This is a genomic window from Dyadobacter sp. OTU695 (assembly GCF_038440355.1).
Classification (GTDB): Bacteria; Bacteroidota; Bacteroidia; order Cytophagales; family Spirosomataceae; genus Dyadobacter.
The window spans coordinates 346,029-399,587 of record NZ_JASATN010000005.1 but is presented as its reverse complement, the minus strand read 5'-3'; the positions used below and the strand labels follow the sequence as shown (position 1 = coordinate 399,587).

40 protein-coding genes (1 of these 40 cut by a window edge) are annotated in these 53,559 nt (G+C 49.8%); 26 read left to right on the top strand and 14 right to left on the bottom strand.

The genetic code is table 11. The annotated features are described in order from the left end of the window. Positions 1-525 precede the first annotated feature (525 nt). From AAHB90_RS13130 to AAHB90_RS13085, 10 genes are all read left to right on the top strand, one after another. Positions 526-954, top strand: coding sequence for a hypothetical protein (locus AAHB90_RS13130; RefSeq protein ID WP_342085624.1), 429 nt, complete (start codon positions 526-528; stop codon positions 952-954). A gap of 290 nt (positions 955-1,244) precedes the next feature. After that, the gene (locus AAHB90_RS13125) at positions 1,245-2,123 is read left to right on the top strand and encodes a hypothetical protein (protein WP_342085623.1); all 879 of its coding nucleotides are present in this window, start codon (positions 1,245-1,247) and stop codon (positions 2,121-2,123) included. 13 nt (positions 2,124-2,136) lie between these two features. Beyond that, entirely contained in the window at positions 2,137-4,485 is a 2,349-nt protein-coding gene (locus AAHB90_RS13120; protein WP_342085622.1) for a protein kinase domain-containing protein, read from the top strand. A gap of 329 nt (positions 4,486-4,814) precedes the next feature. Next, a complete protein-coding gene (locus tag AAHB90_RS13115) occupies positions 4,815-5,810 on the top strand; it encodes a FecR family protein (RefSeq protein WP_342085621.1) in 996 nt (331 codons plus the stop codon). Positions 5,811-6,015: 205 nt separating this feature from the next. Continuing rightward, a complete protein-coding gene (locus AAHB90_RS13110; protein WP_342085620.1) occupies positions 6,016-9,630 on the top strand; it encodes a SusC/RagA family TonB-linked outer membrane protein in 3,615 nt (1,204 codons plus the stop codon). A gap of 52 nt (positions 9,631-9,682) precedes the next feature. Continuing rightward, a complete protein-coding gene (locus AAHB90_RS13105; RefSeq protein WP_342085619.1) occupies positions 9,683-11,137 on the top strand; it encodes a SusD/RagB family nutrient-binding outer membrane lipoprotein in 1,455 nt (484 codons plus the stop codon). 39 nt (positions 11,138-11,176) lie between these two features. Further along, positions 11,177-14,212 carry an amidohydrolase family protein gene (locus tag AAHB90_RS13100; protein WP_342085617.1) on the top strand — a complete coding sequence of 1,012 codons (3,036 nt, stop codon included), beginning with the start codon at positions 11,177-11,179 and terminating at the stop codon, positions 14,210-14,212. Positions 14,213-14,225: 13 nt separating this feature from the next. Continuing rightward, positions 14,226-15,740, top strand: coding sequence for a M20/M25/M40 family metallo-hydrolase (locus AAHB90_RS13095; protein ID WP_342085616.1), 1,515 nt, complete (start codon positions 14,226-14,228; stop codon positions 15,738-15,740). 38 nt (positions 15,741-15,778) lie between these two features. Further along, a complete protein-coding gene (locus AAHB90_RS13090; protein ID WP_342085614.1) occupies positions 15,779-18,751 on the top strand; it encodes an amidohydrolase family protein in 2,973 nt (990 codons plus the stop codon). A gap of 103 nt (positions 18,752-18,854) precedes the next feature. Then, positions 18,855-19,415 carry a sigma-70 family RNA polymerase sigma factor gene (locus AAHB90_RS13085; RefSeq protein WP_342085612.1) on the top strand — a complete coding sequence of 187 codons (561 nt, stop codon included), beginning with the start codon at positions 18,855-18,857 and terminating at the stop codon, positions 19,413-19,415. Positions 19,416-19,444: 29 nt separating this feature from the next. On the opposite strand, the gene AAHB90_RS13080 is transcribed toward AAHB90_RS13085, so the two are convergent. Continuing rightward, positions 19,445-20,104: an NAD(P)-dependent oxidoreductase gene (locus AAHB90_RS13080; RefSeq protein ID WP_342085611.1), complete on the bottom strand. Its 660-nt coding sequence runs from the start codon at positions 20,102-20,104 to the stop codon at positions 19,445-19,447. Between the two features lie 92 nt (positions 20,105-20,196). Next, positions 20,197-20,676 carry a hypothetical protein gene (locus AAHB90_RS13075; protein ID WP_342085610.1) on the bottom strand — a complete coding sequence of 160 codons (480 nt, stop codon included), beginning with the start codon at positions 20,674-20,676 and terminating at the stop codon, positions 20,197-20,199. 135 nt (positions 20,677-20,811) lie between these two features. Between AAHB90_RS13075 and AAHB90_RS13070 the strand changes: the two genes are divergently transcribed. Continuing rightward, complete coding sequence (locus tag AAHB90_RS13070; RefSeq protein ID WP_342085608.1) at positions 20,812-21,456, top strand: MarR family winged helix-turn-helix transcriptional regulator; 645 nt, start codon at positions 20,812-20,814, stop codon at positions 21,454-21,456. Positions 21,457-21,459: 3 nt separating this feature from the next. Here AAHB90_RS13070 and AAHB90_RS13065 read toward each other — a convergent pair whose 3' ends face one another. Beyond that, on the bottom strand, positions 21,460-21,921 hold the full coding sequence (locus AAHB90_RS13065) for a DinB family protein (RefSeq protein ID WP_342085607.1): 462 nt from the start codon (positions 21,919-21,921) through the stop codon (positions 21,460-21,462). A gap of 98 nt (positions 21,922-22,019) precedes the next feature. Then, entirely contained in the window at positions 22,020-22,868 is an 849-nt protein-coding gene (locus tag AAHB90_RS13060; protein WP_342085606.1) for a polysaccharide deacetylase family protein, read from the bottom strand. Between the two features lie 263 nt (positions 22,869-23,131). Here AAHB90_RS13060 and AAHB90_RS13055 point away from each other — a divergent pair, with 263 nt between their 5' ends. After that, entirely contained in the window at positions 23,132-24,433 is a 1,302-nt protein-coding gene (locus tag AAHB90_RS13055; protein WP_342085605.1) for a sensor histidine kinase, read from the top strand. A gap of 4 nt (positions 24,434-24,437) precedes the next feature. On the opposite strand, the gene AAHB90_RS13050 is transcribed toward AAHB90_RS13055, so the two are convergent. The 4 genes from AAHB90_RS13050 to AAHB90_RS13035 all read right to left on the bottom strand — a co-directional run bounded on the left by AAHB90_RS13050 (position 24,438) and on the right by AAHB90_RS13035 (position 30,448). Beyond that, positions 24,438-24,692 carry a hypothetical protein gene (locus AAHB90_RS13050; protein ID WP_342085604.1) on the bottom strand — a complete coding sequence of 85 codons (255 nt, stop codon included), beginning with the start codon at positions 24,690-24,692 and terminating at the stop codon, positions 24,438-24,440. 246 nt (positions 24,693-24,938) lie between these two features. After that, positions 24,939-25,742, bottom strand: a complete 804-nt coding sequence (locus tag AAHB90_RS13045; protein WP_342085603.1) for an SDR family NAD(P)-dependent oxidoreductase — start codon at positions 25,740-25,742, stop codon at positions 24,939-24,941. Between the two features lie 18 nt (positions 25,743-25,760). After that, entirely contained in the window at positions 25,761-27,455 is a 1,695-nt protein-coding gene (locus tag AAHB90_RS13040; protein ID WP_342085602.1) for a TolB family protein, read from the bottom strand. A gap of 104 nt (positions 27,456-27,559) precedes the next feature. Further along, positions 27,560-30,448, bottom strand: coding sequence for a TonB-dependent receptor (locus AAHB90_RS13035; RefSeq protein WP_342085601.1), 2,889 nt, complete (start codon positions 30,446-30,448; stop codon positions 27,560-27,562). A 717-nt stretch (positions 30,449-31,165) separates the two neighbouring features. Here AAHB90_RS13035 and AAHB90_RS13030 point away from each other — a divergent pair. Next, the gene (locus AAHB90_RS13030; protein WP_342085600.1) at positions 31,166-31,942 is read left to right on the top strand and encodes an NUDIX hydrolase; all 777 of its coding nucleotides are present in this window, start codon (positions 31,166-31,168) and stop codon (positions 31,940-31,942) included. Positions 31,943-31,949: 7 nt separating this feature from the next. Here the strand turns inward: AAHB90_RS13030 and AAHB90_RS13025 are convergent, their stop codons facing one another. Next, entirely contained in the window at positions 31,950-32,672 is a 723-nt protein-coding gene (locus AAHB90_RS13025) for a MarR family winged helix-turn-helix transcriptional regulator (RefSeq protein ID WP_342085599.1), read from the bottom strand. Positions 32,673-32,779: 107 nt separating this feature from the next. Here AAHB90_RS13025 and AAHB90_RS13020 point away from each other — a divergent pair, with 107 nt between their 5' ends. The 5 genes from AAHB90_RS13020 (at position 32,780) to AAHB90_RS13000 (ending at position 38,909) form a co-directional block, all read left to right on the top strand. Beyond that, positions 32,780-33,307 (top strand): transposase, encoded by a 528-nt coding sequence (locus AAHB90_RS13020; protein WP_342085598.1) that lies wholly within the window; start codon positions 32,780-32,782, stop codon positions 33,305-33,307. Positions 33,308-33,353: 46 nt separating this feature from the next. Beyond that, entirely contained in the window at positions 33,354-34,541 is a 1,188-nt protein-coding gene (locus AAHB90_RS13015) for an FAD-dependent oxidoreductase (RefSeq protein WP_342085597.1), read from the top strand. A 17-nt stretch (positions 34,542-34,558) separates the two neighbouring features. Beyond that, positions 34,559-35,548, top strand: coding sequence for a hypothetical protein (locus AAHB90_RS13010; protein ID WP_342085596.1), 990 nt, complete (start codon positions 34,559-34,561; stop codon positions 35,546-35,548). A gap of 89 nt (positions 35,549-35,637) precedes the next feature. After that, complete coding sequence (locus AAHB90_RS13005) at positions 35,638-36,117, top strand: hypothetical protein (RefSeq protein ID WP_342085595.1); 480 nt, start codon at positions 35,638-35,640, stop codon at positions 36,115-36,117. Positions 36,118-36,401: 284 nt separating this feature from the next. Beyond that, positions 36,402-38,909, top strand: coding sequence for a glycoside hydrolase family 95 protein (locus tag AAHB90_RS13000; protein WP_342085594.1), 2,508 nt, complete (start codon positions 36,402-36,404; stop codon positions 38,907-38,909). Positions 38,910-38,944: 35 nt separating this feature from the next. Here the strand turns inward: AAHB90_RS13000 and AAHB90_RS12995 are convergent, their stop codons facing one another. Genes AAHB90_RS12995 through AAHB90_RS12975 form a run of 5 tightly spaced genes read right to left on the bottom strand, consistent with a single transcriptional unit; the run spans position 38,945 to position 41,148 of the window. Next, a complete protein-coding gene (locus AAHB90_RS12995) occupies positions 38,945-39,799 on the bottom strand; it encodes a HEPN domain-containing protein (protein ID WP_342085592.1) in 855 nt (284 codons plus the stop codon). 34 nt (positions 39,800-39,833) lie between these two features. Next, complete coding sequence (locus AAHB90_RS12990) at positions 39,834-39,992, bottom strand: hypothetical protein (RefSeq protein WP_342085591.1); 159 nt, start codon at positions 39,990-39,992, stop codon at positions 39,834-39,836. Beyond that, on the bottom strand, positions 39,982-40,443 hold the full coding sequence (locus AAHB90_RS12985; RefSeq protein ID WP_342085590.1) for a hypothetical protein: 462 nt from the start codon (positions 40,441-40,443) through the stop codon (positions 39,982-39,984). The genes AAHB90_RS12990 and AAHB90_RS12985 overlap by 11 nt, the downstream gene beginning before the upstream one ends. 35 nt (positions 40,444-40,478) lie before the next feature. Continuing rightward, positions 40,479-40,799 carry a helix-turn-helix domain-containing protein gene (locus AAHB90_RS12980; RefSeq protein ID WP_342085589.1) on the bottom strand — a complete coding sequence of 107 codons (321 nt, stop codon included), beginning with the start codon at positions 40,797-40,799 and terminating at the stop codon, positions 40,479-40,481. Positions 40,800-40,806: 7 nt separating this feature from the next. Then, positions 40,807-41,148 carry a type II toxin-antitoxin system RelE/ParE family toxin gene (locus AAHB90_RS12975; RefSeq protein WP_342085588.1) on the bottom strand — a complete coding sequence of 114 codons (342 nt, stop codon included), beginning with the start codon at positions 41,146-41,148 and terminating at the stop codon, positions 40,807-40,809. Positions 41,149-41,505: 357 nt separating this feature from the next. Between AAHB90_RS12975 and AAHB90_RS12970 the strand changes: the two genes are divergently transcribed. The 8 genes from AAHB90_RS12970 to AAHB90_RS12935 form a co-directional block, all read left to right on the top strand. After that, positions 41,506-42,102, top strand: coding sequence for an RNA polymerase sigma factor (locus AAHB90_RS12970; protein ID WP_342085587.1), 597 nt, complete (start codon positions 41,506-41,508; stop codon positions 42,100-42,102). Positions 42,103-42,248: 146 nt separating this feature from the next. Beyond that, positions 42,249-43,445, top strand: coding sequence for a FecR domain-containing protein (locus AAHB90_RS12965; RefSeq protein WP_342085585.1), 1,197 nt, complete (start codon positions 42,249-42,251; stop codon positions 43,443-43,445). Between the two features lie 148 nt (positions 43,446-43,593). Further along, positions 43,594-46,950, top strand: a complete 3,357-nt coding sequence (locus AAHB90_RS12960) for a TonB-dependent receptor (RefSeq protein WP_342085584.1) — start codon at positions 43,594-43,596, stop codon at positions 46,948-46,950. A 15-nt stretch (positions 46,951-46,965) separates the two neighbouring features. Continuing rightward, on the top strand, positions 46,966-48,582 hold the full coding sequence (locus tag AAHB90_RS12955; protein WP_342085583.1) for a RagB/SusD family nutrient uptake outer membrane protein: 1,617 nt from the start codon (positions 46,966-46,968) through the stop codon (positions 48,580-48,582). Positions 48,583-48,690: 108 nt separating this feature from the next. Continuing rightward, positions 48,691-50,943: an alpha-N-acetylglucosaminidase gene (locus AAHB90_RS12950; RefSeq protein ID WP_342085581.1), complete on the top strand. Its 2,253-nt coding sequence runs from the start codon at positions 48,691-48,693 to the stop codon at positions 50,941-50,943. 103 nt (positions 50,944-51,046) lie between these two features. Next, entirely contained in the window at positions 51,047-51,583 is a 537-nt protein-coding gene (locus tag AAHB90_RS12945; protein ID WP_342085580.1) for a Crp/Fnr family transcriptional regulator, read from the top strand. A gap of 86 nt (positions 51,584-51,669) precedes the next feature. Beyond that, on the top strand, positions 51,670-52,857 hold the full coding sequence (locus tag AAHB90_RS12940; protein WP_342085579.1) for an epoxide hydrolase family protein: 1,188 nt from the start codon (positions 51,670-51,672) through the stop codon (positions 52,855-52,857). Positions 52,858-53,037: 180 nt separating this feature from the next. Then, positions 53,038-53,559, top strand: the 5' portion of a protein-coding gene (locus AAHB90_RS12935; RefSeq protein ID WP_342085577.1) for an RNA polymerase sigma factor. It continues 54 nt past the right edge of the window; only the first 522 of its 576 coding nucleotides appear in the window; its start codon is at positions 53,038-53,040; the stop codon falls past the right edge of the window.

Sequence of the window (53,559 nt, the reverse complement as noted above, 5' to 3'; positions counted from 1 at the left end):
TTGCGTTTGGGGGGCGCACACATTTTTTCGCAGAGTTCAATTATAGTCCCTCAGTCGGCTACTGTCATCTTTCCAAGAGTACCACTCCTTCATTTTAATCTGTCTCTGGTGTTGGGTTTCTTAATAGAAATCCCCTTGGAAACCCGATCGAAAAGTTCAGCCCCGGCAAGCCCCATCGGGGCTTTTTGCTGTTTATACGCATTTGCGGACTAACAAAATACCCATTTCGTAAAACGTGTTTTTACCTGCTTCCACCAAAATACCTGATTTTAAAATCGGGTAGTCTGACGCTCAAAAAAGGGTTACTTGGGATATAATTTTGTCGGGTTAAAAAATAACAAATCAAATAATTTTGCCAGTCACGCAGGTGGACATACTTCGTGTTTACCACAAAGCGAAGGGCAAATTTTCATGAAAGGAGGTGAGATATGGGATAGCCAGAAAGATTTGAGATACCGTTTTCCTGATCTTTTTCGGACAAAAGTCGGGAGCATCACCATTTAGCCATACATAAAAATAAAAGACATGAAAACTTTCAAATTCAAGGACCTTGCCGTTACGGTAAATTTTGATCCCAACAAAATCACCGTCTGCCGGATCATAAGTCCATCCGTTTGCCCCTATCCGACCCTGGTCAATTGCCCGGGCCACAGCTTTTGCCACTGGCCGACGATTTGTCCCGCATTTACCTGCGGCGGTTGCAGTGTCATTGCATGCAGTCATTTACCGTCGCTTATTCCAACAGACTTCACGATCTGGAAAACCGGTACGCCCGTTCAGCAGGTGGTGGATGAATTGGAAGAAACCGAGCTCAACGAATTCAGAAATAACCTGGCCGAACTTCAAAAGTATGTCGATGTAAAGATTCAGGAAGCACCGGATCAGCTGGATATGCTTGAAAAGAAGTTGCAGGAAGCCATTGAAGAAGTTCGTGCGCAACGGGGAAACAGATAAAGCCAAATCTGATGATCAATATCAAATTTCTTTTGCACTCAACTTTTCGGTCAAATCCGGAATTTGAGTTGATTGAGCAAGGGAATTTAAATCAGCAAGAGCTTCACGCTCTTGCTGATTTAAGCCTTGATCCTGAATTCTTTGGCGTATTCCGGCGAAAGTATACGGAGGCAGCAGGCAGCGCCAAGCTGGCTTATAAAGAAGTCGCGCTCTTGTTTTACTTTTTGCAAAATGAAAGTGAATTACCGCAATATTTTAAGCATGGGTACGATGACGAAGTCAACCTGACAATGGCTAAACTGGTACTGGAGGGGATTTTCGAAATCAAGGTTGGACCGCATTTTTATTCCGGGTCTGCCGCGCAGAACTTCCTTTACGAGTTTCAGAACCAAGTTCCGGATCGAAGACATCCGTTGTTAGAAATATCGGCCAGGGCCATTCAGTACGCAGTTCAATTGAATGAGGTGGATACCGCTTCGCTGGCAAACAAGCTTTACGCATACAACACAGTACCGCTATTTTTTACGCCTGGCGATGCGCTAAAATCATTTGAGGAAGTGGAAGAATTTCTGAGAATCAGCAAAAATAGCCGGTTGAACAGGGAACTGCTTCAAAATTGGAATAAGCATGAGCCAGACCAAAAGTACAGTTGGATTTCGTGGAGCCGGAAGCAAAAAAGGCAGCACAATGCCAGGTCGAATTCCACCTATAAAATTTACATCAGCCCGGTTTTGGAAGAACTACCGGATGTATTTGAAAAGTCAGTTCATGTACTTACCGGGTCCGACGCTTTCAGTTTTAAAATTGGTATGAACCGTGAAGGCTTGCTTCGTCCCGACAAGTTTGTGGCCTACTTCACGGAATTCGATCACTTGGCAGCCGCAGCCGACCGGCTTGTTCCTGTTTTAAAAGGGCACAAGGCGCAGGGCGTTCCATTCACCGCTTCGCTGGACGACTGGGGAATGTTATCCTGGGGCGTGGACACCGCTACCGATGAAGTTCTCAAAAACAGGGAAGGTGGAAGCTGGCGGGCGGCTGTGACAGAAAAATTGGCTGCGTCCATCTCTTTGTCTAAAACAGAAAAGTTGGGCCCTGCGGAAAGTGTTGATTTTGTATTAAAGAAAATGATGCTGGAAGGAGTTGATCCAACGACCTGGACGGCTGTTTAAAAAACTTAAAGTTATGGCTTCCAATCAACTATACATATTGCCGGATGATGTGCAGGTGCTGCCGGTAGAGGCATTACCGGAACAGGCGCTCGCTAAATTCGAATACGAATCGGACGACTTCATCATTACCTATACCCACGCAAGAAATACAAGCAAAATTATTGACGCGTCATCAGCCTCGCTTTTGCAGGAATTTCGTAAACCAAAATCGCTGCCGGAAGGTGTTTTCACGTATGCGCTGCTGAATAACCTGGATGCCCAAACGATCCTGGAAGACTCCTATACTTTTCTGACCAGACTCCGAAGTGAAGGTTTTTTGGTGTCTTATGATGAAACCTTCGGGAAAAACAAACAATTTTTTAAACCCGGTGACCGGTTTAAGGACTATGAAATCGTATCAAAACTAGACGGAGTGGCTGACACGGAAATTTACAAAATCAAGAAAAATGGCAGGCTATACGCACTAAAATTGCTGAAAACCAGCAAAAAAACACCTCAGCTGCTGGCCAATTTCCGCAATGAAATTGATATACTAAACACACTCGATGACACCATTAATCCGGCTCTGATAGAACATGGTGAATACGAGACGGACCACTATCTGATCATGGAATGGGTCGATGGCGAAACATGTTTGCAGGCGGCTGAAAAATATCACAATCTTCATGATCAAGCCAATGTGCTTGCATTGCTCAATATTTCCTGTCGTATTCTCAATGCTTACAGGCATCTGCACAGCCAAGGGATTATTCACTCGGATGTGCATCCGGCCAATATTATCGTGTCGGATTCAGGCGAATTGAAGATCATCGATTTCGGACTTTCCAGAATGGTTTCCAAAGAGCAAACTCCCGCGCGTGGGGGATTGGGTTTCTTCTTCGAACCTGAATATGCGCAGTCCGTCCTTAATTCCCAACCGGCGCCACCTTCGACCTTTGCGGGCGAACAATATGCTTTGAGCGCGTTGCTTTACCAGACTTTTACCGGTAAGCAGTATCTCAATTTTTCTTACGACAGAAAAATGCTGTTTACACAAATTGTCAACGAAACGCCTGTCCCGTTCCGAGCTTTGGACATTATTATGGATAACAATATTGAAAAAACGATCTTCAAAGCACTTGCTAAGGAAAAAGAAGACCGTTATGAAGACATTGAAGATTTCTATTCAGCCATGATGAAAGTGCAGGAAAGTTTCCCGGATCGATTTGCCGAAGACAAGAAAATGTCCGTGCAGGTCTTCCGGGATTCCATTCTGAACGATTATGGGTTTACAGGGGATCTTTTGAAAACCGGACTTCAAATGGCGCCGAAAAGCTCGGTCAATTTTGGTGCAGCGGGCATTGCCTACCTGTTTCTACGGAAGGCATTAGTGAATTCAAGCCCCGAAACACTCGCCCTGGCAGATGTATGGAGCGACCGGGCGGCGGGTTATATTCACGATCCGGAAAATGGATTTTATTCAAAAGATATGGACCTCAGTCCGTCTATTGTCGGACATTCCTCCATATACCACACACCTAGCGGGGTAGACCTGGTTCAGGCGATGGTCAGTCAGGCGTCGGGGAACTATGGGAGCTATTACAATGCTGTTCGCAATTTTTTAATGAATGCCTCGCGTCCATGTGAAAATCTGGACCTTACACTGGGTAAGTCGGCTGCTCTGATTGGTAGTTCGCTTATTTTAGAAAATATGCCTTCATACGATAGATTCATTAAAAACGATCTGCTGGCGTTTGGCAAAAGTGTGACGGAGGAAATCTGGTCGATGGTTGATTCATATGCAGCGATCGGCGAAAAAAATCCGATTAATTATCGAGGAATAGCCCATGGCTGGGCGGGAATTTTATATGCTACTTTGAAATGGTGCAAAGTTTCCGGGCAAAACTTACCCGTCAATTTTTTCGAAAGAGTTGAACAGCTCGTCAATCTCGGCATTGAAGAAAATGGAAGCATCCGGTGGGAAATCTCCAATACCGAGCCGGTTTCATGGACGGGTTGGTGCCACGGATCGGCGGGATACACGTTTCTATGGACATCATTGTTTCATTTCACATCCGATGAACGTTTTCTGGAACTAGCCAAAAAGACGGCCTGCCACTTTCTGAATGCGGGAAACGCCGGCATGAATGGCAGCTTGTGCTGCGGCAGATCAGGCGAGTGTTATGCACTTTTAAGTATTTACAATGCCACCAAAGATGATTTTTATCTGGCTGAGGCGACACGGATAGCAAAAGAAATGCTACCACATATCTATTCAGGACAAATGAAAAACCACAGTCTGTATAAAGGAAACATCGGCGCAGCGGTTTTGTTCGAAGAACTGAACCGTCCGGAGTTTGCCCGAATGCCGCTATTCGAATAAAAAGAATCAATAGAATGGGTAGTTCAGTCAGGTTATCATGACAAAAATGTCATATCTGAATTGAATGGGTATGAAAAACGATTGTACCGGGCACTAAAACTTCCCCATAAATCATTCCTGTTAGCTAGGGTTTAGCAACCGGATACAAGTAACCTTTCCGTGATGATGGAATACCTGGTTGCCATGAAGCGGCCTGGGTGTCGCATCTCATTTCACTCTCAACATGCCACCGGCAAATTATTTTTCATTTGATCTTAGGGTGTCACACATAAAATCGTCTCTGTACAGATAGCAGTCAGATCGTTGATGTCTCCCTAACCGGTGTTGCCATGGAAGTTTCCAAACAACTTGTGATGCATTACTTTTCCGGAAAGACCACATCCGAACAGGACAAGGTGGTAGAGCAATGGCTTGCTTTGCATCCGGACAATGCTGCCAGCGCACTGGATTGGATTAACGAGGAAACGCCGGAAAACGACCGGGAAACTTTCGAAGATCTGATGATGTCCAAAGCGCAGGTCTGGACCGGCGCACAGCATCGTTTTCCGGATGCCAGTGCCAAAGTCAAAAATCGCTTTTCATACAACAGACAACGGACTCTGAAAAGCTATCTGGCCGTAGCCGCAGGCCTGGTGCTGGTTTGTTCACTTGCCTGGTTCCGGTTGAAACAATCGGAAACAATTCATACCGCGGCCGCTTACGGGCAAACCCGTCACATCATACTTCCGGATAGCTCCGAAGTAGTCCTGAATGGTAATAGCAGGCTGCACTATACAGCTTCGTGGGAAGGTCGTCCGCGTGAGGTCTGGCTGGAAGGAGAGGCTTTTTTCGACGTTAGGCACCTTCGGACGAACTCCGTTTTTGTTGTTCATTTGTCGGATGGTAAAAGCATCCAGGTGCTGGGGACGCAGTTTAATGTCATTGACCGCCATACCCGGAGTTGCATCGTTCTCAAATCAGGAAGTATCAGACTCAGCCTGGCCGGAAAAGAAGAACAGGTTTATCTAAGGCCGGGCGATATGGTGCAGGTCAATGAGAACGGCTCGGAAATTACCGAAAAACAGGTTGTCAATCCCGAGAACTATTCGTCCTGGACACGGGGACGCTGGCAGCTTGACGGTACTTCCCTGGAAGAAATGCTGCAAAAAATCGAAGAAAATTACGGGGTGACCGTACTGGTGGAAGACCGGGAATTATTGACCAAAAGAGCCTCCGGCTCTATTCCGCTAACTTCAACGCAAGCCCAAACCCTTATCGAGGATATCGCCAGTTTGTTTGAATTACATTTCGTTAAGCAAGATAGTAAGTTGATCCTGGCCCGGTAACCGGCCAGCTTCCGGGGAAAGACCTTGTGCTCCATAGCCGCAAAATGGACGCAGTCTTTGTGTAAAACCCCATTTTACCCTGTCATCATTAACCCAGCCTGTTGGTACAGTCACCGGTTTGAAAAGGCCGTCGACTGGTCCATGCCTGGCCGTGCATTGGAGCTACGTATAACCTGTTTCGTTACTTAAACTACGGATAACCACTATGAAAAACATTTCCAGGATTGCACTATGCATGCTTTTGTGGCTGATCGACTATCCGGCCGCCGCTCAGGGACAGCTGGTCTCGTACCTGTGGGAAAACCGCCGGGCTGACCATCGTCAGCAACCGCAGTACATTCAGTTGAAAGATGGGCTTAAAGCGCTTGAAGGCAAATTTAACGTATCAATTGCTTATCAGACAGGGCTCATTGACCAGATACAGATAGACAGAAAACTGCTGGTATCATCCGGCAAGGATGCCACGATTGAGAGCATGCTGGAAACCATTCTGAAAGATTCGAGAATACATTATCGAAAATCACGTGAAGGGTTCTACCTGCTTTACAAAGAAGAAAGCACGCCTAAAACCCAGGTCAAAAACACCGGCGACTCCCCCAATGTCCTGCTGAAAGTCGACGCCAGCCCCGATTACGATAGCAAGGCATTCGGTATCAGCGGCAAAGTGACCGAGAAAACGACAGGAAACGGCATTCCAGGTGTAAACATATTGTTGAAAGGAGCTAACATTGGCACGGTCACCGATGAGCAAGGCGGGTACAGAATTGAAGTGCCCTCGACGGATGGCGTGCTGGTATTCTCCTACATCGGATACGTTACGCAGGAGATAGCCATTGCCAACCAATCTGTTGTGAACGTAATCCTGGCTGAAAATGTGCAGGCCCTGTCCGAGGTGGTGGTGACCGCGTCTGGATTCAAGGAGGCTGCCGACCGGTTGGGCTCCACCAGCAGTAAGGTTGCCGGAGAAGCGCTTTCAAGGTCGGGGGAAACCAGCGTAATCAATGGCCTGGCCGGGAAAGCAGCCGGGGTGCAGGTGTCAAGGGCTGCCGGTGATCCGGGCGCTGCCGCGTTTATCCAGATACGCGGCCAGAACACGCTCACAGGCAATACGCAGCCGCTGATCGTAGTAGACGGTATTCCAATCAGCAATACCACAGAGGGAGGAACCTCGGGCGGGGTAGTGCCCCAATCGCGGCTGAACGACATCAATCCCAATGATATTGCCTCCATGCAGATACTGAAAGGTGCTTCAGCCGCTGCTTTGTGGGGTTCACGCGCAGCAAATGGTGTAATTTTAATTACGACCAAAAAGGGGGCCGACAGCAACAAGCTCAACATCGGTTTCAGCTCCACATTTTCGATCGACCAGATCAACCGTTTTCACCCATTTCAGGACAAGTTCGGGCAAGGCGCCGGGGGTGTGTATAATCCCAACGGGGCCAACGCCTGGGGGGATAAGATCGCAGACCGCGCCGGCGGCGCGGATGAGGTCAATGCGGCAGGGGCCTTTTTTGAGGCCATTGATGGCACCAGGTATTATCCCATTATCAAAAAGAATTCACGTGATGTCTTCAACTCTTCCAACTATGACAAAGTTTTTCGCGACGGTCACTTTATGGACAATGCGTTGAGCCTGAGCGGAGGGGATCAGAAAACTACCTACTTTTTCAGCATCGGCGACATACGCCAGAAAGGCGTTCAGCGAGGAAATAGCACCTACAACCGCACCACACTGCGACTGAATGTGGAGCGCAAATTCAATGAGGTGGTGCGTATGTCCGCGACGGCTGCCTATACGAAAAGTTTTTCGGACAGGATCCAGCGCGGCAATAACCTGGCCGGAGCCATGGTAGGCCTTTTACGCAACCCGGCAGACTTCGATATCTCCGATTACAAGGGAAGCTATTATGCCAGCCCGACGGCGTCGGCTGTTACCGGACGTCAGCGTGGCTACCGGAGCTACCTCGGAAGCGTGATCAATCCGGCTAACAACAACGCGCTCTGGGCACTCTACGAACAGCAGAACTCGACCGATGTCGACCGTTTTATGAATAGTGCCGAATTGGGGATCAAGCCTGCCAAATGGCTCGACATTGTCGCGCGCGCGGGGCTGGACACGTATTCCGACGAGCAAATCAATTACTTCCCGGTCAACGACATTACCGGTGCGGGAACCGGCCAGTACAGAGAGCAGGTCACCAAAGAAACCCAGGTGAACGCCGATCTGCTGGCCCGTGCCACGAAAGATTTCGGACCCAATTTCAGCTCCACCTACGTGGCCGGTGTTAATATCAATAACCGCAAGTATAACAATATGGGTGTGACGATCTCCAATTTTCTGGTGGCCGACGCACCGGCAAACTTCGCTAATGCCACGGCACTCAACCGCACGCCCGTCAATCTGAAAACGGAGGTGCGAACCGTCCGGGCATACGCTACCGCTAGTTTTTCGGCTTATGAAGCATTGTTTCTAAACCTGTCTGGAGCCGCAGAATCGGCCTCGTCTTTCGGGGCGCTTTCCGAGAAGACCTTCTACTATCCTTCGGCGGACGTGGCCTGGGTTTTCACCAGGCTGAAATGGATGGATCGGGTTGAGGCCATTAATTTCGCCAAGCTGCGGGCGTCGTACGGCGTGGTGGGGGTGCAGCCGCTTCCATACCGTTCCAATACCATTTATTCTCCCACGGCTTACAATGCTAACCCTTGGGGCGATAACCTGGTCGGTTCCCAATTCGGAAACGGCGCCTATACACAGGGTAGCTCTCTGGGGGACCAATACCTCAAACCCGAGAGAAAGACGGAATATGAAATCGGTTTGGACATGCGCCTGCTCGACAACCGTCTGAAACTAGGCCTGACCTATTACAACAACAAGATACGCGACGTACTGGTACCGGTAACGCTGGCACCCAGCACGGGCTTCGCCACCAAGTACACCAATGCGGCAGTACTTCAAAACAAAGGCTTAGAAATGGATCTGTCCTATGAGGTAATCCGTAAAGGTGGCTTTAACTGGTCCGTCCGCGGTAATTTCACCCGGAACCGCAGTAAAGTGCTCGATCTGGCCGGCACGCAGTCGCTGTACCTGGTAGGAGGTATCGAAAATTTTCTGGATGCGCGCGCCGTTGTCGGACAACCTACCGGGGTGTTCTGGAGTAGCCGTTATTTGTTAAAGGAAGATGGGTCGATCACGCTCGACGCCAATGGGTTTCCGGTGGCCGATCCGGTCACGGGCGTAGTCGGTAATCCGAACCCGGACTGGATTGGCGGTTTCGGAACCACATTGTCCTATAAGAAATTTAGCCTGGACGTACTCTTTGAAACTTCGCAGGGGGGCGACTATTTCAGCGGTACCCGGGGCGTTATGTATAATTTCGGCACGCACCGTGATACGGGCAACGAGGTCACGCTTGCCGCCGACACGAAAAATTACGCAGGCAAAACCATTCCCGCCGGCACGACCGTACGGGGGAACCTGAAAGACTTTGGTGCAGGCCCTGTGCTACTGGACGAAAGCTGGTATACCACGCTGGGAAGCGGATTTGGATCATTGAAACAGCAGTTTGTAGAAGATGGGAGCTGGACTCGCCTGCGGCAACTTTCGCTTTCTTACCGACTGGACTCGGATGCGTTCCGGAAAGCTACCAAACTGCAATCGGTGGAGTTTTCGGTCACAGGCCGTAACCTGTTTTTGTGGACAAAAGTAGAAGGCATCGATCCGGATACCAACCTTTCCGGAGGGCCCGCCGGCCGCAATATGGATTACTTTAATACGCCCGGTACGCGTTCCTATTTGTTTACCATTAAAGTAAACTACTAGCATTTCGCAACCCGTAGCATCCATTTCAAAGCATTTACATTGATAAATCACGATGAAAACGACGAGAAGGAAACTCATAAAAATTGCAGGTATGATCCTGGGAGCCGGACTCATCTCCTGCGAATCACTGGTCGATAACATGAATACCGACCTGAACAATCCCACCGACGCCTCTGCCACCTTAATCCTGACCGGCGCCCAACTGGGAAATGTTTCGGTACAGGAAGGCCACCTGGCGCGCGTAGCCGCAATGTGGTCTGGATACTTTACCGGTACCGACCGTCAGTACAAGGACATTTACAGCTACAACGTGACGGGGGCTTCATTCAATGATGTCTGGCAGTTCGTATACCAGGGCGTGGTAGAGCAAACCAAGCTGGTGATAGCCAAATCCCAAGCTACCAACAACAGACTCGTGCAGGGTATCGCCAAGGTCACCCGTGCCCATGCGTTGGGTACTGCTGCGGCGTGCTGGGGCGATGTCCCCTTTTCAGAGGCTGCCGACATCGCAAAGTTCCCCAACCCGGCTTTCGAGCCGCAAATCGAAGTCTATAAAAAACTGCAGACGCTGCTCGACGAGGCTATTGCCGATCTTGAATCGGGCATTGGTACGTCTCCCGGAGCAGCCGATATTTTTTTCCAGGGAGATGCCGGTAAGTGGAAGGAAGCCGCCTATACACTCAAATCCCGGTTCTACATGGAAACAAGGGAATATCAGCTCGCTTATGCCGCAGCGGGCAAGGGGATCGCAGGCCCGGGGCGCTCGCTGGTGGTCACGCATGGCAACACGCTGAACGTCAATGAAAACCTGATGTACGCTTTCATCGCCAGAAACCGGGTAGGAGATATCAATGCGGCATTGGCGCTGGCACCGAAATTATTGAACCCGGCTAGCCCGGATTACCGCGGCAATGCCAAAACAGACGAAACTGCCCGTTACAACCATCATTTCATTACAGTAAATGCCAGTGGTACGCAGATCCCCGTCTCACCCAATACCAACAGCTCGACTACCTCCCGAGGACTCTTCGGTCAATCGGCACCCTATCCATTAATCACTTTTTCCGAGAATTTGCTCACGTTGGCCGAAGCCGGGTTGAGAAGCGGCGGGCTGGCGACCGGCCTGGAAAAACTCAACGCTTTCCGGGCGTATCTGAACGCCGGCGGGGATCTTGACCCGACCTACAAAACTTACACTTACCGCTACGAACCCTACATTGCAGGCGATTTCGCGCCGGGCGGTTTGCTCAATAAAGACGGCATTCAGGCCGAGCAAGCATTGTTGCGCGAAATCCTGATGGAAAGGTACCTGACCTTTAACGGGCAAATATTAGGCTTTAATGACCTGAGAAGGACCAGGAAAGAAGCTGTGGCCGTGAAACTGTCTCCCAACGCAGGCACCGCTTTGCCTGAACGGATGATTTACAGCGAAGCGGAAGTAAATTCCAATACCAGCGCCCCGCGCCCGGTCCCCGGGGTATTTGTAAAAACGCCCGTAAATCTTTAATAAATTGTTTTGTAATCTGCCAAACCGATCCATAACCGAATGATCTTTTCTCAGAATCAAAAAATAGGGTTGCTGCTTTTCGTGCAGATGGTGCTGTTCGCCCTCAAAGTTGCGGCGTCGACGGCTGACTCGGTGAAAGTAACCCTTACAGAAGGGACTAACCTGGCCATTGCCCTTTCGCCCGACAAAAAGACCATTGCGATGGATTTGCAGGGCACCATTTTTACCATTCCGGCCAGTGGTGGTGGTGCCCGCCCTGTGACCGACGAATTTGGCGATTGCCGCCAGCCGGCCTGGGCTCCTGATGGTTCCAAAATTACCTTCCAGGCTTTCTGGGACGGCAATTTTCACATCTATTCGGTTGGCAAGGACGGCGGAGTTCCTGTGCAGCACACCTTCGGCAGCTTCGACGACCGCGAGCCCTGCTGGTCGCCGGACGGTACCCGACTCCTTTTTTCTTCCGACAGAAGTGGCAACTACGACATCTGGCAACTCGAACCGGCAAGCGGTAAGCTCACCCAGCTTACGACTGACCCGGGAAACGATTACTTTCCTGCATTCTCTCCAGACGGCTCACAGATTAGCTATGTATCGGAAAGAAGCGCAGCTCCGGGGATTTACATCATGGATGGTTCAGGCAAGGAAAAACTGTTTTTGACCACCACCGGAAAGCTTGGTGCCCCTGCCTGGCATCCGAGCCTGCCGAAAATCGTTTTCCACAATTTTATCGAGGGTAAAACGGTGCTGGACATGGCTATGGTCGGCGGAGGGGAATGGATAACCCTTTCCGCAAGCGGCGAGGATGTGTTTCCTTTCAAAGTCAGCTGGATTTCCGATACCGAATATCTCTACACGTCCGACGGCAAGATCAATCGCGGCAAGCTCGGGGATGGGCAAAAAGTCTCGATACCTTTTTCTGCGGAGCTGACATTGGGAAGAAAGCCCTACGTATCCAAAAAATACGATTTCAATGCCACAAGCAGCCTGCCCGTTAAAGGTATCCGTGGTCCCGTGGTCTCACCCGACGGCAATAACGTCGCTTTTACCGCATTGGGCGATATGTATCTGTTAAAAAAAGGCAACCCCGTTCCGGTACCGTTGACGAATGATGAATTTATTGAGATCGATGCGGCATGGTCGGCCGACGGCAAACAGCTTGCGTACCTGAGCGACCGTCAGGGTGACATGGACTTGTACGTACGGGAAATGGCGACAGGCAAAGAGGCCTTGTTGCTGGATGCCGATGATCCCCTGACGCTGCCATCATGGTCGGCCGACGGAAAGCAAATCGCCTATTATCAAAAGGACCCTTCGGTTTTTGGTCGTTCTTCACTCAGGGTCATCGATATTGTTTCCGGCAAATCCACAACTGTTTTCGAACCGGTCTTCGACGGCTCCCAGCCCAGCTGGTCGCCTGATGGTAAGTACATTGTTATATCTTCGCTGGTTCCTTACTCGACCCGCTATCGGGAGGGGGTAAGCAAATTCCTGCTCATTTCGACCGCCGATAAAAGCTACCGCTATGTGACGCCTATCAACGAGAGGACGCTCTCTACCCGCGGGAAGAACGGCCCCTACTGGTCGCCGGACGGCAGTAAATTCGCATTTTCGATGGATGGTGTGCTCTGGACGGTCGCAGTAGACGGAAATGGAGACCTGCTTGCCGCTCCCCGCAGGCTGACTAACGAGTTGGCCGAAAGTCCAAGCTGGACGGGCGATTCGAAAAGCATCGTATACATGGCGATCGATGTGCTCAAAAAGGTCTCCGTGGTAAGTGGGGGCACAGAGACCATTCCGGTTAAGCTCAACTATAAGGCACGGCAACCCGCGGGGCGTTATGTCATTCATGCCGGAAAACTTTTTGACGGGAAAACGGACGGTTACCGCAACAATGTCGACCTGGTCGTGGAAGGCAACCGTATCATTAGTGTAGAACAGCACAAGCCCGGGCGGACAGGGAAACTTATAGACGCTTCTTCCCGGACAGTGATCCCCGGCCTGATCGAAATGCATACACATCAGTCGGCCACTGCGGGCGAGCCTCTGGGCAGGTTATGGCTGAGCTATGGCATTACCACGATCCGCGAACCAGGGGGCGACCCTTACGACGTCATCGAACGGAAAGAATCCTGGGTCAGCGGGCGCAGGGTAGGGCCCCGCGATTTTTATACAGGTGGTATTCTGGACGGTAGTCGTATTTATTATGGGATGAACATAGGCAATGTTCCCGGTGCGCAACTGGAGCTGGAACTGGAAAAGGCAAAGCGACTCGGTTTCGATATGATTAAAACCTACGTGCGGATGCCCGATCTGATGCAGCAGCGCATCACGGCTTTCGCGCATTCGATTGGCGTACCGGTGTCTTCCCACGAAATTTATCCCGCAACGCGCTATGGCGTGGATGCAGTAGAACATATGGGCGCGACAAGCCGCAGGGGGTACTCGCCCAAGCTGACTACCCTGAATAATTCGTATCAGGATGTTACCGAGCTGCTTATCCGGTCAGGGATGAATATCACGCCGACCGCATCTCTGCAAGGCGGGATGCCCATGCTGGTTGACAAGGACCCGGCCTTCTTCGAGCATAAACAATTCGCGGCATTCTATGGCCCATCCGTCGTAGAGCAGATAAAAGCGCAAACAAGTCTGCGAACCAAGAGCAATCCGGCCTTTTTAACCACATTTTCAAATATCCAGAAAACGGTCAAAACCATGGTAGAACGCGGAGGGCACGTCACGCCCGGCACTGATTCCCCGATTATACATCCGGGGATCAGCTACCATGCCGAGTTACAAAGTTGGGTTGACGGCGGCGTCTCGCCCTTTCAGACGCTGCGGGCGGCTACGCTGTATTCGGCCGAGGCACTGGGCGTTGCCAAAGACCTGGGTACTTTGGAGAGCGGAAAGCTGGCCGATATGGTTATCGTCGACGGGGATCCGCTTAAAAACATCAAGGATGTCCTCAACGTGCAAACGGTAATCCGGAATGGTGAAATATTCGGTATTGAGGATATTCTGAAAGCAAGGGTCCAACAGGGTAAAGCGGTATTGCAGGGTTCTCATTCAAGCAACTAACCGCCCGATGATCATGAGGAACCTACTAATCACGGCCCTTTTTGCATTGGTCTGCCTTTCGGGCGTAGCCCAGCGAAACGATCAGCTTGTTAGCGAACGGATGCTGCCGGCCATCGAGGAACTGAAAGAGTTTGTGGCTATCCCGAATGATGCGCTGGTGGCTGAGGATATTGACAAAAATGTGGATTGGGCCCGGAATGCTTTCACGAAAAGAGGTTTTGAAACCTTTGTGCTTAAAACGGATAAAATGCCCCTTTTTTTGGCTAACAAGGCTTTTCAGGGTAATCGGAAGACAGTGCTCTTTTATTTTCATCTGGATGGTCAGGCGGTACGGCAGCAGGAATGGTTTCAGGAAAATGCCTACGGGACCGTGTTGAAGGAAAAAGACCAGGCTGGTACATTCAGCCAAATCGATTGGTCGATGCTTCGGAACGGAAAGATTAACGACGAGTGGCGGCTTTTCGGACGATCGACTTCAGACGACAAAGGCCCCATTATCATGTTTTTGCAGGCTATGGATATGCTCGGCCAACAGAAGCAGCAACCGCCATTCAATATTAAAGTGGTTTTGGATTGTGAGGAAGAAAAAGGGTCCCCAGGGCTTAAAGGCGCGCTGGCAAGTTACAAGACTGAGCTGGCCGCCGACTACCTGATCGTTATGGATGGCCCTATGCATTCGTCGAACCTTCCCACCCTGACGTTCGGCTGCCGGGGCGGTACTGGCTTTTCACTGACGACCTATGGGGCAGTCACCCAGCAGCACAGCGGGCATTTCGGAAATTACTCGCCTGATCCGACATTTAGTCTATCCAGGATAATCGCCTCGATGAAAGATGAAGATGGCCGGGTTTTGATTAAAGGCTTTTATGACGGCATTACATTCGACGATCAGGCGACGAGGATAATGGCCGCCGTACCCGATGTGACGGCCGACATTAACGAGAGGCTGCAAATCGCGGCAGAAGAAAAAGTAGGAAAAAACTATCAGGAATCGATGCAGTACCCCTCCCTGAATATCCGGGGCCTGAAAGCGGCGGTGGTCGGGAAGGGGGGCGGCTCGATCATACCGGAGCAGGCCATTGCCGAATTTGGCATCAGGCTCGTGCCAGAAACCGACGGGAAAAGAATGACCGGGCTTGTAAAAACGCATCTGGAGGGCCTGGGCTACCAGGTAGTTGACCATGTCCCAACCAAGGACGAAAGATTACGGTATTCTAAACTGGTTTTTATGGATGGAGGTGGCGGCGGCTCCCCGGCTTTTCGGACCGAAATCAACTCGCCGATAGGGAACTGGCTGAAAAAATGTATGACTACCGCCTTTCACACCGATCCTGTCATCATACGCATCATGGGTGGGTCGGTGCCGGTAGTGCCGTTTATACAAACCCTGGGCGTGCCTGCGGTGATTGTACCGCTTGTAAATATGGATAATAACCAGCATAGCCCCAATGAAAACCTCCGGCTGGGCAATCTCAGGTCCGGTATCAAAACCTGCTACTCAATTTTAACGACACCTGTTGATCAATGACCCGTTATCGGCAAATTCGCTCCATCGTTTTTAAGTTAATGTCTGCCAGCACAATTATCATGCTGGCGGGCATTTTGCATTTAGCACCTGCGGTCATCGGATCCCCGCAGCCGCCTATCGATTCAGTAAAAGTTACCCTCACCGAAGGGACCAATATGGCCATCGCGCTTTCTCCCGACAAGCAAACGATCGCAATGGATCTTCAGGGAACGATATGGGTGCTGCCGGTAACCGGCGGAAAGGCAAAAGCCATTACCGACGCGCTTGGCGACTGCCGGCAACCCACATGGTCACCCGACGGGACTCAGATCGCCTTTCAATCCTATCGGGACGGTAATTTTCATATCTGGAAAATCAATAAGGATGGCAGCGGGCTTCGGCAGCTTACCAGCGGAATCTATCATGACCGTGAGCCTTACTGGTCGCCTGACGGGACAAATATCGCGTTCTCTTCCGACCGCAGCGGCAATTACGATATCTGGAAACTTGTTTTGGAAACCGACAGCCTGCTACAACTGACCTCGCATCCCGGCAATGACTATTTCCCCTCGTTCAGCGGCGATGGTAAAAGCATCGCCTACGTATCCGAGCGCTCCGCAGCTGCGGGTATCTACATACAGGACCCAGAGGGAAATCATCAGCTGTTTGTTCACAGCAAAGAAAAACTGGCCTCACCGGTTTGGCATCCCGACGGTCAGCGAATCATTTTCAATAGCCTTGTCCCGAACGCAAGCCAACTTGAAATGGTAAAAACGGGCGGCGGCGACTGGCAAACCCTGTCGGGCGGCACCGAGGACGTATTCCCGTTCAAGACGGCCTGGCTGTCACAAACCGAATATCTGTATACCGGCGACGGACAGATCAAGCTTGGAAAAATAGGGGCCAGCAGTACGAAAACGATCGCTTTTAAAGCCGAAGTGGCCCTGGCCCGGGACAAATATGTGCCTAAAAAACATCATTTCGACGATGCGGCGCCTAGACCGGTGCAAGGTATCCGTGGGCCCGTCGTCTCCAACAGCGGTCAATTCGTAGCATTTGCCGCGCTGGGAGATATCTGGATTCTGGAACCCGGGAAATCCAGGCCCGTACAGATCACCAACGACGTATTCATCGATATTGACCCGGTCTGGTCTCCCGACGATAAGTGGTTGGCCTATACAAGCGACAAGAACGGTAATATGGATCTCTGGATCAGGGAAATAAGCACCGGGAAAGAGCTATGCCTGCTGGATGCGATGGATAACCTGAAATTTCCCAGCTGGTCGGCCGATGGTGCCCGGATCGCGTTCTATCAGGCTGACCCGAATGCTTACAGTCGTAGCAGCCTCAGCGTGATCGATGTTAAAACCCGAAAAGTTGCAAATCTTTATGACGGACTATTCGAAGCCTCGCAGCCTAGTTGGTCCAAGGAGGGCAAATACCTGGTGGTCTCCTCACTCGACCCGTATTCCAGCCGTTTTCGTGAGGGGATCAGTAAATTCCTGATCATTGCATCCGATCGGTCCGGGGCGCGTTTTGCTTCCCCGGTTCCGGGACGCTCGCTGGCCACGCGCGGCAAAAATGGTCCAGTGATTTCCCCCGATGGCAAGTCGATCGCCTACATCCTGGATAATGTACTCTGGACCGTCCAGGTGGATGCCCGGCTGAATATCCTCGGGGCGCCGGTTCAGCTGACGCACGAACTCGCGGAGAATCCCAGCTGGACGGGTGATTCGAAAAGCATTGTCTTCCTGGCCACCGACAAGCTCAAAAGAGTTACCGTTTCCGACGGACGCATAGAGCCGCTGAATATGGAATTTAACTGGAACCCACAACAGCCCATAGGTCGGCAAGTGATCCACGCGGGAAAGATTTTCGATGGTGTATCAGACAAATACATAGAGAATGCCGACATCGTCATCGAGCGAAACCGAATCAAGGAGATTGTGCCGCATCAGGCAGGTCGGAAAGAAAAGGTGATCGACGCTTCGCAACAAACCGTGATCCCCGGGCTTTTTGAAATGCATACCCATCAGAATGCGCAACTGGGCGAAAAGGGCGGCAGATTATGGCTGGCATATGGTGTGACTTCGATCAGGGAGCCCGGAACCGACCCTTATGACGCATTAGAGCGGAAAGAGTCGTGGGTCAGCGGTAAGCGCCTGGGACCGAGGAGTTTTTTCACCGGCGGCCATATGGAAGGAAGCAGGATCTATTATAATCGCAATACCAGCAATATAGCAGGTGCTCAACTGGAACTGGAACTCGGCCGCGCGGTCACATTAGGTTACGATATGATCAAAACTTACGTAGGGTTGCCGGATATTTTACAAAAACGGATCACAGAGTTTGCCCACGCGCACGGCTTACCGGTGTCGTCACACGAGATATATCCGGCCGCTGGCCTTGGCGTCGACGGCGTAGAGCACATCGGGGCCACGAGCCGGCGGGGATATTCGCCCAAACTAACGGCATTGAACATGAGCTATCAGGATGTCCTGGCACTGACGGCACAATCCGGCATTTACATGACGCCCACAATTTCCCTTCACGGAGGACTGAATGCGTTGGTATCCGGCGATAGTTTATTTTTCGACCATTGGCAGTTTCCGGCGTTTTACTCAGAGAAGCAAAAACAGGAACTCAGATCTGCGGCTGCGAGAGCCCGGGGATCAAGCAGGACCTATCCAAACATCGAAAAAACGATCGTGCGGCTGATGAGGTCAGGAGCCAGACTGACACCGGGGACGGATTCTCCGATCATACCGTCAGGATTAAGCTATCATGCCGAGCTCCAAAGCTGGGTAGCTGCCGGCCTTTCACCCTTCGAAACCCTCCGCGCTGCGACCCAATGGTCTGCCCAACAGGCAGGGGCTGGCGACGACTTGGGTACGATTCAACCTGGCAAGCTAGCCGACCTGGTGATCGTCGACGGCGACCCGTTAAGGAAGATCAAGGATCTTCTGAATGTAAAGGCGGTCATCAAAAACGGGCAATACCTGGATATTAAAGACATTACAACAGTAAAATGATACATTATACTGTAAAGTATTTGCAATAGAATATATTATATTTAATAAAATGATTAACACGGAATAATATTTCGATAATACTTCTATTTCAACGATAAAAAATATGAATAAATCAACATTTTCCGATGACCAGCTCGTTGAACTGATCGCGGCGGACGATACAGAGGCATTCAAAATATTGTTTAACAAATATTATTCGACCCTGGTCCGAATCCTGATGCGCTATTCGGATGACTCTGAGCAGATCAAGGACTGGGTCCAGGATATCTTTGTCTTGCTCTGGGAAACCAGGGCGCAGCTTCAGGGGCACCAGATCGCTAACTTTAAGGCCTATTTCATTGTGATGGCGCGCAACTATGCGATCCGCGTGCTTTCCAGAAAGAAAAAAACCGTACTGGTTTTTTCCCGGGAAACAGACATGTGTGACGTCCCGGACAACACCCTCTGTGAAAGCCTGGACGAGGCCGAGCTACGACTGATGCATGATGCCGCGCTGGCCAAGCTCCCTCCGAAGACACAGCAGGCTTACCTCCTTAACCGACATAAAGGGCTCACCTATGGTAAAATAGCAGACAAAATGGGGATCTCTGTCAAGACCGTCGAAGCCCATATTTCCCGGACTATCGCATTTCTCAGACAGGAACTGGTCGTTTATCTACGTTAACCGATGTTGGTTGACCATTTCTGGCCCCATCAATACGCCACCTCTACCGTGGCCTTGATGATTTGCTGATTGCCCACATTATGCAGGATGAAATGCGCCAGGTCAGCCCGAGATATTTTCAGAGCGTTGGGCAGAAAATGATTTACTTCAAAACGATAATTGCCTGTCAGTGCCTTATCTGTAAGCTGGGGAGGGCGCATAATCGTCCATTCCAGCCCGCATTGCTTTACGATCCCTTCCATTTTCCGCAGATCGGTATACATATGTCTCAGGATCTTTTGTAAGACAAACCTGGTCAAAAGCTGTATCTGCAAGGAGTGGGTCGGATTAACTTCCAGGCCTGAGGCGGAAATGAAAAACACCCTTTTTGAATTGGTATTTTTTAGCAGCTCAATAAGGTTTTGGCTGCCCTGGGAGTATAATGTCGTTCGCTTTACCGAATTTTTACCGATAGCGGAAATGACTGCGTCTTTATTTTCAAGATGCGCTGCGATGGATTCGGGATCCAGAATATCCCCTTTGACGATGACAAGATTCTCGTGTTGCAGAGTCATATTCGCAGGGTTTCGTAGAATGGCTGTCACTTTGTGACCTTCTTTCAGGGCCAGCTCTACCACTTGTCGGCCAATCCCGCCATTGGCCCCCAGCACGGCTATCTCATAGCCAGTACTTTCTTGATTATTTTTCATAACTGGATAATTTGTTATAATAAGTTGATGATCAGTGTTTTTGATGGGCAACCCGCCATGAATGACTTTTGCATTTCCGGGGGTTTTGCTTTTCAGACAAACTTGAAAATGCTGAGGATATAAATGGCCAGGAAAAGTACCAGCTGGATCCAATGCACAACCTGAATGTAACCCCGTATCCGGAGCGTCGACGGCGTACGCTCATACACCGGCCTCATAGCAGCAAGCAACTTACTCAGCCTGGAACCTAATATTCTTCGTATGCCCAAGCCGTTGATAATGACCAGGATCACCAGGCCGAATTTAATCCGAAACCAGAGTTGTGCACCCCAGGCTTCGTGCAGGTAATACATCATTACCACACCTCCGATAATGATGATCAGCATGCCGATGCCCATCATTTTCTGATAATCTGATATCGTCCTCCAGATTACCATTCCTTTCCCTTTATCTGAGGGGATCGTTTTCCAGAATTGTCTGAAAGTAATGTATTCAACAGCGGTGGCACCGGCCATCAGCGTAATGCCTACAATGTGCATTACCAGGGCCAGGTTGTAAACAGTTGGGTTCATAACACTTTTGGTTTGTGATCCTTGATTATTAACTACGATATCGAAGTTTATTTGTCAAATATACTTCAAAAACGATGTAAAATAACAATACCGAAGTATTCTTTTTATTTTTGCTACGTAATCGCAATAAATACTATGAATAAGACTGTGGAGCTTGTCAATGAATGGGCCGCGTTTGAGATGAACCATCCTGACGGGAACATTGAAGAATTTTGCAGGTACTACCTGGCTAGAAACAGAAAGCAGGAGGTAAAGGGGCCTTTGGTTGGGGGCGCCGTGCCCCCGCTGGTTGACGGACTTCTGCTGAAAATTATCGGCAGGATATCAAAATTGAATATGTCCTACGCAAACCTGGCCCTTAAAGGAACCGGGCTGAACCAGATCGAAGAATTCGGGATGCTGGTCACCATCAGCCTTGAAAAGAACCCGAGAAAAACGGATGTGATCTACGCCAATTTATTCGAACTGTCGAGCGGAACGGATATGCTCAACCGAATGAAAAACCGTGGTCTGATCACAGAGTATGACGATCCGGACGACAAGCGGGCCAAGCGAATTGAACTTACACCGGAAGGTGTACAGGTAGTCGAACTATGCTATGAGCGAATCGGCATGAACGCCAGAATGATTGCCAACGACCTGAGCCCGGACGATAAAGAGCTTTGTATCCAGCTTTTGAAAGGAATCGAAATGAAGTTTTCAGCCTTGTGGCCACAGCACAAGGGAAAACCTTTTGAGACGGTTTATGAAAGCGTGATGAGTAGTGCGTTAACAGCCTAAATCTTACTGGGGAAATTGTCTCGCAAAAAGAATGAAATCGGTTCCAGGCGGTGTCATGCCCAGTCCGCGAATGAGATAGATGATCTGACCACGGTGATAGGTCGAGTGGTTGACTAAATGTGTCAGAACGTCCGCCAGGTTATCCAGGTATGGATCCCCGGCCATGCTTTTATATGCCAGTTTAGTATGTAAATCAGTATCCTGCAGGTCGTTCAGGTGCGAAAGCCAAAGTGCTCCGTTCTCTGCAAACTTCGATCCGAGGGATGAAGGTGGTAGCGGATCCCAAATCGGGACATCGTTTTGCTGGCCTATTACCCTGAAATACCAATTTCTTTGCGCATGGGCAAGATGAGAGGCAAGCAGCAGGACTTGTTCATCAGTTATTTCGTTTGCCGAAATGTAGTCTGCGACGGCTTTATTCGCCCAATTGTTAAAGTTGAAGAAACGGATGAAATATTCTTTCATAGTTATTGAAGATGGTGATTTTCGATTCAAGACGCACCCTATAATTTAACGGACTCGTAACTGGGATTACTGAACAAATATAAGTCATTCCGGACCGCCTACCTTCCTTTGAGCGGGTAGTCGTTTAGGCGCACAAAGGTATAACCGGATTTGAGCAGGGCGGGAATGACGTTTTGCAGCGCTTCGTATGAATTCCACTCGGGATGGTTAAAATGCATGATGATTAGTGCCCCGGGGCGGACGTGCTTTATAATATTGTCTTCGATGATTGCCTTTGGGGTATTGGGTACGGCATCGCCTGAGAGTACATCGAAACTGATCATGGTAACACCCAGCTGACGTGCGATCTTGGCGCATGCTTCATCGGTATACGCCGTCGCCGATCGGAAGAATAGGGGCCTTCTGCCGGTAATAGCCAGGATTTTACGTTCGTTTGCCTCGATTTCATCAAAAGCATCGGGCACATCGGGGGTACCTTTGATACCATATTCGCTTTCGCCGTCAACAGAACAGGGATGGTGGTTCAGGCCGTGATTTTCTATTTCGAAAAGACTGTTCCCGCTCAATTTGAGAAAGATATCGTAGTTGGCATCGATCCATTTACCGGTAACAAAAAGTGTGGCAGGAATTTTCATTTTCTCGAGATAGCCGATCAGCTCTGCGTCGTGGCCACTGCCATGGGGACCTCCGCAAGCGTCGAAGGTCAGGGCCAGTAGTTTCTTTTCGGTAATAATATCCTCATCAACGCCCTTTACAAACTCGCCCCAGCTGCCTGGTTTAACATGCGCGAACTCGGCGGAAACCTTCTGCTTGGTGCCCAGATAGGATGCGTCCAGGTAGAGCTGTTTCAGATACGGGTCATTCCGCAAGGTCGCTGGATCGGTTTGGGCGAGGGATGGAAACCGGGTCATAAGACAAAATCCGAGTGCGAGGAGTCTTGCTTTCATTGATGATAAGGTTTTGATGATTCTAAAATAGCAATTTTTGATCAGGAAAGGCTGGCAGGCGTCCTGCGCTGCTCATAATGTACTGGCCACCGGTTGACCTGGTTGGCCCGAAACATGATCAGTTGAGTAATGCGCCAGTAAGTTTACGGGCCGCAATTTCCAGGCCGAACAAGCCCTGAATGAGTTGGCAGGTACGGATATCCTGCGTCTGTGACGAGACATCATGCTATATTGCAACGATTATTGCTCCTGTGAATTCATCGATGAAAAAATACAATCTGCAACTAGGTGCGTCGATCGCGGCGGTATTAACCCTATCCATTCTTCCTGTCCGGCTTTCGGAAGGCCAAAGTGCTGACCCTGTAAATCTGATTGGGTCCGAGATTGGCATATGGCTGATGTGTATGTCAATCTGGCTCGTGAGTTATCACACCTATTACAGGGCAAATCTGGCCAAATGGCAAAGAATCGCAGTTTCGCTGGTTTTTTGTGCGATCCTTTCCAATTTGTTTTACTACGTATCGAATCCATTTTTTGAAGACTATCCACTCAAACCGATCCGGGAACTTCCATTTTGGATAGCCGTGATCCGCCTTTCCGTGCGAGGCCTCCTCATAGGGCTCTTCATGATTCCTGTTATTTATCTGGTTGAAATGCAGCGTCAGCGGCAAATGGAAGCGTTACAGCGCGAAAGAGACCGCACGATAGAAGCTGAGAAGCAAAAACATGTGCTCGAATTGCTTGTTTCCAAACGGACTGCGGAATTGGAGCAAACGCTTTCTGTTTTGAGTAAATCACAGGATGAACTGGATCACCAGGTATACCTGCTTACGCGTATCGTCGCGTCGATTGCCCACGATGTCAACGCCCCATTGAAGTTCATCATCTCAGGCGCCGGCCTTATAGGCAAGCTCATAGGTGACAAGCAATGGGAGCGGGCAGCAGAGTATAACCAGCAACTCGAACATGCGCTGGGCAATATGGCGACGTTCATGGGAAATCTGCTCGAATTCGCGAAAGGCCAGATCCATAAGGGGGCGCTGAAAATGGATGATGTGAATCTGGCGGCTTTGGTCCGTGAAAAAGCAGGTTTGTTTGAGCCGATTCTCTCGGCAAAGCACAATATGCTGCACCTTGCCGTAGAAGAAAATCTGACTGTCGCCAACAATTCGCACTTGCTTGGCGTGATCTTGCATAACCTGCTTGACAACGCGGCAAAAAACACGCAGAATGGCGAAATCGAAATAGTATCCGCTATTGTGGAAGACCGCTTGCACCTGCGCATTCAAAACGATGTCCAGGGGGCGTATGCATACGAAAGCGTGCTAAAAGGTCTGCCGGGCCAAGGTGATGTGAATATTGCCGAAATAGGAAAAGATAGTGACGGGTTGGGCCTGGTGCTGGTAAGGGATATTTCGGCGCTGTTAAACGTCGGGTTTTCGATCGAAATGACGGCCGGTAAGGTGATAGCCGCAATAGTCTTTCCTGAATTTTCAGGCCTGGAAGACAATTCGGCACGGGCCGGTGAACAAATAAACAATACCCGGAAAGCACAAATGAGCTAATCCCTCACTGAGCTGTATCCCGGCGGCTTATTTCCGACTGAATGCTTTTCAAGCTTTGCGAATGCCTGTAACCAATCAGCAACGAGGAAAGTAGCAGGATAATGGTAAGGAAAAAACCTTTGTGGGTAGCAGCATAAACAGCAATGCCAATTAGCAACCCCATGAACACAGCAGTCGTTATTTTTTGCGATTTTACTTTTTTTTCTTCCGACACTAATTCTTCAAGTGTCATTTTAGAGTAGTCTTTACTTGACAGCATACCAATGTTCAGGTTAAGAAAAAGCCTTAAAATGTAAATAAAATAACAGTTCCGTGTTTCGTTTCATCGGGGGAATCTGACTTTCAAAAGCAAAGAAATCTCTTTTGCGATAGAATGACAAATCATAAGTGATTTGAATGGCAATGTTTGGGCACATCGGGTGGCTGGTGGTTAGTCACCCGATGCATCGCCTACATATAGAAAAGCAGCAATTATTACATCGTCAACACCGAAGAGGAGGGGGCATTAACGCAGTAATGAGCGCATTTTCCTTTGGATCAGGTCGGCCGCATATTTCGGGCTGAACCGGTACAATTTGTCCATCGCCCAGGCGTCCCTGCCCACTACTGCGCGAAATTTGTTCTTTTCAATGGCACGGAGGATCTGACCGGCAGCTTCTCCGGGTGATATGGGTTTGAATTTGGATTCGTCGCCCGTATCCGCTTTGGGGACATGCAGGCCCGAGTTCTGCATAATGTTGGTGGCAACGGCGCCGGGAAAAACGACCGTTACCTTCACATGGGTATCTTTCAGCTCGGCATACAACCCTTCGGTGAGCAGTTTGACGGCCGCCTTGGCTGCGCCGTAGAGCGTCTGGCCAGGTACCGGCAGAAAGCCGCCCATACTCGATACATTGGCGATATGTGCTTCCGGCCGCGCCAGCAGAAGCGGCAAAAATGCTTTGGTAAGGTAGAGTGTCCCGTAGAAATTAACGGCCATGACGCGGTCGATATCCTCCATCGTCAGTTCAAGAATCGGGCGGAAAGGCTGAATGATACCTGCATTGTTGATGATCCCGTCGACCGTACCGAAATGGGCGAGTACTTCAGCCGGTAACGAGCTAACCCGTTCCAGGTTGGTAATGTCTGTCTGGAAGCCTTTGAATTGACCCGGTCCCAAAGCTCCCAGCCGGCTGGTTTCGTCAAGCGCATTGGAATTGATATCCACGCCCGCTACGTTGGCTCCGCGTTGCAGTAGTTGCAGGCTTAGCTCCCGACCGATGCCGCTTCCGGCACCGGTAACAACAATCGTTTTATTCGCTAATTGCATAGAGTTTTGGGTTGAGGATTACCGAAGTTCATCAGGCACGCCGGTTGGCAGGCCTTTTGAAAGATCCACCTCGATTTTGTGGTTGTCAAGTTGTGTCCGGATGATGCCCGATCCATGACTTTTACCGGTAAACTTCGCATTGTCGACTTTCAGAAATCCTTTGTGTTTGCCTGTGACCGTAATGTCCGCGTTCCAGTTTGCATCCCAAAATGTTTTCTGACTGATCGTTTCGGAGCCATTCAGTACATATTCTCCATCATCTGAAAAATTGACGTACTCAACTTTAAGAACCGTAGCTTCGGCAGGCGATGCCGGCTTTTGGGTGCTTATATTGGCATGGCCGGAAACCAATCCGATCAGTTTCCCATCGGTAGGTTGGGACGAATTGAGTGGCTGGATGTCTTCCAGGTTCACTGCCCATTCCATTTTCGGGGTCACGATTTTCAGCGGGGTAGTCGGTTTTCTCGATGTAAATGTAATCATCCGCAAACGGCCCATTGCTTCCCCCTTTTTTACTTTTCTCGGATCTTTCTGCTCCCAGAACACCCCACGGGTGCTGCTCGGGTGCCAGGTTAAGTTGCCAAAATGGTTGTATTCGGTCAGGTTATCGGATGCGGTTGTCAGGTTTTGGCCGGTGTATCCGTCCTCGGGCAAGCGGCTCCGGTCGCCGTATTGGTCGGTCATTGTCAGGCCGTAGTAGCGTCTGGCATCCCTGAATCCTTCCACTTCTTCATTCCGCCATTCGGCAACCCCAGGTGCCAGGGCATTATTGACAATCAGCGGACGGGGAATGAGGCTAAATGCGTCCATCCGGGTTGTATGCCGGTGTGACTGGAAAATTAACCACTTGCCGTCCGGGGACGGGTATACACCTTCATCATAGCTGTAATGCCGGGTGAACCGGCTTACATCACCGGTCGTCAGATCGATTTTGGCGATATCGAAGTTACCCGCCTCGAATGCGCTGATGGTTGTCAGGTACTGACCCATTCCGGTAAAGCTTTTTACCTCACCGCCTCCAAAGAAGAAGGGCCTGAAATCGGGTGCGTCCGGCAGGGATGTTTTGTCTCCGGAAATTACTTTCGTTTTGGCAAGTTCGTAACGCTCTCCTTTTTCATCTGAAACACGGGTTAATTCGCTTACCAGCACCAGGGCGCTTGGCAATGGTCTGGCTACCAGAAGGGTATAGGCCACGTGGAGGCCATCCTGTGACATGTTACTGGCTATACGGGCGATCGTTTTTCCTCCCGGAACGGCAGGGTAGACCAGGGACAGGATCCGGGCCTGCTTGCAATCCAGGATAGACGGGCTGCATTCCAGAATGCCGGTTGGCGTGTAAACGCGCTTGCCATCGGGCAGCGGTACCGGCATTTCCCCACCGATATTCTCCGGCAGATCACAGGTCAGGCACTTGAATCCGGTGCCGTCGTCTTTCATAACGGCCAGGTTCGATTTTTTCGCGCCGACCAGCGTAACTTCCATAATGAGGTGCCGGGCATCGGGCAGGTAGTTGACCAACACTGCGTCCAGCACACTGGCGGGCAGGGGAATGGTCGAAACTTTGAAAGGTTCGGGCTTCGGCGGCGCCGGAAGTTTTGGCGTAAGCGCGTAATTGGTTTGCTTATCGGGAGCCTTCTGGCCTTTGCTGACGGTCGGGAAATACAGCAGGCACGCTACACAGCAAGCCCATATCAGATGACTTAACTTTTTCATTTTAAACATTTGGTTTGATCAGGATTTTGAAATGGATGTAACAAACAGCATTCGCCTTGTGACCCGGTTTTGAGGGTTTGTCGACTGTTTGTAATGGTATTGGCTTAAAAAGTATAGGTTGCTGTCAGGAAATAAGACCTTGGAGGCAGGCTGAGTGTAAAAAATACGGCATTGGGATTGCCCTCCATCTGGGCCTTCGTGAAACCTTGCGTGTTCAGCGAAGCCGGAAACCCGCCCGGCGCCGACCAGCCCATAATGCCATTTTGATTGAATACGTTATTGACATTAGCCTGAATCTGTAACCTGCGGGAAACGTTATAGCCCAGGTTCAGATTGGTCTGGTCGAAGCCTGGCAGGTAAAATACGTTTGCAACGTTGCCTGCCCGCCTGCCCATATACGACCAGTCGATCGAACCGTAGATTTTGTCCGAGGTATAGGTGGGGGAAATGCGCAGGATCTGGCGGGGCGAATAGTCGGTTTCGTTGCCCGAGTAACTTTGAATCTGATCGTCCGCCTTGCCATTCCCATTCAGTACCCAGGTGTTGAAATCGACAGCCGTTGATTTCTGGAACGTTGCCACGGCCCTCACACTAAGTTGTTTGGTCAGGTTGTAAGTCCCCTCAATTTCGACGCCCACGGTTTTAAACTTGTTGTAAAGAACGGCTGTCGTGTAAGTGGAGGTCAACTCGGCTGATTCCTGCCCGAGCGCCTGCTGTGGTACTTTGCCCAACAGACTGTAAAACGGGGTAACGAAGAGGGAAAACCGGTCTTTTTTTGCTTTGAAACCCACTTCATATTGCTGTGTGCTTTGGGCGATCGGGTTGAGGTAATCGGCATTGACCGAAGACTGCACATTGAGATAGATACCCAGATCGGGCGCTTTGCGGCCCTGCGAATACCGGGCGTACACGGCAAGCTGATCGTTGAATTTGTAGTTCAGGCCCGCTGAATAGGAGATCGTTTTGACCGATTTATTATAGCCCAAGGTCGAGGTAACAGCGCCGCCCATGTTGTCATATAATGTCAGTGGATTTTTGTCCGTTCCCCCGTCGGTGGAAGTCGTTGCCGAGGCGATCTGGTTGCTGCCTCTCACCCATATACGTTCGAAACGGATCCCCCAATCGAAGTTCAGTTTGTCGGACATTTCCCAGTTGTGACCGAAGAAGCCGGCCAACTGATTTTGGGTGAGGTCAAAGATATTCGTGGCGACACTTCTGCCCGAGCCGCCCGTGATACCCTGCGGGTTGGTAACCTGGTAGACCTTTCCCTGCATGTCTGTGTAAACGATGGCCGTCGGCTGCGGACGCGGGCTTACCATGAGCCCGAACATGCTGCCAACTCCGTTCGGATTGCGCCGGCTGACACTGGCATGCGCGAAGTACAGGCCGCCCGTAAAACTCATATGGCTAAGTCGTTTGGTCAGTGTGAGGTGGTCGATGGTTTCCTTTACGCGGTTGTCAAATACGATCAGCGGATTGAACAGCAGCGAGTTTTTCTGAATCTGCTCCCCGGGCAAATTGCTGCTGTTGACCGTAAATTTAAGCCCGGCGGGCGCCCCATTTACGAAGTTGATGCCCTGGGTAACATTGGCCAGCTCAGTACCCGTGGCCAGATCCCGGAACGAATACGTACCGAGCTTTCCCGCCAGACTGTTCACGCCGTAGAAGGTCACATTGTCAATCGCAAACGGGTAGGGAATGGAGGTTGTGTTCCAATAAGATGTTTTGTAGGAGTAACGGGCCTTGTTGTCTACCGTCCACCCTTTGCCGAAACTGTGGTCGAAATTGAGCCCGATGGCCAAGTCCTTCGAGTGAATCTTGTCCCGCGAATCGAAAGTGCCCCGCTCGCCGGTCTGGTTGATGGTGTAGTCGGCCGAAACCGGGGGGATCAGTACCGAGCTTGTCTGCTTGACGCCTGGCGCGAGATGCGGGTTTTTGAAATCAACGGTTGGCAACTGTTCAAACCACGAATTGTGGTCATTCAGGTATTTAACATACAATTTCAGTGAACCTTTTTTGAAGTGTTTAGCCACATTGGCCTTAATCTGTCCGCCGTTGTTCATAGGGTAGCCCGGATAGCGCGCCCCGTTGTTCTGTCGCCAGAAGCCGCCCATATTAAAGGTGAGCGTCTTGTCGCCGCCCAGCGGGCCGCCAACATTGACGTCGGCCCGGTAATAGGGATTCCGGCCGTCGCCTTCCAGCCCGAATTTGACCCGCGCTTGCGCCTCGAACGTCTGGCCCCCTGTTTTGGATACATAATTGAAAATACCGCCTGGCGCATTGTTACCGAGAATCGACGCTGTACCGCCCCGGACTGCTTCCAATTTGCCTAGTGTCAGGTCGGGCCGGAGAAAGAAATCCGGGCCGTAGTTTCCGTAGGTGGCATTCGTTACAGGCAAGCCGTCCTCTTGCATCGAAACGTAGTAATACCCATTGGATACATCGTTCCCACCCACATTCACGCCCCTGGAACTGACCGTGTTGCGGATTTCCCCGAGCGATGAATTGACGTACACGCCTGGCACATTCCGCAACAGATCGGCCGCACTCAGCGGGGCCTGCATTTGGATGAGCTTGGAGGGGAGAACGGATATCGCGACCGAGGATTCCATCCGGCTTCGCTTATCGAACACACCGGTTACGATCACTTCGTCCAGGCTGGCAGGACTTTCTGTAAGCGTCACATCAATGGTCGTCTGGGAGCCGACCGCTACCTCCCTGGGCAAAAATCCCATAAAACTAAACACCAGCGTCGCGGACGGGTTAAGGTTCGAAAGCTGGTAACTGCCCAAACCATCGGTAACCGTGCCCTGCGCGGCACCCTTCACTTTTACACTGACGCCCAAAAGGGCTTCTCCTTTTCCATCAGCCACCTTTCCGTGAACCGATGACTGAGCTAACGCAAACTGACAACTGAAAACGAATAGGAACGCAAGTCCAAAGAGCGGCCGAAATGACTTTTCAGGCCGGGTAGGGTAGAATTGTCTGTTCATCTATAAATCGGTTATTGTGTACAAATCAGGTAAGTGATTTTGTCCGGCGGCGTATTGTAATGGTTGTATTTTTCCATGATGCTTCGTTTTTGAAACACCGCGTTTTACCCATGATTTCCCATTAAAAACCTGTCGACAGCCGCTAGAAGCACATGCTGGTTTCTCGTCCCCGACACAGACAAACAACCCGGTGAATTCGCCAATCCGTAGCGCACACCGGCAGTCGTCCGAGCGAAATGCTGAGAGACTTTAAAAAGTCCAGTCATGTCATAATAGCATGACTGGAAGCTGATTAATTCAATGCGTAAATATGGTATCCTATATTACTTCACAAATATAGAGGTAAAATATTATTATTATCTACACAAATAGATAATATTTTTTTTGCTTTTATTCCAATTTCTAAGATGGCTATACTAGTCACTGGAAGTGTACATTTTTTTTGCTAAACTTGCTATCTCCTGTTAAGGGACCTTGCCGTATTGTGTCGTCCTGGTCAGGCTTTGTATTGAATTAATTAAAGAATCATATTTGTTAGAGCGCATTCAGTAGCTTATATTCTCAAGCGGCTTGTGGTTTGAAATAAAATGGGCAAATGAGAAATCAGCGGATATTCTCTACAATAGCAGATAATACGCGCAAATCTGTATATTTGGGACCTCCGCAGCCGTGATCGTTGTGGACTGCCCGGCGTACTTTAAATGGACAAAATGCTAAATGGAAACAGTAAGTGACAAGAATTATATTGAACAGGTATCTGTCGAATGTGTCATTCTGGGCTACCAGAACCGGCAGCTGAAAGTACTGGTGCCTAAACTTTCTTTCAAAGGCGACTTTTGGGGTCTGCCCGGAGGGTTTGTCTATCAGGATGAAGACACGGATGAAGCGGCCAGGCGGATACTTCATGCGCGCACGGGAATCAAGGATGTGTATCTGGAACAATTTCAGGTGATGGGAAAGGCTAATCGGAACAGCCGGGCTTTCCTCGACCGGATGATAGCGCAGAATGCCGATCGGTTCAACAACCCGCTGGCCGAAGGACAACGGAGCCGAATGGACTATGACTGGTTTACCCGGCGTTTCATATCCATTGGTTACTATGCGCTGGTAGATATGAGCCAGGTCGTTCCCCAGAAGACGGACCTTGACGAATCGATCGACTGGTATCCTGTCAAAGAAATGCCTCCGATGATCATGGATCACAACCAGATCGTAGAAAATGCGCTCACGACGCTCAGGCTCACAGTCGACCAGAAATTAAACGCATTCAACCTGCTTTCGGAGACCTTCACGATGCAGGAGATCCAGGAACTTTATGAGGCAATTTTTGACAAACGTTTCGCGCAGAACAACTTTCCCAAACGCATTCTGCGCCTGAACGTCCTGGAACGCCTGGAGAAGAAGTACACCGGAGCGGCCAATAAGGCACCTTACCTGTACCGTTTCAGCCATGAACTCCAAAGTCAGTTGTTGACGAATGATTTGTTTGAGTGAAGGAGCTTTATTCTTTTCCGGAATATCCTGTTTCCTCCTTTTTTGCCGCGAATCGCGTAATCTGGTTTTCCTGATAGCGCTTTACCTCGTTCAGCATTTCGGGACCGAGTATCTCGACCAGCAAATCGTTAAAACCCCTGGTGCGGTTCTCGCTTAGTATTTTCCCATGCTTCGTTTCAATTGGCCCCAGTAAGCTAAGCATCAATTGAATGTCCACTTTTGACATCTCTCCAAATAGCAGATAGGCCGGAAAGTAAAGTCGCTGATAAAGGGAAAAAAGTAGTTGCTTTCCCGTACCGGTGAGTTGTACCAGTTTGGCCCGTTTGTCCGAAGGGTCGGTCCGTTCGGAGATATAATCCGCTTTTTTTAACCGGTTTAGTAAATCGATTCCGGTGGTTTGCTCGAAAAAGTTGTAGCTGATCACATCAATTTTGCGTACTTCGCCCTGATGGAAAATCGTATTCAGACAGTAAAATACGTCAAGTTCCACTTCGTCGCCCTCTTTCAATGCCAACTTAAAATAGGTCGTAAGAATGGCGCCCAATCTGCCTATCAATTTAGCAACAGCCGATGTCTGATCAGGTGGCTCCAGGCCTGAAAAAAGCTGTTCCGATCCCTTACTCATCTCTGCCTGGGCTAAATAATGCTTGCAAAAATCCGATACTGTTGCATCGGGATGGGTTCCCTGGTAAGAGTCCCATTCACTGATTAACTCAACGACTGGCTTCATAATTAAATCGATTTTGTTCCAAAGTTAAATAAAATAGTCGGTTTCGTTGTTTTTATATCTGTTTAGATCTAATTTTGAAAAATAAGAACTAAATAGATCTATTTGCCATGGAGATTTCATTAAATGTTACATTAAGTAATAGCCGAGCCGCCAATCAATCGCTATTGATTACGACAGTTGCCTACCTGTTGCTGAACGGAGCCCAGTATTTTGAAACGGCTGTCCTTGTTCCCGTCTGGACCGCTGCGCCCCCGGCGTCCTTGCATTTGTTCCAGGGGCAATATGGGCTGGATTTCAAGAGTTTCTGGATCGTCGCTCATTCCCTGCACGAGCTGACGTTTCTGGTAGCGCTCCTGCTTAACTGGAAAATAGCGCCGCGCCGCCGTGTATTGATTGTCGTCTTTGTGATCCATATGATCGTGCGGGCCTGGACGCTGCTTTACTTCGCGCCCGTCATCATTTCTTTTCAGCAGACACCTTTCAGTGCGACGATCGACCAGACACTCCAAGAAAAGGCAGCATTATGGCGAACGCTGAACCTGATCCGCGTTGCGATTTTTACGCTACTCTCGTTCGCCCTGATCCCACTCAATAGAATTGGGGGCGAAACTCGCAACGCGCTTTCGCGAGCCTGACGGTCTCGATAGCGACGCACATCATTCTTCCAAGCATCATATCAATATGAAAGCAATTATTATTGGCAGCGGTATTGCAGGCCCCGCTATGGCACTTGCCTTGAAAAAAATTGGCATAGCGTCTGTTATCTATGAGGCAAAACCCGATGCGGACGACGATAAGGGAGCTTTTCTCGGTATTTCTCCTAATGGACTCAACGTTTTGAAGGGATACATCGCATTGGATGAAATGCTGGTGGATCACACGCCAGGTAGCATCCGGTTTTTCAATGCCCGCAACAAACCTATCGGCGTGATTGATAACAGTGAGCAGCTTTCACGGTACGGCAGTCGGACGGTTCAGATTAAACGCGGCCTGCTGCACGGCGCCCTCCGCCGTGCAGCAGGGGAGGCTGGTATCGATGTCGAATGGGGTAAACGCCTGGTTTCTGTTGTGCAAGACGGAAAAGGCGGCAGGGTAAAAGCCTTTTTCGCTGATGGATCCGTGGCGGAAGCGGATTTGTTAATTGGCTGCGACGGCATCCATTCCGCTGTTCGCAAAGCGCTTTTCCCAAATGCACCTGAGCCGGAATACACGGGTTTACTGTCCACCGCAGGGTTTACCCGGCTAAACAACTTCCCGCTTTCTGCCGACGCCATTCATATGACATTTGGTCAACGCGGGTTCTTCGCTTATGCCGTCTCCAATAACGGCGAAATCTGGTGGTTCAACAACATTAGCCAAACTACCGAACCGCTTCGTAATGAGCTGAACGGATCGGAACTGGCTGATCTGAAAAACAGATTGCTGATATTACACGCGAATGACCCTGAACCCATCACATCTATTATCCGGGCTGCGCATTCCATCGACATTTACCCGATTTACGACATACCCAATTTACCGCAATGGCATCAGGGGCGCGTTTGCCTCATCGGCGATGCGGCTCATGCGACAGCCCCGCACATTGGTCAAGGGGCGTCGCTGGCGCTGGAAGATACGCTGGTGCTGGCGCAATGCATCCGGGATTTCGCTGATCTGCCCACGGCCTTTGCCCGTTTCCAATCGTTACGCCAGGCAAGGGTGGAAACCATTATCCGTCAGGCCCGTAAAGTGGGAGACAGCAAAACCGTTCCTAACCGTTTTCAACAGTTTTTCCGCGATTTGTTGCTCCCCCTGTTCGTTAAGCTGGAAGCCCGGAAAATGGACTGGGTCTATGGCTACCGGGTAGACTGGCATCGCAAACTGACCTGATTCAACATGAAAGAACCATGAAAACAATCCTGATCAAGCACACCGTCTTCCTGCTCCTCGGCCTTGCGAACGCAATCAGTTCATGCGACGTCAATGACCTGAAACCAATTGCCAATTCAGCGACGCTGCCCATGAGGCTGTCGGATTATAATATATTCCAAAACGGTGGAGCCGGGTTGCCGACCGCCCGGTTTCATACTTATCGGCTGGCGACCCCGCTTTTTACCGATTATGCCGAAAAACAGCGCCTGCTTTATCTGCCCCAGGGTACACATCTTTCTTTCGATCAGGCCGGTAATCCTGTTTTTCCTGACAGTTCGATGCTGGTCAAAACCTTTTTCTACTACTCAGACAAAAGAGATACGAAGGCCGGGAAGCGACTAATAGAAACACGTATTCTGATAAAAATTGACGGCCAATGGAATGTGGGTACCTATGAGTGGGACGAAGCACAGACTGACGCGTTTTTGCTGGAAGGCGGAACAGATAAGCCAGTGAACTGGGTGAACGAAATGGGCGTCCGAAAAACCATTTTATATCATATTCCTTCCTCCGCGGAATGTTCGGGTTGCCATCGTTCCGATCAGTCGGTGACACCCATCGGACCGAAAGCCCGAAACCTGAATATACCATTGGAAGGCCATTCGGACCCTGAAAACCAGCTTTCGTATTTCCAGAAAACCGGTATCGTGAAACTGGCACCCGCCGACCAGCTAATCACGTTACCGGACTGGCAAAACCCTTCCCATACGCTCGCGCAACGTGCCAGGGCCTACCTGGACGTCAATTGCGCCCATTGTCACTCCACCAAAGGCTTGGCGCAGAGCACCCGCCTGTTGCTCGACTACGCGCTGCCGTTCGCAGACACGCGCATCCATGCACGCAGGAACGATATTCTCTACCGGATACAATCAACGAATAAGAACATTCGTATGCCGAAGTTGGGGATCACGGTACCTGATTCAGCCGGGATAGCGCTGATCAAGGCATACATTCAGTCACTGTGAACCCGGATTTTTGATGAGGTTTATAAACCCATTGTAGCGTTTGCTTCCTCTGATACGTCATGTGTTTGAAATCAAATCAATTGAAAACCATGAAAAATGTCAGACTGCTTGGAAAAGGAATGTTGTTGCTGTCGTTGCTCTCATTCGCGGCTTGTAATCATGATAATCAAAATGTGAAGCCCGATCCGGGCAGCGATCTGAACGGCGATTACGAACGGATCATGAAGAGCCGGGCAGATTCAAAAGGTGTTCCTTTCGAAATTTCGAAAATTGTACTTACCGGAAACACGCTGGCCATCGATGTGAAGGGCGGGTGTTCTGCGGATGACTTCAAAACAATATGGGACGGATTGATCTTCGAATCTTATCCGCAGCAGATCAGACTGGTGGTAGCCAATGAAAGCAACAACGACGCCTGCGAGCCTAAAGGGGCATACACGTTGCAGGTTGATCTTAAAAAATTGATAGGCGATTCCTTTAATCCAACTGATTTTGCCGTGATGGTGTCCAATGGGTCCAAGGTGGCCGACAAAGTGGTCGATGAGAAGGGCAGCGTGTCGAATTTATAAAAGCAAGGTAATCGCGTCTCAGTTTCGATACCCCATTGGCGGTGTTACGAGCCGTAATTTGAAATTTACGTCCATAGGTCTTCAGATCAGGATATTGTATAAATAAGTAAAGCTACATCGCCTCCCGCCCCCGGGAGAGAATGGAAATGGAGTAAGAAATTTCAGCAATATCAGTCCGGCATTTTCTATACAGGAATCATTGTGTTAAGTTGGTCACCTTTTACGGGTAACGGCAGTAAAACGTGCCCGATTTCAGGATTTTTAAACAAAAGATCACTTAACCGATGAAAATCGCGCTTAAAAGGATAGCACTCTCGGTGGCTATTTCGGGCTGGTGCATTCCGGCAGTCGTTGCCCAAAAAGCTGATTCGCTGAAACTCTGGTACGCTCAGCCAGCCAAAGAATGGATAGAAGCCCTGCCGGTCGGGAACGGGCATATGGGCGCCATGATTTTTGGTGGGGTGGAAGAGGAGCTGATCCAGCTCAACGAAAGCACGCTGTGGTCGGGTGGACCTGTTAAAACGAATGTCAACCCAGGCTCGGCTTCCTACCTTCCCCAGGTTCGCAAAGCATTGCTTGAAAACCAGGACTACCAGCTCGCCAATGCATTGCTGAAAAAAATGCAGGGTTTATACACCGAATCGTATATGCCGATGGGTGACTTAAAAATCACGCAGGATTTCAAGGGCGCCAAACCTGAACGCTATTACCGTGATCTTCACATCGGCAAGGCGCTGGCGAATACGGTTTTTACCGTGAACGGCGTCGAGTATAAGCGGGAAATTTTCGCCTCGGCTCCCGATAATATCCTGGCCATTCGCTTGTCTGCCAGCAAGGCCGGACAGCTCAACTTTCAGGTATCGGCAAGCAGCAAGTTGCACTACCAAACAGACGCTTCGAAGGCCAATGAGCTCGTAATGAGCGGGAAAGTGCCTGCACATGTGGATCCGAATTACTACAATCCGCCGGGCCGGCAGCCGATCGTGTATGAAGATACTACCAGCTGCAACGGCATGCGGTTCCAGTTCAGGATCAAGGCTGTGAACAAAGATGGGGAGATTGCCGTATCGGCGTCCGGCATTCAGGTGAAGGGGGCCTCCGAGGTGATTATCTACCTTTCTGCCGCGACCAGTTTCAATGGTTTCGATAAATGTCCCGATAGCGAAGGTAAAGACGAGAAAGCGCTTGCTGCCGGCTTTATGCAAAAGGCCGTGGCCAAGAGCTATAATCAGCTTAAAACGGATCATTTGAAGGATTTTAAGTCGTTTTTTGACCGCGTTAGTTTCAGTATCAAAGACACGCTGGGTGTCAATCAAAATACGCTTTTACCATCCGACGAGCGTTTGAAATCCTATTCGAAAGGCGCTTATGACCCTGGTTTGGAAAGGCTTTACTTCCAGTTTGGGCGCTATCTGCTCATTTCTTCTTCGCGGCCGGCGCTACCGGGCGTCCCGGCCGGGCCTCCTGCCAACCTTCAGGGGATCTGGAACAAGGAAATGCGGCCGCCGTGGAGTTCCAACTACACGATCAACATCAACACCCAGATGAATTACTGGCCCGCCGAGGTAACCAACCTGTCGGAAATGCACCAGCCGCTGCTTGCCTGGATTCAGGATCTTTCCAAAACCGGCGCAACGACGGCGAAGGAGTTTTACGGGGCAAAAGGCTGGGTAGCGCACCACAACTCGGACATCTGGGGCCAGTCGAACCCGGTGGGCAATGTGGGCGACGGCGATCCGGTATGGGCCAACTGGTTTATGGGTGCCGACTGGCTTTGCCAGCACCTCTGGGAACATTACCGGTTCACGCAGGATAAGGATTTTCTCAAAAACAAAGCCTATCCGGTGATGAAGCAGGCGGCGATCTTCACGCTCGACTGGCTGGTCGAAGACGCCGATGGCTATCTGGTAACGGCCCCTTCCACGTCCCCGGAGAACCTTTTCAAAGATCCCAAAGGCGGGGAGGCAGCGGTTTCCGTTGCTACTACCATGGATATTTCCATCGTTCACGACCTTTTTTCGAACCTCATCGATGCCGCCCAGGTCCTCGGCACCGATGCCGAGTTCAGGAATCTGCTGATCGAAAAACGCAAAAAGCTGTATCCGCTCAAAATCGATAAAAGGGGCAGGTTACAGGAATGGTACAAGGATTTTGAAGAGACCGACACCCTCCACCGGCATGTCTCGCATTTGTTTGCATTACACCCCGGGCACCGGATTTCCACCGAAACGCCGGAGTTTTTCGAAGCTGCCAAAAAGACGCTGGAAGTGCGCGGCGACGTGGGCACCGGTTGGAGCAAAGGCTGGAAGATCAATTTCTGGGCGCGGCTGCTCGACGGCGATCATGCCTACAAGCTGATCCGGCAGCTTATGCAGTATACCGATAACAGCAAACAGGGCTCGCGCGGCGGCGGGACCTACCCCAACTTTTTCGATGCGCATCCGCCGTTTCAGATCGACGGAAATTTTGCAGGCACCGCCGGAATGGCCGAAATGCTCGTCCAGAGCCATTTGTCGGAGGTAGCGATTCTGCCTGCGCTACCGGCTGCGTGGAAAGAAGGAAATGTGACCGGATTAAGGGCCAGGTCCGGATTTGAGCTCGACATCGACTGGAAAGACGGAAAATTGAAACAGGCCCGGATCAAATCATTAAACGGCCAGCCCTGCCAGCTACGCACAAGCGTACCCATCACCGTCACAGGCATGCAGGTGAAAAGTAAGAAGGCAGGAAATGGCTATGTTACCACCGTAAGTATTAAAAAGGGGGCCACGGTGATTGTTCGGCCCCTTTGACGAACTGAGGGTGAAGCCAAGAATTCGTTTTGGCTTCACTCTTTCGTGAATTGCGCGATTCGTTCGTTACAAATCCGTTCAGTGAGTTCTTTCAGCAGTTTCACACGCTCACCGAGATATTCCAAATCTGCCTTTTCGATTTTGTAATTCATATCATACCTCGAATCGATGTATGCTTTTTGCAAGAGTTGAAACAATTGTTTTTCCTCAGGTGTATTTTTTGGAAAAACCGTCGTGAAATCAGCATGAAGTTTTTCGACTTGTTTTCCTAATGTCTCAATGTCGTGGATTTTGGGTTTGTAATCGGTGAAAACGAGCAGAATAGCGGCATAATATCTTTCTGTTGCTTGATGAAGATTGAATACCGCGAATTTGTTGTCACTATTTTGAGTCGCTAAGTCAGCATATTTTTGAAAGTCGTTTCCACTCTGAAACCAATTCACAAATGCATCGCTGGCTTTTTTCTGTCTTTCCTCCGGATTCATAGCTTTCGGTTCCGATAGGCTGAGATTTCCGGAATCATAAAGCATAATGCCTTCTTTCAAAATATCGATGAAAAAATATTGATTTCGTTCGATCTTATCATTAACGAACCCAATGCTGTGCTGGATGATACTAGTTCTTGTAATATCTTCATGATCAGCCAATTCCTTGTTGAGATCCCACCATTTCTTTCCTTGTTTGGCGGAAATCCTGTCTTTTGTAATGACGAGAATGTCAAAATCACTCACATACTCATATTTCTCCTGATAATCCTCAACCCATTCCCCTCGCGCATAGCTGCCGAAGAGGATGATCATTTCAGCCGGGACTTTGTCCAGGATGATTTGGGTCAGCGCTTTTAGTTGGTCTTGTTTGGTTTTTGGGAGGTGGGAGAGGGTGGTTTTCATGCGTGTGTGATTTGTCTCTATTGTTAGTCAGCAATCAGTCTTGTTTACGAACTTTTTTGTTTTGCAAATACACTTGTATTTGTTCAAAGTTCATATCTACAATGTCATTTGAAATTTTTTCTTTTATCGCTCTGAAAGTTTTAACTGTGTCAAACTCTTTCTCTTTGATTTGTTTTTTAGTTTCAGTCTTCATAACTTATAATGTCTTTTGGTGAACGTATTTCCAATGTATGGTAACCTAAACGTAGATTTACTGCATTGTAACCACGAATTCTGTAAATATTTACAATGTGTTTAAAATTCCAACTAACAAGAAGATCTACTTTGTGAATGGTCGCAAGCGCTATATGAACGCAATCGTCAAAGCTCGTCTTGCCTACAACATTTTCTTCAATATAACTTTTAGCGAGATTAATTGATTCGTCACTCATTTTTACGACCTCCAAATTTTCCTGGGGCAGGTTTCGGAAAAAATTCCTAACCCGCTCAGGTGCTTCAAACAATTCACCTTCGGTCAAGTCAGAATAAACGCAAACGATCTGTCCCAGCTTAACCTTTTCAAATAGCTGAGCAGAAGCTTCGTCAAACTCAATATCATAAACTCCGCCAAATACAGATGTATCAAAGTAAAAGCGTTGTGTCATAAGGCAAAAAACTAAACATGTATGGAAGGTGATCGTCAGGAAGCCAATTTTTTAGGATTGAGTTCTACATTAAAATTCACTTTTGCCCCTAATGCATCAAATACTTTAAGAATCGTTTCTAGCCTGGCATTTTTTACACTATTCTCAATTTTAGAAATTTGGGCTTTTTGCACGCCTACAAGTTCTCCTAATTGCTCCTGGGTTAGATTGCGCTCTTGTCTTACTTGCTTTATTGCGTGGCCCAGCAAGTCAATTCTCAGCTCGTTTTCAAAAGCCTCCCGTCTTTCTGTACCACGTTTTCCGATGTGCTTGTCAATCATTGTATCAAGCGAAACGGTTTTAAATTTATTATCCATAACTATTTCATTTTGCTTTGTTGTCCAAATACTGTCTCCTGATTTCCTCAGCTTTCTTAATCTCTTTTGGCGGCGTCTTTTGCGTCTTTTTTAAAATACCATGTGTCGCCACAACCAACGTTTCCTTACCATCAATTTTGTCCCAAAATGAAAAAAGTCGATATGCCTTGCTATTGTATAGCGTCCTGAATTCCCAAATGAAGTCGTTAAGTTTTTTGAAAAGCTCGTTGTCATTTACAGATTGAGATTTTCTGATATTATAATAGATCTTCTCTCTCGTTTTATCGTCCAGAGCCTCTAAAAACTCGACAGCTTCCGGCAATAATTGTATTTCGTAGTTTGGCTTCACCCGCAAATTCAGTTAAAGATATAAATTTCCCGATTGGGAAACAATTTGTTGCCGTAAATTTTGATAGTTGGAGTTTTCATGCGTGTGTGGGGAGGTAATCTTCGTCCTGTTCTAAGCTGCTTCTAAGTTAGTCCTCAAATGGAGGACAGCAGCATGATTTGAATGCCGTACGTATCAACGGATAGAAGTATTTTTCAAACTGTATATTTCAACGAACCAAAGTTACCAATGACCTCCCAACCCAACTTTTTCTTCCGCAACCTCACACACCAAACAAATTTTTACTTAAATTTTTGTAATTTTCCAAACAATATATTGCTGACTGGTTACTTATTGATTATTAGTTCTGTTTGAGATTTGAGCGAGACTTATTCGGATAGCGACAAATACCTGGTACTCTCTGCCTCGCAAGGGAGTCAGGCGGCGTTTGTATCGCTTTTTCATCGCTACAAAAACAAACTTTACGGCTACACGCTTCGCCTGACCGGTTCGGAAATGTTGGCTGAGGATATTGTTCAGGATGTTTTCATGAAGCTTTGGGCGGATCACGTCTCACTCGCTTCGATCGACAACTTCGGCAGCTACCTTTTCCGCATGTCCAGGAATCATGTACTCAACCATTTCAAACGCGTGGCGCATGAGACAGCCATTGTTTCCGAAATGTTCAGGGACGGTGAGCCGGGCAACAACAATGCACACGAAATGCTGGCGGCCAGGGAAGTCGAGGAGGTTTTGCAATCGGTAGTTGATACCCTGCCGCCTCAACAGCGGGCCGTTTACCGCCTGAGCCGGGAGGAGGGGAAAAGTCATGAAGAAATCGCCGATCTGCTCAAAATATCCCCCAATACGGTTAAAAACCACATTGTGCAAGCCATGGCGACCATCCGTACCCAACTTCGCCGTCACGCCGATTCGCTACTCGTTGTGGCGATGCTGCTCTCTTTGAAAAAGTAATTCGAAAATTTTCCGTCCCAACTAGTCCCTGGCCTTTTGCCGGTTGTCTTTCATTTGGCAATCGGGGTAGTTTGTTTATTGTTGATGAAAAGAAATACCCTGATAGCCAAATTAAATAGTGGCAATGGCAGGAACTAAGATATATTATGTTTGACGAACGGGTCGAAAATTTAATAGGTAAACTAATCGGCGGAACGCTGGACGCGGCGGAGAAAAGGGAGCTGGCCGAATGGGTTCGGCGTAACCCCGACGACGAACGCTTTGCCCGGGCGCTGGAAAATGCCTGGGAGCGTTTCGAGCCGGAGCAACCCATGCCCGAGGTCGTCTCTGAACGCATTCTGGCTAACATTTTTCCAGTTGCAGATACAACGCCGGAGGAAGAGGACGAGCCGGATGTAAGTGGCGGGATTACCTGGCTGTGGCCGAAGCTCGTTGCTGCGGCATTGGTGATCGGGCTGGGCGTGTACTGGTGGGCGGGCTACCGCGGCAACCGGGATGTGGCGCAGCAGGAAAAAGCCGCGAAAGTTCAGCTGGCCGACATCCCGCCCGGAGGTAACAAGGCCATTCTTACCCTCGGCGACGGATCGAACATTACCCTCGATAGCGCCGGCAACGGTCTGCTCGCCAGCCAGGGCGGAACAAGCGTCACCCAATCGGGAAAAGGGCAACTGGTGTATCAATCGGGGCAGGGTGCCGAAAGCGCACCGGTGTTCAACACGGTCTCGACGCCTAGGGGAGGACAGTTCCACATCGTACTACCCGATGGGACCGGTGTGTGGCTCAATGCGGCTTCGAGCCTGCGTTTCCCGACAGCATTCACCGGCAAGCAGCGAAATGTGGAGATCACCGGCGAGGTATACTTCGAAGTGGAGCATAACCGGCAAATGCCTTTTGTCGTGAAAAATGGGCCGACGGAAATTACCGTGCTCGGGACGCATTTCAATGTAATGGCCTACGACGACGAGAAGATCATGCGGACGACATTGCTCGAAGGCGCCGTGAAAGTGACGCGCGGTGCAAGGGAGGCATTGCTTACGCCCGGCCAGCAGGCGCGGATCAGCACGGGTACGGGCAGCATGCGCGTAGTGGACGATGTGGATACGGAAAAGGAGCTTTCTTGGAAAAACGGCTATTTCCAGTTCGAAGACGAAAGCCTGGAAAGTATTATGCGGCAGGTTTCGCGCTGGTATGATGTGGAGATCAGGTATGAGGGCAACAGCCGGGGCGAGAACTTCACCGGACGGCTCCCGCGCAACTCCAATGTATCGGGCGTGATGAAAATCCTTGCGCTGAGCGGAGTGAAATTCAGAATTGAAGACAAAACGATTATTGTAACACCATAACCCCCTCCGCCTATGACCGAATAGCGACTTCCTCCGCCGGCCTCTGGTAAAAAAAGAACGGGAACGTTGCAACCGCTCCCGATCCTGCAAGAGCCCGGCACTTGTAAACAATGTCCTACTGTTTAGTACCAACTCTTAAGACAAAAGTATGAACCACAACTCTTTTATCCAAAAGGGGATAGGTTCCTCGTATGCCCACGAAGGACCTCCCCGCTCTCCCTTTATCAGGGCCATTCGGATTATGAAACTGATCTTTATGATATCGCTCGCATTCTGCATGCAGGTAAGCGCCAGCAGCTTTTCGCAGAAGATTACCATTCTGGCGAAGAATGCGCCGCTGGAAAAGGTATTGAAGGAGATTGAAAAACAGAGCGGCTACTCGTTCTGGTACAAAACCGAGCTGATCCGGAAGTCGGAAAAGGTGACGGTTTCCATGCGTGAAAGCACGCTCGAAGAGGTGCTGACCCAATGCCTGGCGAACCTGCCATTGGAATATTCGATCGTAGACAAAACAGTGGTTTTACAGGCGAAAAAGCGATTTAAGATAGCAACTCCGACCCCCAAAGCCGTGCAATTAATCAAGGGGCAGGTAGTGGGCTCGGATGGAAAGCCGCTCGTAGGCGTGACCGTCGTTGTAAAGGCCAGCAAGCTCGGTACCGTGACGGATGCAGACGGGAATTTTTCGATCGATGTGGCGGATACAGATGTACTCGTTTTTTCCTACATCGGGTTTGAATCCAAGGAGGTCCTGGTCGGCAAGCAAACCGACATTTCGGTTTCATTAAAGGAAAGTAATACGACATTGAATGAGGTGGCGGTGGTTGGGTACGGCCAGCAGTCGCGGAAAAACCTGACGAGTGCGGTCAGTACGGTCAAAAGAGAGGAGCTCAATAACGGTGCCATTACAGATGTGGGACAGTTACTTCAAGGGAAAGTGTCGGGACTTAACATCACGGCCAGCGGTGACCCGAATAAGCCAGCAGCGGTAGTGATGCGCGGCGCGTCCACGATTAACAGTGCGCAGGGGCCGTTTTACGTGATCGACGGCGTGCCCGGGGCCGATATTGCTACCATAGCGCCAGATGATATCGCTTCTATCGATGTGTTGAAAGATGCGGCCGCAACGGCCATTTATGGTAACCGTGCTGCCAATGGCGTCATCATGGTCACCACCAAAAAAGGAAAAGCGGGAACGATGCAGATTTCCTATAACGGTTATGTGGGTATCGAGAAGGTTTCGAACAAACTTGACATGATGAACGCGGACCAGCTGAGAGCTTTTCTGGACAAAAACGGCATCGGCTTTACGCCGGCGGATGACAAAGGGGCCAATACAGACTGGCAATCGTCTATCCGGAAAAGTACGGCGGTTTCCACCAATCACAACCTGTCTTTCAATGGCGGCGGCGAGCACACGACTTACGCCGCGAGTTTGAATTACGTGAAGAAAGACGGTATCCTGCTGAACAGTGATCTGACCCGTGTAATCGGCCGCCTGTCGATTGAGCAGCGTGCCTTGAAGGACAAATTGAAATTCGGCTTCTCGGTCACGAACTCGCATAGCAATGCGAACGATATTCCTTATCGTAACACCGTGTTGCTGCAATCCACTTCTTACCTGCCTGTTTCACCGATCAGAAAAGAGGACGGTTCCTATTTTGAAAATTTTCAGAATACCAACTACTACAATCCGGTGGCGATGATCAATAACAGTGAGATGAATACGAAATCGAACAATCTCATCGGAAGTTTCAAAACGCAGGTAGAGCTGCCTTTCGGGCTGACTTACAATCTGGACATTTCGTACCTGAATACCAACTCTTTGCAAGGCACTTACTACAACAAATATTTTACGAATAATTACAACAACATGTACGACAATCCCGATCCGGGCCTGGGTTTCCATGCTGTTCAATCATTCGGTAAAAATGGACAGGCAAACAGAAGTTCGTATCAGAATACCAGCAAAATCCTGGAAACTTACCTGACCTGGAACAAGGAATTCGGGGATCATTCCATCAATGCGGTAGTGGGCTATTCGTGGCAGAACAATAAGGTTGGCCAGGGCTTTCAGGTGACTACCAGCAATTTCCCGGTCGATAACATTACCTACAATAACCTGGCTTTGAGCAATCCGTACGGCACGACAGGCTACCAGATCAGCTTTGGGCCGGATGGGGTTTATCAGGAAACACAGCTGATTTCCGATTTTGCCAGATTTAACTATAACTACAAAAGCAAGTATTTGCTGCAAGGGTCGGTCAGAAGAGATGGCAGCTCGGTGTTCGGCGCCAATAATCAGTGGGGATATTTCCCATCAGTAGGCGCCGCGTGGAGAATAAGCCAGGAAAGTTTCATGGAAAGCCAGAATGTATTCAGCGACCTGAAACTGAGGGCCAGCTATGGCGTTACCGGCAATGCAACCGGATTCAATGCCTACACGGCACAATTTATCTCCGGGGCTTTGGGTACCTACTACTATAATGGTTCGCTCACAGGTGCTTATGGTCCGACGAAGTCGGAGAACGCCGACCTGAAATGGGAGAAAACGGCCACAACCAATGTCGGTCTCGACTTTGCTGTACTGGGAAACCGGGTAAATGGCTCGCTTGAAGTGTATGAGAAGAACACCACGGGGATGATTTATTCCTATACGGTGGATCCGATCCTGGTGCCATCGGGAAGTATTGTAGCGAATGGCGGAAGCGTAAATAACAAAGGAGTTGAGTTTAACCTTAGCGCAAAAGTGGTGGACAAGGCCAATTTCAGCTGGACGAGCGGAATCAATCTTGCGCACAACAAAAACGTCATCACCAGCCTTACCAATCCCCTGTTTGCGGGCGGCGACTCCGTATTGCTGTCGCGTCCCGAGGGCGGCGGTCAGTCGGGAAGATCACTCCAGATCCTGAAAGCGGGTCGCCCACTGGGACAATTCTTCTCGTTCCAGTACGCCGGAAAAAATGAAAGCGGTGTGTCCCAATTCGTGGCTGCAGACGGTAGCCTGACGACCACACCGGTTGTTGGAAAAGACTATCACTACCTGGGTAGCTCGCAGCCAAAGTTGATGATGGGCTGGACGAACAGCCTGAGGTACAAAAACTTTGATCTGAACGTATTTGTAAGAGGTGTATTCGGGAACAAAATCTTCAATGCGACCCGCGCCGACCTGTTCAGACCAAGCACTGCCCAGTATTCCAATATCCTCGTGGATGCGGCCAATGAGCCGGTGAGTGATTTCAATGCTTACGCTTACTCGTCGCGCTTCGTCGAAAACGGAAGTTTTGTGAGGCTTGACAATGCTACGCTCGGCTACAATTTCAAGAAGCTGGGGCCATTTGTCAAAAATCTGAAGGTTTATACTTCCGTCAATAATTTGTTTGTCATCACCAAATACACGGGCGTTGATCCGGAGGTGAACCAAGGCGGGATCGCTCCGGGAGTTGACTATAACAACTTCTATCCGAAGACCCGTACGTTTCTATTCGGTCTGAACATATCCATCTAACATCGAAGCAGGATCATGAAGAATTCATACATAAAACTATTTTTCTCAACGCTGGCGGTAACCACCCTGTTTTCCTGCCACGACCTGGACGTGCCGGTCACGACCGCGCTGACCACCGACGTTTTCCCGAGCACGGATGAACAATTCGTTTCCGCTTCCGGGCCGGTTTATGTGGCATTGAGAGGGAATTTCGGGGCGGAAGCATATCAGATCGCGTCGTACAGCACCGATGAGGGCATTATGCCCGCGCGGGGAGGAAACTGGTATGACGGCGGGCAAAACCAGACATTGCACCTGCACACCTGGACCGTGGATAACGGCTATGTGAACGGCCACTGGACCTGGTTATCGACCATTATCGGCGTCGCCAACCAGACGATCTCCATTCTGGAACAGAAAATGCCGGACGGAGCAGCGAAACAGACGAACCTTTCGGAGATCAAAATGGTACGCGCATTCGCCTATTTCATGATGATGGATAGTTTCGGAAATGTACCTATCTACACGACTTACGGTGATTTTACACCCAAAACCAACTCGCCGAGGACTGAGGTTTTTAATTTTATCGAAAAGGAAATCCTCGAAGCGATCCCGAATCTGAGCGAAGTATCGGGCATGACTACGTACGGAAGGCCCAACAAATGGACCGCCTACGCCTTGCTGGCGAAATTGTACCTGAACGCCGAGTACTACACCGGCACAAACCGGTATAACGATTGCATTGCCGCCTGCGACAAGGTGATCGGCTCGGGATTGTATGCATTGGAGCCCAGAAGCAGCTATCTGAACATGTTCTATCCGACGAACGGACCGCAGATGAAGGAGTTTATTTTCGCGATTCCTTACGATCCGGCGCAAACCAATACTTTTCCATTCAGGAGCGTCAACATTCGCGCGCGATACGACATTCCGAGAAGCATGGTCAAGAAGTTCAGTCTGCCGTACACGCCTGCGGGAAGCGCATGTACACTGCCGGAGTTTTATGCCAATTTCAATGATGAGGGCGATATCAGGAACAAGCAATGGCTGACCGGCTTGCAGTATATGAACGACGGCGTCACACCCCTGACTGTTACCACAACCAACATTGGCTACGACCAGTTTTACAAAGGCAATAATCCGTCGGGTCCCTACACTTACCAGGTGAAACTGACGCCCGAGGTGGTACTCCGCCAGGATGTGACGTCCTTTGATGCGGGGAACGACGAAATTGCCTGGCACATGGGTTACCGCAATATGAAATTCTACCCCGATGCGAGTTCGCTAAACAGAAACCAGAACAATGACATCCCCATTTTCAGATATTCGGACATCATTCTGATGAAGGCGGAGGCGATACTGCGCGGCGGAAGTCCGACATCAGGTCATACCGCACTTTCGCTCGTGAATGAGTTGAGGGCGCAACGGACCACTTCGCCTGCTTTGACGAGCGTGAACCTCGAATTTATCTATGCCGAAAGAGCGCGTGAATTTGCCTCGGAGGGATGGCGCCGCAACGACATGATCCGTTTCGGGAAGTTTGAGGGCAAATGGGGCTACAAAACCGATTCAGACATTAATCACCGCATCTTCCCGATACCAAGGGTGGCGCTGCAACTCAATCCTGCATTGGTTCAGAATCCTGGTTATTGATTACAACATTCTCCGTACCTGTATTTCGGGTACGGAGAATGCCTTCATTCACATCGTTCCGGTCACAGCATTTAACTGTCGACAGGGCCAATCATTCCGTATTTTAAAATGAATCATTTCCGTAATGGTGGTTCTTCTCCTCAATGGTTGAGAAGAGTCAACCTGTTTTGTCTTATCTTTTTGCTGAGTGTCCTCGCGAAGACCTCCATCGCCCAGACGGTGGTCAGTTCCGCAAACTCCCTGATACAGAGAGTAGTCCCTACGCACGCTTCGCATTTTCAGGTAGAGGAGCATTCGGCTTCTGGCAAAGACGAATTTGAAATAGACAATGTCGACGGCAAAATATTGTTGCGCGGGACGAGCGGCGTCGCGATCGCCTCCGCCTTATACCATTACCTCACCGAATACGCGCATTGCCAGATCACCTGGAATGGAACCAACCTTGCATTGCCGGCGAAGCTGCCCGCCGTGCCTGCCAAAATACGGAAGGAAACGGTGTACCAATACCGCTATAACCTCAACTACTGCACGTTTAATTATAGTATGAGCTGGTGGGACTGGGACCGCTGGCAGAAGGAAATCGACTGGATGGCCCTGCATGGTATCAATATGCCGCTGGCCATTACCGGCGAGGAATATGTGTGGCTGCAAGTGTATAAGGATATGGGTTTTTCGCAGGATGACCTGAAAGACTTTTTCAGCGGACCTGCCTATTTCGGCTGGTTCTGGATGGGCAATCTCGACGGCTGGGGTGGTCCGCTGCCGCTGAGCTGGATGGAGAGCCACAAAGCCTTGCAGCAGCAGATCGTCCGCCGCGAGCGGGAGTTGGGTATGAAGCCGGTGCTGCCAGCATTTACGGGGCATGTTCCGGCCGCTTTCCGGAAAAAGTACCCCGGTGCGCAGTTAAAAGCCACCAACTGGACCAACGGATTCGGTGATACCTACATTCTGGATTCCCAGGATCCGCTGTTTGCCGAGATTGGAAAGCGTTTTTTGAGCAAACAGAAAGAGCTCTACGGTACCGATCACCTTTATTCGGCCGATACATTCAACGAGAACGAGCCGCCTACCGACGAGCCGGCTTATCTTTCCAAACTCAGTGAACGCATTTACGAAGGAATGCGCCAGGCCGATCCCGATGCCGTGTGGGTAATGCAGGGCTGGCTTTTTTACAGCGACCGTAAGTTCTGGAAAGCACCGCAGATCGAGGCGTTACTAAGCGCAGTGCCCAATGACCGGATGCTGTTGCTGGACCTGGCCGCCGAAATCGAGCCGGTGTGGAAACGGACGGACGCATTTTACGGAAAACCATGGATCTGGAACATGCTCAACAACTTCGGGGGGAATGTGAACCTCTTTGGCCGGATGGACGGTGTGGCCCAGGGCCCGGCAACCGCCTGGAACGATCCCGCTAAAAAGCGTCTGGAAGGCATCGGACTGACGATGGAGGCGATCGAGCAGAATCCGGTGATTTATGAACTGATGATGGACCATACCTGGCGAACGACGCCCATCGATCTCGACGAATGGCTCCCCAGATACGCGAGGAACCGGTACGGGAAGCATGACGACGACCTGGTCAGGGCATGGCAAATCCTGCGGAAGACGGTTTACAACGGCAAAGAAATCCGCGACGGGGCAGAGTCGATCATTACCGGAAGGCCTACGCTGGATTCCACGACGGTTTGGACCCGGACAAAACTGAACTACCCGCCCGCCGACCTGCTCCCGGCCTGGGACCTCTTCGTCAGGTCGGCATCGAAAGGCCCGCATACCGACGGTTTCCTGTACGATCTGACCGACATTTCCCGCCAGGTGCTCGCCAATTATGCTTTGGTGTTACAGAAACAATGGGTACAGGCATTCCGCAGCGGCGACCGTACCGCTTTCCAAAAACAAAGCCGCGCATTTCTCGAACTGATTTCGGATATGGATATGCTGCTGGCAACCCGCAAAGATTTTCTGCTGGGACCCTGGATAGCCTCTGCCCGAAAATGGGGGAACAGCGATGCCGAAAAGGCATTATACGAGCAAAATGCCCGGGACCTGATCACGCTTTGGGGGGATGCCGAAAGTCCGCTGCACGAGTATTCGAACCGCCAGTGGAGCGGCCTGCTCAATGATTTTTACAAGGTACGCTGGGAGAAATTCTTTGTTGTCCTGGAAAAATCAATGCAGTCGGGAAAAACGCCGGACTGGCAGGGATTTGAAAAATCGATCGCGCAGTGGGAGTGGCAATGGGTGAACAGCCACAAGGATTTTCAGGTCGAAGCAAAAGGCAGCAGCGTGCAGGTAGCCTCGAAGCTGTACGAGAAATATGCCCGCCGGATCCGAGATTCTTATCAACCTCAGGCACATTAAATGGCCCGGGCTTCCAGCCATATATTCAAATAATTTTGGTAGTATTGAAAATTCACCCGGGACGTGTCAGGCCCGGGTGGATTTTCAACATTCCTGAAAATACATGACGGACGAAAACCTAATGGCTGAATGGGGCAAATTCGGTCACTTGTTCAGGCGGGAAGAAATTCCGGCAAAGACGGTGCTTCTCAACGAAGGAGAGGTCGCCAGAAAGGTTTATTTTATTGAAAAAGGTTGCCTCAGGCTCTCTTTCAATAAGGACGGGAAGGACATTACTTTTCAGTTTTTCTTCGAAGGGGAAGGTGTTTCTTCGGCAGAAAGTTTTCGCTACAACCATCCAAGCCTTTATTCGATCGAAAGTCTGGAAAATTCGGTCGTGCATACACTCACCAAAAAGGATTATTTAGAGATTCTCGAAGCCTCGCCGTTGATCAGGGAGGCCATGGAGGAGCAGACGCTCCAACGGCTGCTGTTCGTAGAAAAACTGTTTCTTTCGAGGATCAAGAACAGTCCGGAGGAAAGGTACAGGGAGCTGCTGGAACAACGTCCGGAAATCCTGCAAAGGGTGCCGCAGCATTACATCGCCTCGTTCCTGGGCGTTACTTCCGTTTCTCTGAGCAGGATCAGGAACAGGAGGTAGCATTTATTAACAATTGTTATCGCCTGCCGGATGCGTGGTGGCGAATTTTGTAATGTTATCAGTTTCACATTCAAAATTTAAAGACCATGCAAGCTTTCAAAATCCAGATCTCCGACAAAGACATTGACTATCTGAAACAGCGGCTCGCCCATACCCGCTGGACGGCCCCGACCACGCAAAGCGGATGGGAAAAGGGCGTTCCGGTCGATTACCTCAGGAATATCACCGACTATTGGCTGAACAATTTTGACTGGAAAAAGCAAGAAGCGGCGCTTAATCAGTATCCGCATTTCATGACCGAAATCGAGGGACAGAACATTCACTATTTGCACATTAAGTCGCCCAGGGCAAATGCAGTTCCGTTAATGCTGATCCATGGCTGGCCCGGGTCATTCGCGGATTTTACCCGGGTTATCGAGCCGCTTACCAATCCCGAGGAGCCCGGTCAGATGGCATTTGACCTCGTGATCCCATCCATCCCGGGCTTTGGCTTTTCCGTGCCTTTGAAAGAGCAAGGGTATAACATGTTTAAGATCGCGGGCACATTTGCCACCCTGATGGACCGGCTTGGTTATGGAAAATTTGCCGTGCACGGGGGCGACATGGGCGCAGGCATCGCGGGGATTATGTCCGGGGTCGCGGCGTATAACTTGCTAGGTACGCACATTAACTCGGACTTTTTCGCAGTAGCCGGACTGGGCATGTTTCCTTCCGATCATTCGGCTTTTACGGACGCAGAAAAGGCAGTGCTGGAACGTATGAAGCAGTACAAAAAAGAGGGAACCGCCTATTTGGACATACAGGCCACCAGGCCGGGTACGATCGGTATCGCACTGTCCGACAGCCCGGTAGGGCAGCTGGCATGGATGGTTGAAAAATATAAAGAATGGACAGATGAGGACAAAAACCTACCGGAAGACGCCATTGATGCGGACCAGATGTTGACGAATGTCTCATTGTACTGGTTCAATCAGCTGGGTGCATCGAGTGCTGCAATCCTTTCTGAAAATATGAGCATGGCATTCGATTGGGGTGGCGACAATACACAGGAAGCCAGCCAGTGGTCGCCTCCAAAGGTCCCGTCCGCCATCGCTTGTTTTGGTAAAAAAGAAGATGAAAGCCTCTTGAAGAAATTGACTTCCTTCATGGGCGAACCCGACAGATGGTCTTTCTACGACAAAGGATGCCACTTCCCGGCCATGGAAGTCCCCGGTTTGCTGGTAGACGATATCCGACAGTTCTTTTCTGCCGTCCTCAAACAGGTATCGTCGTGAAAATTCACGGCGTCATCAGATAAGGATATTCAAGATCAAAACGTATATATAGCATCGTAAGTATTCACGAGGTTACAACCACCGTGGCTAACCTGTCTGGTAAGTCCCGGAGAAAACAAAATAGGACATTACTTCTTTATTTTTTTGTTATTTTTGTTTTCGTATCTGGATACCCCTGGCATGAATACCCACGAAAACGCGACGGATGATGAACTGGCTGCTATGCTTACGGAAGGCTCCGAGGCGGCATTCGATTTGATTTACGAGCGCTACTGGAAAAAACTCTACAACGAAGCTTTTAAGCGGATTAACGATTGCTCTGAAAGTGAGGAAATTGTTCAGGATGTCTTCGTTGATCTCTGGCATAAAAGGGGCAGCAGGCAGATCGAGAACCTTCGGGGCTACCTGCTGGGCGCTGTCAGATACCAGGTATTTGCCGTTTATCATAAGCGAAAAAACCTGCCGGCCTTCGAAGAACCACTTGATTACATGGCGTTTTCCGCCGATAATGCGGATTCCAATTTCCTGAGGGACGAACTTCTGGCGAGCATTCATCAATGGCTGGAAACTCAGCCCGAAAAACGCCGTGAGATCTTCAGGATGCGGTTCCTGGAAGGGCTTTCCACACTCGAAATCGCCGAGCAGCTCGACATTTCGAGAAAAACCGTTCAAAACCAGCTTAATACTTCCCAGCAAAGCCTT

What these genes read in the sequence shown, in the direction of transcription:
- AAHB90_RS13130 (WP_342085624.1), top strand. Translation starts at nt 526, where the DNA reads ATGAAAACTTTCAAATTCAAGGACCTTGCCGTTACGGTAAATTTTGAT.
- AAHB90_RS13125 (WP_342085623.1), top strand. Translation starts at nt 1,245, where the DNA reads ATGGCTAAACTGGTACTGGAGGGGATTTTCGAAATCAAGGTTGGACCG.
- AAHB90_RS13120 (WP_342085622.1), top strand. Translation starts at nt 2,137, where the DNA reads ATGGCTTCCAATCAACTATACATATTGCCGGATGATGTGCAGGTGCTG.
- AAHB90_RS13115 (WP_342085621.1), top strand. Translation starts at nt 4,815, where the DNA reads ATGGAAGTTTCCAAACAACTTGTGATGCATTACTTTTCCGGAAAGACC.
- AAHB90_RS13110 (WP_342085620.1), top strand. Translation starts at nt 6,016, where the DNA reads ATGAAAAACATTTCCAGGATTGCACTATGCATGCTTTTGTGGCTGATC.
- AAHB90_RS13105 (WP_342085619.1), top strand. Translation starts at nt 9,683, where the DNA reads ATGAAAACGACGAGAAGGAAACTCATAAAAATTGCAGGTATGATCCTG.
- AAHB90_RS13100 (WP_342085617.1), top strand. Translation starts at nt 11,177, where the DNA reads ATGATCTTTTCTCAGAATCAAAAAATAGGGTTGCTGCTTTTCGTGCAG.
- AAHB90_RS13095 (WP_342085616.1), top strand. Translation starts at nt 14,226, where the DNA reads ATGAGGAACCTACTAATCACGGCCCTTTTTGCATTGGTCTGCCTTTCG.
- AAHB90_RS13090 (WP_342085614.1), top strand. Translation starts at nt 15,779, where the DNA reads ATGTCTGCCAGCACAATTATCATGCTGGCGGGCATTTTGCATTTAGCA.
- AAHB90_RS13085 (WP_342085612.1), top strand. Translation starts at nt 18,855, where the DNA reads ATGAATAAATCAACATTTTCCGATGACCAGCTCGTTGAACTGATCGCG.
- AAHB90_RS13080 (WP_342085611.1), bottom strand. Translation starts at nt 20,104, where the DNA reads ATGAAAAATAATCAAGAAAGTACTGGCTATGAGATAGCCGTGCTGGGG.
- AAHB90_RS13075 (WP_342085610.1), bottom strand. Translation starts at nt 20,676, where the DNA reads ATGAACCCAACTGTTTACAACCTGGCCCTGGTAATGCACATTGTAGGC.
- AAHB90_RS13070 (WP_342085608.1), top strand. Translation starts at nt 20,812, where the DNA reads ATGAATAAGACTGTGGAGCTTGTCAATGAATGGGCCGCGTTTGAGATG.
- AAHB90_RS13065 (WP_342085607.1), bottom strand. Translation starts at nt 21,921, where the DNA reads ATGAAAGAATATTTCATCCGTTTCTTCAACTTTAACAATTGGGCGAAT.
- AAHB90_RS13060 (WP_342085606.1), bottom strand. Translation starts at nt 22,868, where the DNA reads ATGAAAGCAAGACTCCTCGCACTCGGATTTTGTCTTATGACCCGGTTT.
- AAHB90_RS13055 (WP_342085605.1), top strand. Translation starts at nt 23,132, where the DNA reads ATGAAAAAATACAATCTGCAACTAGGTGCGTCGATCGCGGCGGTATTA.
- AAHB90_RS13050 (WP_342085604.1), bottom strand. Translation starts at nt 24,692, where the DNA reads ATGCTGTCAAGTAAAGACTACTCTAAAATGACACTTGAAGAATTAGTG.
- AAHB90_RS13045 (WP_342085603.1), bottom strand. Translation starts at nt 25,742, where the DNA reads ATGCAATTAGCGAATAAAACGATTGTTGTTACCGGTGCCGGAAGCGGC.
- AAHB90_RS13040 (WP_342085602.1), bottom strand. Translation starts at nt 27,455, where the DNA reads ATGAAAAAGTTAAGTCATCTGATATGGGCTTGCTGTGTAGCGTGCCTG.
- AAHB90_RS13035 (WP_342085601.1), bottom strand. Translation starts at nt 30,448, where the DNA reads ATGAACAGACAATTCTACCCTACCCGGCCTGAAAAGTCATTTCGGCCG.
- AAHB90_RS13030 (WP_342085600.1), top strand. Translation starts at nt 31,166, where the DNA reads ATGGAAACAGTAAGTGACAAGAATTATATTGAACAGGTATCTGTCGAA.
- AAHB90_RS13025 (WP_342085599.1), bottom strand. Translation starts at nt 32,672, where the DNA reads ATGAAGCCAGTCGTTGAGTTAATCAGTGAATGGGACTCTTACCAGGGA.
- AAHB90_RS13020 (WP_342085598.1), top strand. Translation starts at nt 32,780, where the DNA reads ATGGAGATTTCATTAAATGTTACATTAAGTAATAGCCGAGCCGCCAAT.
- AAHB90_RS13015 (WP_342085597.1), top strand. Translation starts at nt 33,354, where the DNA reads ATGAAAGCAATTATTATTGGCAGCGGTATTGCAGGCCCCGCTATGGCA.
- AAHB90_RS13010 (WP_342085596.1), top strand. Translation starts at nt 34,559, where the DNA reads ATGAAAACAATCCTGATCAAGCACACCGTCTTCCTGCTCCTCGGCCTT.
- AAHB90_RS13005 (WP_342085595.1), top strand. Translation starts at nt 35,638, where the DNA reads ATGAAAAATGTCAGACTGCTTGGAAAAGGAATGTTGTTGCTGTCGTTG.
- AAHB90_RS13000 (WP_342085594.1), top strand. Translation starts at nt 36,402, where the DNA reads ATGAAAATCGCGCTTAAAAGGATAGCACTCTCGGTGGCTATTTCGGGC.
- AAHB90_RS12995 (WP_342085592.1), bottom strand. Translation starts at nt 39,799, where the DNA reads ATGAAAACCACCCTCTCCCACCTCCCAAAAACCAAACAAGACCAACTA.
- AAHB90_RS12990 (WP_342085591.1), bottom strand. Translation starts at nt 39,992, where the DNA reads ATGAAGACTGAAACTAAAAAACAAATCAAAGAGAAAGAGTTTGACACA.
- AAHB90_RS12985 (WP_342085590.1), bottom strand. Translation starts at nt 40,443, where the DNA reads ATGACACAACGCTTTTACTTTGATACATCTGTATTTGGCGGAGTTTAT.
- AAHB90_RS12980 (WP_342085589.1), bottom strand. Translation starts at nt 40,799, where the DNA reads ATGGATAATAAATTTAAAACCGTTTCGCTTGATACAATGATTGACAAG.
- AAHB90_RS12965 (WP_342085585.1), top strand. Translation starts at nt 42,249, where the DNA reads ATGTTTGACGAACGGGTCGAAAATTTAATAGGTAAACTAATCGGCGGA.
- AAHB90_RS12960 (WP_342085584.1), top strand. Translation starts at nt 43,594, where the DNA reads ATGAACCACAACTCTTTTATCCAAAAGGGGATAGGTTCCTCGTATGCC.
- AAHB90_RS12955 (WP_342085583.1), top strand. Translation starts at nt 46,966, where the DNA reads ATGAAGAATTCATACATAAAACTATTTTTCTCAACGCTGGCGGTAACC.
- AAHB90_RS12950 (WP_342085581.1), top strand. Translation starts at nt 48,691, where the DNA reads ATGAATCATTTCCGTAATGGTGGTTCTTCTCCTCAATGGTTGAGAAGA.
- AAHB90_RS12945 (WP_342085580.1), top strand. Translation starts at nt 51,047, where the DNA reads ATGACGGACGAAAACCTAATGGCTGAATGGGGCAAATTCGGTCACTTG.
- AAHB90_RS12940 (WP_342085579.1), top strand. Translation starts at nt 51,670, where the DNA reads ATGCAAGCTTTCAAAATCCAGATCTCCGACAAAGACATTGACTATCTG.